Origin of the sequence: Nostoc sp., assembly GCF_036917315.1 — a bacterium.
Taxonomy (GTDB): Bacteria; Cyanobacteriota; Cyanobacteriia; order Cyanobacteriales; family Nostocaceae; genus Nostoc.
The window spans coordinates 1-57,671 of record NZ_JBALDR010000040.1 but is presented as its reverse complement, the minus strand read 5'-3'; the positions used below and the strand labels follow the sequence as shown (position 1 = coordinate 57,671).

Here is a 57,671-nt window from a genome sequence, read left to right as displayed (position 1 = left end):
CGGCTGCGATCATGCAGCCAATTAAGTTTAAAGAACCCAAACAATCGAGAGAACATCGGGCATCAAATCACCCTTGGGCTGAATTCACCGAAAGCCTCCGCTATCTCAAGAAAAACCCTTTGATCTTGAACGCCATGCTGCAACTGACAACCTTATATTGTGTGTTTGCAGCCTTAACAGTGCTGACGATTCGATTAGCTGAGGAGTTTGGTCTTAAAGAAAAACAATTTGGTTTTTTCTTGGCAGCAGCAGGCGTAGGTATGGTCTTTGGTGCGGCAATTTTAGGTCATTGGGGTGATAAATTGCATCACAAGCCTCTACCTTTAATTGGGTTTTTGATGATGGCACTAGTTTTAGGAGTGTTCACTTTTACGCACAACTTGTTGCTGGCGCTAGGACTCTGTGCATTTTTGGGTGTAGGTGCTGCCTTAATTGGTGTCCCCATGCAAACTTTAATTCAACAGCAAACACCACCGACCATGCACGGTAAAGTATTTGGCTTTCAAAATCATGCTGTGAACATCGCTCTGGCATTACCTCTGGCGATTACTGGGCCATTAACTGATGCTCTGGGCTTGCGATTTGTGCTGGTAGCAATGAGTATTGTTGTCGTAGTTGTCGGTGTTTGGGCTTGGAAAAATACCCGCAATGTCTTGCAAGACGTAATTTAGCTAATGTAAGCTAAGAATCTAACTTTATATTTAATATAAAAATTAATAAGATTTTGATTGAAGTTTTCAATTAAAATGAAATCTTAACTACAGAATTCAGCATTAACTTTAGCTATAGTCTGAGGTTTGACCGTGCGATCGCTTTCCCCAATTAGTCTCCCACAAATCGAGAATCACAAACAGTCTCGTGCTTCTAGTCCGCCAGTCGTGCCCAAACGTGCATCTGGCGGTTTTGCTCTGCTTGACAGCCTTCATCGCCACGGCGTTGATTATATTTTTGGTTATCCTGGTGGGGCAATTCTACCAATTTACGACGACCTGTATAAGGTGGTAGCAACTGGTGCTATGAAGCACATTCTCGTGAGACACGAGCAAGGCGCAGCCCACGCCGCTGATGGTTATGCCCGTGCTACAGGCAAAGTAGGAGTATGCTTTGGTACTTCTGGCCCAGGAGCAACTAACTTGGTGACAGGCATCGCCACAGCTTACATGGATTCAATCCCGATGGTCGTGGTTACAGGACAGGTAGCACGTCCGTCTATTGGTACAGATGCGTTTCAGGAAACCGATATTTACGGGATTACCCTACCAATCGTGAAGCACTCTTATGTGGTGCGCGATCCCAAAGATATGGCGCGAATTGTCGCCGAAGCCTTCCACATCGCTAGTACTGGGCGTCCGGGGCCAGTTTTGATAGATGTCCCCAAAGATGTAGCTTTAGAAGAATTTGACTATGTGCCTGTGAAACCAGGTTCAGTGAAGTTACGCGGTTATCGTCCCACTGTAAAGGGAAATCCCCGGCAGATTAATGCCGCCATCCAGTTGATTACTGAAAGTCGCCGTCCGCTATTGTATGTTGGTGGTGGTGCGATCGCAGCTGGTGCCCATGAAGAAATCAAACAACTAGCTGAATTATTCGATATCCCTGTCACCACAACCTTAATGGGGATCGGTGCCTTTGACGAACATCATCCCCTAGCTTTGGGAATGTTGGGGATGCACGGCACTGCTTACGCTAACTTTGCGGTTAGTGATTGTGACTTGCTAATTTGCGTTGGCGCTAGATTTGACGATCGCGTTACAGGCAAGTTAGACGAATTCGCCTCCCGCGCCAAAGTAATTCACATCGACATCGATCCCGCAGAAGTCGGCAAAAACCGCATTCCCGAAGTGCCCATCGTCGGCGATGTGCGGAATGTGTTAGTAGACTTATTGCGTCGCTGTAAAGAAACAGGCGTTAAGGCTACACCAAATCAAAACCAAGAGTGGTTGAATTTAGTTAACCGTTGGCGCGAAGAGTATCCTCTCATCGTGCCGCAGCATACCGACAGCATTTCACCCCAAGAAGTAATTGTAGAAGTCAATAGCCAAGCACCCAACGCTTTCTACACCACAGATGTCGGACAACATCAAATGTGGGCAGCACAATTCCTGAAGAATGGCCCAAGGCGCTGGATTTCTAGCGCTGGTTTGGGAACGATGGGTTTTGGCTTACCTGCGGCAATGGGCGCGAAAGTGGCGTTTCCTGATGAAGAAGTCATCTGTATTAGCGGTGATGCTAGTTTCCAAATGTGTTTACAGGAACTAGGAACAATTTCACAGTATGGAATAAATGTCAAGACAATAATTATCAACAACGGCTGGCAAGGGATGGTGCGCCAGTGGCAGCAAGCCTTCTATGGTGAGCGTTACTCATGCTCCGATATGGAAGTAGGGATGCCAGATGTAGAGTTATTGGGACAAGCTTATGGCATTAAAGGCATGGTAATCAGCGATCGCAGTCAATTAAAAGATGCGATCGCCGAAATGCTAGCACACAAAGGGCCAGTAATCTTAAATGTCCACGTCACCAGAGACGAAAACTGCTATCCAATGGTAGCCCCTGGTAAGAGCAACGCTCAAATGGTCGGTTTGCAGAAGCAAGCGCCGAAAGCGGCATCCGAGCCAGTGTATTGTAGCAACTGCAATGCCAAAAATGCTCCTACCCACAACTTCTGCGCTGAGTGTGGGACGAAGCTGTAATGCTTTTTGATAATTCAAGACCAGAGAAGAGATAGTGGGGGCAAGGATAAGGGGAGAAAGATTCAGGAATATCCCCCTAGTTCCTGCCCCCTTTCCTCTTGCGTAGGTGTCGCTTAATCTTCCAGATTAGGTTGAGGTCAAAAGATATTTCCTAAGTAATTTACTAAATCGCTTTGACTGTTGAAATCTAACAGCGCCTCAGCTAACTTTTCTAGTTGAGTAATCGATTTACATAAATCATAAAAATCTCATTTTAATTAATTGTTATCTGTCTTATCTAAATAGGAATGGGTTGTAGTTTAAGGATGTCTACAGCTAAACTCATATCGAGCAAACCTAAATCATCGTGGGTTTATATTCCAATACGCTTGGGTTAAGAAGAATAGTAGGTTCGGTTGAGCAACAGCGAAACCCAACAAAGCGTTGATAATGTTGGGTTTCGTTCCTCAACCCAACCTACGCCAGTTTTAGTTTTTAGCCTTAACCCAAGCGTATTGGTTTATATTCTCAATAACTTAATATAGTCAAACTTAGCGTACATTGCTGAAATATACACGCATTTATTAATGAAAACTATTTTATCAAACTTAGGCTTTATTAAAAGTTCATGTACTTTTTGCTTTAATTAGTTAAATATGCGAGTTAGAGTTGATTTTATATAAATCAGTTTTGTCAAAAAGTTCAGTAACATTCCTCTTTTATTAACAAGTTAAATATTACTAGAATATTAATGGTTGTGCTGGCTTAGTTGATTAAAAAACGTCAATTATTCCAGGTGTATCTATTTCTAACTCTCTTTCAGGTAGATTTAGTAGTCTTAAAATAATCGCTTTCTTTCTTTTACAAAAGAGAGTTTAGCTTCCCCTTGATTGAGGGAGGTTAGATTGTTGTTAGCGAATTAATGTACTAAGCATTAATAGTCTATTCATTTAGAAATCGCTGTGTTCAAGTTTTCTTGGGCAACAGCGTCATGATTTCTATTGGAAAATTGCAGTTTTATTTCTAACTGAGAACAAACACAACTTTTTTAAGCTTTGAAGATTTATCAACCCATTTTACCAATCTCCATGCAACAATATATTTCTCATTTGGTCATACTGGCATTAGGAACAAGTTCAACTTTCCTCATTACTCCATGTCAAGCTCAAACTCCGGTAAAAACCAACAGTCAAAATCCTGAGAATGTTAGTTCCATATCTTCAAGTTCACCTTCGGCTACAAAATTAAGTGATTTTGCCAATTCTACTAATAGCAAACCACCTCTCCTTTCTGAAGCAGCTAATAATTCTTCTGCTACTAATGCCAATATAACAGCAAATAAACCTCGTCCACGGGTTCCTATATCCAGCAGAATTTTTCCCACCTCTTCGATGCAGCAATAATTAGCAGCTAAACATTTAGTTTATCGTAAAGGGTTTAAGACCCCAACCATTACATGTAGCACCCATTTCAGTCAGGGTTTAAATCCCCGTCTGAAATTTATTTAATTTTGAATTTTGAATTGTTAATTGCTTGGGTTGATCGGATTTTGCATTCATACGTTATCTACAATGTACATAATCTAGTGAAAATACTACCCCAGCAAGAGGGATTCTAATTGTTCTCTCTTGTTGGGGTGGGACGAATATCATCTGGGTAGGCAAATTTTGCATTTGTGCAAGAAGTCTAATATACTTTGCCCTCTCTCCTTTTAGAAGAGAGGCTTTGAGTGTTACTCCCTAACGCTTGTAGACAAGGGCTGTTTTTGTTAGGTATATATTGGACTCAACTGAGAACCACTATATATATGAGGCTTACTCTGATTTGCTTTATGCTTGCAGCTGACAGAGCAGTAAACCAAACCATTGATTTGGATCTGTCCACACATGAAGAGGTAATAAACCTTGTGCGTTTAGTTGCTGTTTAATGGTATTAAGATCAAATTTGCGGGAAATTTCGGTGAGGATAGTCTCACCTAGTGCAAAATTAACCTTAAGATTAAGAGCGCGTAATTCTACAATTTGCGATCGCAAGCTGCGTAAATGCATTTCTATTTGATGCTCGCTTTCATTGTAAAATGCTTGGTGTTCAAACTGGGTGGTGTCAAAATTCCCCTCAAACCGCTGATTTAAGTGTTCCAGCATATTGAGGTTAAATGCAGCTGTTACTCCCTGGCTGTCGTTATAAGCTGGTTCCAAAATCTGTTTTGGCTTTCGTAAATCTATCCCCAATAAAAAATATTCACCTACTTGTAGAGCATTGGTAATTTGAGAGAAGAACACATCACACTCATCAGGGGTAAGATTACCTAAGCTGCTACCAATAAAACAAATCATCCGACTGGGTAATTGCGTTGGTAGGAGTTTTGCAAGGGCTAATTCATAGGTTCCCGCTAGTGCATAAACTTGGAGTAAAGGATAATCTTCTAATAACTGCTTGGCACTACTTTCCAACATACCTGTAGATACATCAATTGGCAGGTAGTGCAGAGGATAGCTTAGTTGCTGGTAGGCATCTAGTAAAATGCGGGTTTTACTAGAACTACCACTGCCAAGTTCTACCAATTCACAAACGCCAGTTATCTTGGCAATTTCACCAGCATACTGCTGTAAAATCGTTGTTTCTGTGCGTGTAAGATAATATTCTGGTAAATCGCAGATTTGCTCAAACAGATTGGAACCACGGTCATCATAAAAGTAACTAGGGGGTAGAGATTTAGGTGTTTGAGTTAATCCCTTCACTACATCACTCCCAGCACTAGGTGCAACTATTTGAGTCGCTCCTATCAAACGCTCTATCTGCAAGCGTTTTTTAACGCTGCTTTGAGAAGTAACCTTGCTGTTAACAACTTTAGATATCGACATGAAACCTCCGTTTGCTTGGCGTAATAGGTTACTTTGATAGCAGACCTTTACCCCAATCAGTGAAACACATAGCCATAGTTAATAAAATCATGCTTGAGCAATATAGCTCAAGCTTTCAAGCTATTTTTCCGTATTTTTCCATTAAAATAGTAGCAAGTAAGTGCTTAAGTGCTATGTTCTTGCAGCGATAAAGATTTGATATAGGCAATATGCCCCAAGTACCAGCAAATAGCAGATCATGTCAGAATGAGGTTGACTAGAGAATGTAGCTTCGTCATATCTGGAATAGCGCAAAAGTTTTCGAGCGACATTTATCGAAGGCTGGAGAAATAGCCTCTTTCACGCTAAATTTGCTCAATTTGAATCTCACAGTCAGCTCCCACACTAATGATGCTATTTTCTGGGCAAGCAATCCAATTACCTAGAAATAGAGGTTCAGACGCAATAATTACGGACTGTGGGAAAGTCGGATCGTCTCGTATCCAGTAAAGAGATGGAGGCGGTGAAGTGGTAGCAAAACGAGAAGCTATTAAACGCCCAAACTCTTCTCAATTGATGAAGAAACCAATCACAATATCATGGATCAAATCCATTAAAAAGAGGAAATCACAATAAGGTAATCACAAATTCTGTTCCTTGGCCTGGGGTAGAATTCACATCCAAAGTTCCACCATGTTTTTCTACAACAATAGACTGAGCGATCGCTAATCCTAATCCCGTTCCTTTACCAACACCTTTGGTAGTAAACAAGTGGTCAAATACTTTTTGTTTAACTGATTCACTCATGCCTTGACCATTATCAGCAATCTTCACCTCAACCTGTTTGTTTTGTAATAATGTGGTGGTAATGATAATCCGATTAGGATTGGCTTTAATCTCCCCAAAACTCCGGTCTCTATTTGATTCATCCAAAGCATCAATAGCATTCGCTAATATGTTCATAAATACCTGATTTAATTGACCAGGAAAACATTCAACTTGAGGTAAATTACCGTAGTTTGCGATCACTTCAATGGCGGGACGTTGTTCATTTGCCTTCAGACGATGTTTGAGAATGAGAATGGTACTATCAATGCCTTGATGGATATTAAAAGGTACTTTGTAGTCTCGATCGGCACGGGAGAAAGTGCGGAGACTAGTACTGATATTTTTCAGCCTGTCACACGCTATCATCATGGAATCAATCATCTTGGGCAAATCTTCTAAGCTATATTCCAAGTCAATTTCTTCGGCATGTTCAATAATTTTTTCATTTGGATTTGGCAGATTTTCTTGGTATAGTTTCAGATGTTTAAGGATATCTGCAAATACAGGTTTGCTTTGTTCAAGACTAGCAGAAATAAAACCAAGAGGATTATTCATTTCATGAGCTACCCCCGCAACAAGATTTCCCAACGCAGACATTTTTTCATTTTGTACTAGTTGAAGTTGAGTTTCTTTGAGATTTTGGAGTGTTTCTTCTAATTGGGTTGCTTGTTGGCGAGTTTCCAGCAGTAGATCGGTTTGTTGGAGTGCAACTCCCATTTGTGCAGCAATTTGTTGGGCAAATTCAATCTCAGAAGGTTGCCAGTGACGCGGGCGATCGCATTGGTGAATGCAGAGTAAGCCCCACAGTTCGTCATCTTGCATAATTGGTACAACTAATGATGCTCTAACATGAAACTGTTGCAAAATTACTCGATGACAATCTAAAACTTCTGCGGTTTCAATATCTGATATTGCACAAAATCGTCCCTGTTTGTACAGGGTTGCATAGTTCTCTCCAAAACAATTGTCTTGAATTTTTACAGTTAAACCAGAAGGGAATTGAGGTAGGACATCTTCGGCAATCAATTCACCATATTCGTAATTTCTCCCAAGATGAAATTGATAAATTCCGACGCGCGAGACATTAAGTATTGAACGAATATTTTGAGTTACTGCACGAAAAATCGCACCTAAATCTAAAGATTCTCGGATCTGATTCACAACATTAAATAAGGTTTTTTGCTGCTGGAGGTTTTGTTGGATCTGTTGAGCTTTTTCTTGAGATTCTTGATAAAGACGAGCATTTTCTAGAGAGATGGCCGCTTGCACAGATAACATTTGGATAACTTTGATGCGATCGCTAGTAAATACGCCTGCTACTAATTTATTTTCTAAATAGAGAATACCCACTAAATGTCCTTGATTAATAATCGGCGTACAAAGTACACTCTGGGGTTTAAATTCGAGCAGATATTCTCCAAGTAACCCAGCTACATCTGTTTTGCAGTTATCTATAACAACTGTCTTTTGAGTATTTTTGACATAATTGATAATTTTTCTAGGAATATCTTCACAAGTATCTAGTGATTGTGATTTAAGAATAGTTTGGATTGGAGTTGAAAAATTGTCTTGGTGATTAATAAAGGTAATTACCTTGACTTTTAAGTTTCCATTTTCAGATAGAATTAAGGCAAATTTTTTTGCCCCAGAGTTTTCGAGAATAATTTTTGTCAGGCTAGCAATAATTTCATCGAATTCAATGCTACTAGAAATAGCTTGAGCCGCTTTCAGAATAGACATAAAGTCTAAGGTATTGGAAATATTGCTGCTACTAATAAGGGAAGTTTGACTGGATAAAGATATCGAACTGTGGGCAATAGGACTAATGGTTTCTAGGGAATTAAAGCTGAGTTTTTGTTGATGTAGGATGGGTTGGAGTAATTCAGGATAGCGTTTTTCTAAGTCATCTATTTTAGCTTTTGCTCCCCACCGAGCATAGCAGTAGTATGCTTCTTGGATATATCCTTGGGCTGCTTTTTCTTTATCCAGTTCCAGGTAAAATTTGGCAGTGAGTTCGTTGGCGATCGCTTCTTCTTGCAGATAACCGTTGGCTTTAGCTTCGGCAATGGCGCCATCGTAAAGTTTCATGGCTTCCAGGCATTTTTCGGCAATTCGCGATCGTTCTGCTTCGACCAGCAAATACTTATGCAAGAAGTTTTCTGAACAGCTTTCTGACCAGATTTTGAGTTGCGCTTGATTGGTTTCGATTTGCTGCAAGACATCGCTACGCTCTGCTTCTGTCAAACTTGAATAGCGGTTACACAAAATGATAGAGCTGTAGTAATAGTAACCAGCAGAGGTGGTAAATCCTGCACAACCATTCAGAAATTTACCCGCCTCCGTAACATAGTGAATGTCTGGCTTGAACCCCTGAATTAGGCAAGCTCGATGCATTTGTAAAATGTAATACGTACCAAGTGCTGTGTGAGACTGTAATGCTTCAGAACGCTCAACCCAAGCCTGCTCTGCTGTTGCGATTTGTTCTTGCTCATCTAGAGATTGCGAGATTTGGTTGACAAAGAAACGGCAGGCTGAAAGGATACTCAACAAAAAATCATGCTTTAGTTTCTCTCCAATTAGCCAATATTTATCGATGTCGATCGCAATATCTGCTAGATTTTCACCTTGAAACAGTCGATTACAAATATTACTGTAGAGGTTGTATCCGGCATGGGGGATTTCTCCAGACTCCAGTCCCGCAAGGAACCCTTCATAATTAATCTCAGCTGCCCCCTGTATCGGCTTCGCCCACACCTGAATACAGCAACCTAACATAAAGCAGGCCCCTGATTGCTGAAATTTACTATTGAGCTTATAGCTCAGTTGTAGGGAAACGTCAGCGAATTCAAGTCCTTGCTGGTACTGACTATGCATCAGTCCAATTAGAAAACCGTAGGTGGCATAAGCTTTGATTGATTCAGCAGTATTACCCTGCTCAATCGATAAACGGACTGCTCTAAAGGTCGCGAAACTGTATAGATCGAAATCAGAGACAATATAGGCTGGTGGTTGCAGAATAATCAATAATTCGATCGCAGCTCGAACTTCTGGATTAGTTGCAGCAGGCAAATTCAGTAAAGTGGCGATCGGGCGATTTTTCATGCGTTCTTGAACAACAGCAAACTCTTCTTGAGCTAATTGTTTCAAGCTATATCGATCGACAGTGATACCAAGACTTTGTAAACCTTCCAAACCCGCCTGGATTGATTCGGAAAACTGCCCTTGCAAAGAATATTGAGTAACCTTTAAAACATAAATTTTGGCTCTATCGATATTTGAGTTGGCAAATTCGAGTAAGATTAATACCGTTTCCTCTAATAACTGAAAATCTCCACTCATCAACGCGGCTTCTGCTAAATTGAAATGGAGATCAAATGCCAGACGATACCCAGCAGTCTCAGCATCTTTTGTTAGTAAGTTTATCCCGACTTGTAAATAAGTCTTTGCCGCTTCATAGGCTGTGGAAGCTTTCGCTTTCTGACCCGCACTTAAATTAAGTTCCGCAAGCTGTTTTTTCTCGCTTTCGTCTTGAAGTAGAAATTTCCCTATGTTGATTTGGTTAACTACATCAAAGATTCTGTCCTCTAGTTCTGCGGTTGATAGGTTTCCTAACAGTAATTTGCCGATCTGGTAGTGAGTTGCTTGCTTTTGGCTTTCAGGAATCAAAGAATAGGCTGCTTGTTGAATGCGATCGTGCAGAAATTTATATACAATAATTTCATAATTTTGTTGAGTAACAGCTTGATTTTCTGACCCAACAAAAAACTTATAAACCTCACTTTGGGGTAAAATTAAGCCATCCTGTAAGGCAGTCCATAAACAGGCTGCTGCTTCTATTTTTGATTGTTGAGAAACAATTGCTAAGGTTTCTAAATCAAATTGATTACCTATACACGCAGCTAATTTTAAAACATTTTGAGTTGATTCTGGCAACTTTTGTAATTGTAATGCCATGAATTCAACTACATCATTGACGAGCGATCGCTGACTAATTTCTGCTATGTCACATTGCCAATAACCTTGTTCATAATTAAAATAAATCAAGCCATCTTGATGTAATGCTTTTATAAATTGTATAGCAAAAAATGGATTGCCTTGAGTTTTTTGATAGATTAACTTTGACAGTGGCAAAGCTAGATTTTCTGTACAATCCAAACTGTCAGCCACTAACTGATTTAATTTGGATTCATTCAGCGGCTTTAGAGTAATAGTATTAATTTTTGCACCATTCTTTTGGATGTCATCCAATGTCAACATTAAAGGATGGGTTGCAGAAATTTCATTATCTCGATAGGCACCAATGAGTAGTAAAGAGGCATAATTTACTTCACTCATTAAAGATTGCAATAGTTTCAATGAGGCAGAATCAATCCATTGTAAATCATCTAAAAATATCACCAGTGGATGTTCTTTATCAGTAAATAATTCAATAAATTTTTGCAAGAGTAAATTAAATCGATTTTGTGCTGCAATACCTGATACTTCTGGTACAGGAGATTGTTTGCCAATAACTAGTTCTAACTCCGGAATCACCTCAATAATTACCTGGGCGTTATCACCTAATGCTCCAGTAATTTTATTTTGCCATTGTTTGATTTGTCGATCGCTTTCAGTAAGTAATTGCCCTATTAAATCGCGGAAAGCTTGCACAAACGCCGAAAAGGGAATATTTCGATTAAATTGGTCAAATTTACCCTTAATAAAATAACCGCGTTGTTTGACAATCGGTTTATGAACTTCATTAACTACCGCAGTTTTACCAATACCGGAAAACCCTGCAACTAAGATCATTTCGCTGTTTCCAGCGGCTACTCTCTCAAACGCTTTTAGTAGTGTCTCAACTTCCGTTTCTCGACCATATAATTTTTCTGGAATAATAAATCTGTCACAAATATCTCTTTTGGCAATTTCAAAATATGTAATTGTTCCGGTTTCTTGGATTTGATATAAACATTCTTCTAAATCATGCTTTAATCCTAAAGCACTCTGATATCTATTCTCAGCATTTTTTGCCATTAATTTCATGACGATATCAGAGAATACCTGGGGAATATCTTCTCTATTACCTAATACGGTCGGCATTTTGGCAATATGACAATGCACCAACTCCATTGGATCGTCTGACTGAAAGGGTAATTCTCCAGTCAGCAATTCGTAAAAACTCACACCCAAAGAATAAAAATCGCTGCGATAGTCTACCCCTCGGTTCATCCGCCCAGTTTGTTCGGGAGATAAATAAGCTAGAGTTCCTTCTAATAAATTAGGATTAATTATTGTTTGAGTTTCTCTGGGAAGAAGAGAAGCAATACTAAAGTCGATTAATTTTACTTGTCTTGTTTCAGGATGAATTAGAATATTTGCGAGTTTAATATCTTTATGAATAACATCATGATGATAGAGATAATTTAAGGTGTCGCACAGAGATATTGCAATTTGTAAAAACTTAATTAGATTTTGTGGTTCTGCCCCTGTCTTCCCCTCTCTACCCCTCCACTCAGAAAGGGATATTCCCCCAAAGTCTTCCATTACCAACACATAGCCGTTTTGATAGGGTTCCAAGCTGTAAGTTTGGATAATTCCGGGATAGTTAAGATTTTTGGTAATGGTGTACTGATTACGAAATTGTACGAGTTCGCTAAAGCTAGGATAAGGATTTTTCAGCAGTTTAATCACCACTGGTAAGGAGTCAGTTTCCCGATATCCCCGATAAACTAGAGTTCGAGAACCGTTGTAAAGTTCTTCGCTAACTTTATAACCGAGAATACTGACTTGGGTGCTAAACATACTATGTTTATCCTTTTAAATTTTTTCATGCCTTCTCCAATATCAATCATTTTAACTCTGACTGCATTGGTGTAATTAATGATATTCTTATCAAGACATAATGAAGAATAAATTAAAATTTTAACTAATGATAAAAGTTAAAATTAATTAGTAAATATAAGGTTAAGATATTTCATAAAGATGAGAGCATCCCACTTCCTGAAGTAGCTCAAACCGACAATAATCCATTGAGGTAAGCAGAGCGATGAGCCAGGACTTGAGGGACATTTTCTCGTTTCCATTGTGCCCCAGAAATCTTTGTTCGACGGTCAATCTGTTTAACGGCAGATTCAACTGACCCAGAACCAATTGAACAAATTTCTTCAGCTTGGTGATATTCGTAGTTAATTATACGATGGCGATGCTTATCGAGATAACGGCAAAAATTTTGTACTTGTTTACCCCGACAACCAGTAAATAAGGCTTTGGTTTCTTCTACTTGACCTTTCCATAGTAAGGCTTGTGCTTGTTTCAACCGTTTTTGTGAACCCCCAATTTTGCGAAGGTTTTCTATCAAGTGAAACAAATCTTGTATTTCTCGGCGCTGTACATCAAGGGCTAGCTGGTCAACGATATTCCAAATACCATCATGTCCATCACCAACACAAGTAACAGTGCTAGCTAGTGGTTGATGATTAACCCAATCAATGACAACCTGATTATCTTGAAAGGACGTTCCAACCATTCCTTTGTGATGTAAGCTAATCGCTTTATAGCCAAGCCAAGCGCATATTTCACCTTCAGTAGTACGAACACGAATGTTTCCACCATCGACGCTTAATTCTTCAACTGTGTCTTCTTGTATCGGCAATTCAAAATTTTGACGATGCACCAATCTCTGTTGGCTGCTACGGGAAACTTGTACGCCTGTAAAATACTCAATATCTGCTGCTGCATCTTCATAGCTGACATTTGCACTAACGCGCAGACAGCAGATTTCCAAATACGGACTCAGTTGATTTCTCGAGGCGATTTCCAATTGCTGCGCTTGCTTACTTGTGATTGGCAATTCTCCCAAAATACTTTTTAGTCGTCGTTTATACCCTGCTTTTGTGCCCGTAACCGTTTCGATAAAAAAACCCCTACTTCTGGCATAACGTGCTTCTGCATTTGACTCCGCACTGCTTCTTCAATTCTTGCAAGGCTGGTTAGTCTTTCTGGTGTCGTGTCTTCGTACAATATTTTAGCGTTGGCGTAGCCCGCCGCAGGCATCGCCTGAATATGTTCTTGAAGTGCTTGCTTTTGTTCTGGAGTCATCGTTAGATAAATATACTCGTCATACTTATCCTGACTGATTTCTGCCCTCTTTGCAAAAACTGGGATGCTCCCTATTAAACGATGCCCGTTACTAAAGATTACATTAAGCGAGGCTTCTACTTGATAGCGTTTTGCCATCTCTAAAAGCGTTAATAATGTGGTGCGTAAGGCATACTCTGGAGGTCGATGTTTGTTAATTTGACTTTGCGAAAGTAACAATGCAAAAATGTGTTCTGAGTCAGTACTGCCATTAATTTTTTCGTAAAATTCTTGGGTTAAAGTGCTGCGAATTTTTCTGTGTAATGTTTTGCGGAAATTTTCGATTCGTCCATTGTGAATAAATAGCTGTTGTCGATGGTTAAAAGGCTGACAGTTAGCAAAATCTACGGCTTGTCCTGGTGTAGCACTGCGGACATAAGCAAGTACACACTTTGATTCGACGTAACGGCTGAGACTGGGTAGATTTATATCATTCCAAATAGGTAGGGTATTTTTGTAGATAAAAGGGTCAGTATCTTTTTGATTATGATACCAACCCACACCAAAGCCATCTGCATTTACCACTCCAGAAATCATTTCACGGGGTTGATAACTCTGGACGATGAGTGAGTGTTCTGGTTTATACAGAAGATGTTCTAAAGAAATAGGCGAACCGAGGTAAGCAAGTAAACGGCACATACATTATGAATATTCCAACTTCTATTAACACAATTATTGAGCAGCAGCCTTACCCGTTTTTATTCACCATCATCAGTGGTTCCCACTTATATGGCTTTCCCTCAGCCGATTCTGATTATGACTTGCGTGGCGTGCATATTTTACCAGTTCAAGAAGTAGTGGGATTACAGACTAGAAATGAAACTATTGAAGTTTCAGAAGTTCGCGAATCTTTAGAGATAGATTTAGTAACTCATGATGTAAAAAAATTCTTTTTGATGCTACTTAAAAAGAATGGTTATGTATTAGAACAATTGTATTCTCCTTTAATATTAATCACCTCACCTGAACATGAGGAATTGAAAAATATTGCTAAAAATTGTATTACCCGTCACCATAGCTACCATTATATTGGTTTTGCCGCAACACAATGGAAGCTTTTTGAGAAAGAAAATATGCATCGAATTAAGCCATTACTTTATGTTTACCGAGTTTTATTAACTGGGATTTATCTGATGCAAACAGGAGTAGTTGAGTCTAATTTAATTAAGCTAAATGAGGTTTTTGATTTACCATATATTTCTGATTTGATCGCCCAAAAATTAGCAGGCACAGAAAAGTCTGTTCTGCCAGATATTAATGTAGCTTTTTATCAAAGAGAATATGAACGTCTGCGTAATAAGTTACAAGAGGCATATCAATCTAGTCCATTACCTGAAACACCTTCAGCTAATGCAGATTTGGATAATTTGTTAATACGCCTGAGAGCAATGAACTATAAATTATAAGCTTTTGTAAAAATGAGGTAAATGAGCTTCTAAAAAATGGAGTTAGGAGTTAAAAACTCTTAACTCCTAAATTTTTTACAACTTCAAATTCCAAGCAGCAAAAGCTAAAGCACCCCAACCTGCAAGAAAGGCTGTGCCGCCTAGTGGTGCGATCGCTCCCAAGGATTTAATACCGGTTAAGCTAAGGGCATACAAGCTACCTGAGAAAATAGCAATGCCAATGATAAACAGCCATCCACTGGCTACGAGTGTGGGTTGAGGGGACTCGGTACGACTAATTAGTATGGCTACTAGAAAAAGTGCAAGAGCATGATACATTTGGTAACGAGCGCCAGTTTCAAAAATTTCTAGCGATCGCTCACTAATCTTTTCCCGCAAGGCATGGGAAGCAAAAGCACCAGCAGCAACCGACAAACCGCCTAAAATGGCGGCTACGCTCAAAAAAATCTGCGTCATTAGACCTAGCCGTAAGTTGAAGATCGTCATTGGTCATTGGTCATTAGTAAATAACAAATGACAAATGACTAATGACAATTAAACATCAAAATGATATGATACAGCCCCTTCTTCGTTCACCTTAAAGTTTGCATTGAATTCTTTAGCTTTTTCATCTAAATATTGTCTGGCGTGGGCTGCGGGTAGTTGTGACTGGATGGCAAAGCCTAAAACAGTTACGCGCCCATTATTTTCTTGTAGCATCTCATAAAAAATCGATTGCAGGCGATCGCTAACTTGTTGATTAATCGCCTTTTTCTCCTGCCGACTTTGACGGTACAATCCCAATGCTAACCACGTGCCTAGTGTTAGGGTAGGGACACCAAAAATTAGACCACCAGCAGCAGCATTATTATCTTCATAAGTAGCATTCGGTGCATTAAACTCATACTCACCCGTGGGTATTATGATGGCTTTACGTGTAGCAAATTTTTCTAAGGCCGCTGTTGCTGATAGAGTTACAAACATGAATCCGAGTGTCAGTAGCCAACCGGCAGCTAATTTTTCAGCAGTTTTCATAGTTTCACTTCAGATTTACACTTTGCTAGCGATTTTAACCTGACTTTCATAAAGGTTCCAATATATCAATCTACTCCCAGCGACAGTTCTTAAGCTTTTACACAATATTTTTTCAGGACTTACGCAACTGGCACAATGGGACGATCGCTAGTTGATAGTACATCAGCCAATCTTTACCGCTCTGATGGAGGTGCAAACTGTGCAAATACCTCTGCTCCTGTTAGGTTCTTAGTTTCATTGGCAAAACAGTAATATTTGGGCTTTTCATCAATAAATACCTGATGACCAAAAACAAGACCTTCACAATTATCGAATAGTCCAACGGGTATGAAATACTGGTTACTTTGTTTCAATTTGTAAAAGAGATGGCTACCACACTTCTTACAGAATCCACGCTCTGCCCATTCTGAAGATTGATAAACTCCGATATTTTCTTCACCAGAGAAGCTAACATCACTTTCACATTCAACTACTAACAAAGGCCCTCCACCCCAGTTGCGACACATACTACAATGACATGCTCCTACCTGATTACTCATACGGGTTGTAGAAACGTTTACTACTCCACACAGGCAGCTACCTTTTGCAATGTTCACATTAGACATATTTTTTTCTCCGCTCCCACAAATGCGCTCCAACTTTACATTCTTTTTTGTTTCATACTGTAAGTATCTGCACTATTCAGTCCAGAGTCTGATACAACTAATCTAGCCGCATCTTGACACTGATTAAAATCAACATTGATGTTAAATCTCCAATTTAAAAATATGGAGTTTTGCGTTTATCGCGTAGAGTCTAACTCGATGGATGGGCTGAGGTACAAAGCCCATCTACCGTGCTTGAGTACAAACGTCTTATTTCAGTTTGCAGCTTGCAGTAAGTTCTAGATTGTAGAAAGTCCCTGGTTTGGGATTAATTGAACGCAACTGCTGGATAAAAGCATTAAATGTTGTATTGCTTATGCCGAAGCCAGCTTCAGCACAAGCAGATAAACCTCCTTCGATGGGAATAGATCCGGTTCTGGGACTATATACAATGAATTTATCGACGGTGCTAGTGCCGACTCCAAACCCGATAACCTGGCGAACTGTTCGCAAAGCGGCATTATCTAAAGGACCACCAATACTGCCAATACTGATATTAACCGCACGACTTTCAGCAAAGGCTGGCGCACTAATCGACAATACTGTCCCGACAATCATCAAACAGGTGAACTTCTTCATTTTCCTCTCCTCCAAAAAATTGAAAAACTAATAATTAGGTTTCGACATGGATGAAGTACATCCGAAACTTTGCCATGTAAGGTTTTCAGACACTAGGGTATGTGTAAACTACAAAATCTATGATTCTGAACTTTTGGGGATTACTTCAGCATTAGGTCTTTCATTTTCTGAAAAATGTTAATTTCTTAAAAATTCTTTATAAATTTGTATCTGCGCTTCCCACCTTTCTAGAAGACGCGATTAATCGCGTCTCTACTCGTTTGGCTCAGACCTTAGTGTAATTATTGATTACTTTAGCTAAATCTGGCACTGCTTCTTCTACGTGCTTTTTGGCTGAACCGCGAAGTTTTTCATAGGTTCCTCGCACGATTTGGCGGTTTGAGTTTTTGACTCTCGCATCAGTAACACCTAGTAGTGCATCTGCTGTATTAGAGCGATTCGCACTCAGATATTCAACTGGGTCGCCTTTCTCTACGCCTTGACTCCAGATGGGATCGAGAGCTGTAAAGCATTGCGGTAATATCTGCTCAACGACATAGGGAATATACCCTGGCTTAACCCCCTTCAAAGCAGCAAAGGCAGTTTTCAAAGCGATGCCGCTCATGCCTGACTTGGATGCAAGCTGTCCTTCAATCATGTTGCAACAATCATCTATGACCATAGCCTTTTTGGTCGGGTTCAAAAGTCCGTCGCTAAGTCCCATTTCACTTTTCCTTATCTAAGTACTTAATTCTATTCGACTAATTTTTTTAGCAAGCAGGAAATTATAGAAAATGGTATCAGAGTTAGAGGATGTTGTGGATAAGCTGATACGCTTTTAGGCTGCATAGTTGAGAGGGGGCAGGGGGGCAGAGGGGCAGAGGGGCAGAGGGGAAAGACCTCTTATCTGCTGCCGTGAATCAGAGCGGAACATGGGTCTGAGTCCATCCACTTCTTAATAAGTGGTTCTTCGTACCCTACGGGAAGCTAGCGCAACAGTGAGGTTAATCCATTTTCTGTTTTATCTCCCCTGCTCTCTTGCCCCCCTTCTCCCTTGCCCAAACTTAGGTTATCCCATCCTCCTGAGACCTAAATTGCGTCTCTGGCTGACTTGAGCCAGCAGGTAGAGCTTCATGTCTAGTTCCCGAAGCTCCATTTGGTGAATCTGGAGGATTTGAACCTCCTCGCTTCCCAGGTAATATAGCCTGAGCCAAACTCTTAACCAAAATATACAAAATTGGCACTAAGAACAAACTCAAGAACGTCGAAAGCATCAACCCCCCAAACAGCGCGGTTCCTAAAGACCAACGGCTGCTGGCTCCAGCCCCTTCAGAGATTACCAAGGGCAAAAATCCTAACAGCGCTGCAAAAGAAGTCATTAAGATCGGTCGCAGACGTTCTTCTCCAGCTTTCACTGCTGCCCGCGTGTAGCTCATGCCCTGCTCGTGCAGTTGATTTGCAAATTCCACGACTAAAATCGCATTTTTTGCAGCTAGACCAATCAAAGTTACCAAACCTACCTGGCAATAGATATCATCCACCACTTTCGGGAAGAGGCTGCCTGCCATGAAAATATTGGAACGCAGCCAAATCGCTGTCATTGCTCCCAAAACTGCTAGGGGAACTGTCAGCAAAATAATAATCGGGTCAACGTAGCTTTCATACTGAGCCGCCAGTACCAGAAAGACAATAACGATCGCTAAACCAAAAATCAAGCCCGTAGCTCCCCCAGATGTTTTCTCCTGGAGATAAGTGCCTGTCCACTCATAACCAAACCCTTGAGGTAAGTTCTCTGCTGCTAGTTGCTCCATTGCTTTAATCGCCTGTCCAGAGCTAGCACCGGGAGCCGGAGCGCCCTGTACTTTGATTGACCTGTACAAGTTGTAATGGGCGATGGTTTTCGGCCCCACAAAGGGAGTAATTTTCACCAAACTGCTCAACGGAATCATTGCCCCACTGGCAGAGCGAACATACAGCTTGCCAATATCATCTGGATTAGAACGGAACACCCCGTCTGCTTGGACATATACCCGATACTGTCGCTGTCCCTGCACGAAGTTATTCACATATTGCGACCCCAGGTAAGTTTGCAATGCCCCAAAGATGTCGTTAATTTCAACATTGAGAGCTTTGGCTTGGTTGCGGTTTACCTGAATGTCAAATTGGGGAGTATCTGCGGTGAACTGAGTGAAGACTCCTTGGAGAACAGGGCTTTTACGTGCTGCCCCAATCAATTTTTGAGCAGCCTCAATTAGGCTTTCAATCGGCGCACTGCCGGTTTTGTCTTGAACGATAAACTCAAAACCACCCGTAGTACTTAATCCTCTCACTGGAGGAGCATTTACTGCGATCGCTCTGGCTTCTGTAATTGTAGAAAGTTTTTTGTTCAGCCTCTGAAGTATGCCATAAACAGATTGAGATTCTTCAGTTCTCTCTTTCCAGGGTTTCAGGTTAGCAAAGGCAATACCTAAATTAGAAGCATTACCATCGAAACCAAAGCCACTGATCATAAAACTAGCTCTAACTTCGGGAGCCGATGTTACTTCTTTAACCACCTTGTCCATCACAGATTCGGTATATTTCAAAGAAACCCCGTCAGGCCCCTGGACAATCACAAAGAAGTAACCCTGATCTTCTTCTGGAATAAATCCGGTAGGTACTGCTCTGTACATCAAAACTGTTGCTAATAAACCAGTGACAAAAACCCCAATTACAATCGGCTTGACATGGGTAAGGTAGCTAACAAACCCGACATATCGCCGCGTGAACCAGCTAAATCCCCGATTAAACTGTGTAAAAAACCACCCCAAAGGGCCGCGTGGAGTCTGAGCAGGGCGCATGAGGATAGCTGCCATACTCGGAGAGAAGGTTAAGGCGTTGAAGGTAGAAATGGCAATGGAGCAAGCAACGGTTAAGGCAAATTGTTTGTAAACAATCCCTGTTGTACCCGGAATGAAGGCAACTGGAATAAATACCGCCATGAGTACAAGTGAAGTGGCAATGATTGCCCCAGTTAACTCCTTCATGGCTTCGACAGCCGCTTCAAAGGGTCTCATACCCTGCTCTAGTTTGACTGCAACTGCCTCGACCACAATAATGGCATCATCCACGACGATCCCGATCGCCAGAACGAAACCAAATAAGGTCAGTGTATTAATTTGAAATCCTAAAACCAACAGAGCCGCACACGTCCCAATCAAGGAAACGGGGATCGCTACAGTCGGAATGATCGTGGTACGCCAGTCTTGTAAAAAGACAAAAATTACCAAGACCACTAGCACAATCGCCTCAACCAGAGTGTGCAGAACTTCTTCTAAAGAAATTTCTACAAACGGAGTGGTATCAAATGCCAACTGGGCTTTGAGTCCAGGTGGAAAACTCTTCTCTAATATTTTGATCTGCTCTTCAACAGCATGAGCAACGTTGAGGGCATTACTACCGGGAAGTTGATATATCCCCAAACCCACGGCTGCCTTGGGCGCATTTCCTGGAATAGTGAATTTGGCATCAGCCAGATAGTTCTCTGCTCCTAGTTCAACTCGACCGACATCTCTGACTTTAACTAGGGTGCTACTAGTGGGGCTATTAGTAGTGCTATTAGTGCCAGCTGGACTTACCTTCAGCACCATATCCTCAAATTCAGCCGCATCTTTAAATCGACTGGTTGCCCGTAAAGCAAATTCAAAGCTTTGATTATCTGGTGCTGGTTCCTTACCAATCGCCCCTGCACCCACTTGAATATTTTGTTGTTGCAGGGCAGCTGTCACATCTTGGGGAGTTAGTTGATGTTGGGCAAGCTTGTTGGGATCGAGCCAGAGACGCATAGCATATTTGCGTTCTCCAAAAACCCTGGCGCTTCCTACACCAGGAAGCCGTTTGATCTGATCGAAAATATACAGATCGACATAGTTACTGATAAAAATGTTGTCATACTCATTATTTTCTGAGTAAAACCCATAGACAAGCAGCAAACTGCTCGATGCCGTTTCAACAGTCACACCTGTTCGTTGAACAGTATCTGGCAATTGAGGTGAAGCCAGTGCCTCTTTATTCTGAACGTTTACTTGAGCAATATCGCTATTGACATTAGTTGGAAACGAGACAGTTATATTGCTCGAACCATCATTACCCGTATTAGAAGATATATAAGATACATCTTTAACACCATTAATTTGTCGCTCAATAATGTTGGTGACAGTATTTTCTGTTGTTTGAGCATCCGCACCAATATTGTTGGAGCTAACAGTAATTTGCACTGGGGCAAGGTCTGGTAGCTGAGAAATGGGAAGAATCGGTATACAGATGCTTCCCAGCAGCAAGATGATGAACGTGCAGACCGTCGTCAGCACTGGCCGTCTGATGAAGGTATTGACAAACATAAATCAAGGAATAAAGGAAAGGTTTCAGACTGGTTAGGAACGTAGTAGCTTTTTATTAATATAAGGATTTATTAAGGCTTAATGTTAGATATTTTCTTTTTCCTATAGCCCGTATGGGAATGCATACATTTATGCTGATGACTCAATGTATCATTAGAGGCAGAGTCGGCAAAGCTTCTAATTAACCGTTCCCATGCAAAACATGGGAACTAGTCAAGTCTTATCAAGCTAGGTTTTTAAAACTTGTGTGTACACCGTAGCTTGTTGAGAAGGCTTCTAATTATCTTTGCCATTATTGGAAAAATTTAACAATTGATCGTCATTGACCCAAATTGCTTGTTGAGGTACAGAGATGGAAATTCCAGCTTCGTCTAGGGCAACTTTTAGGCGGCGGCGAAGTTCGCGTGCGACATCCCATTGTTTGAGGGGCTGTGTTTTAATCCAGACACGAATTATCAAACCGCGATCGCCAAATTGATCTATTCCCAAAACTTGCGGCGGTTCCAAAATTTGACTCTGCCATTGCATTTCTTGATTCATCTTATCGGCAATAGTTGCAATCAGTTTCAAAGCCTCTTCTGTATCGGCTTGGTAGGCGATGGGAATTGTTAAATCGGCTCGCGACCAACGACTAGAAAGATTGGCAACAACTTTAATTTCACCATTGGGAATTGTAATCAAGCGCCCTTCGGAATCCCGCACTTGGGTCATCCGCAGATTCAGATTTTCTACTAAGCCTCCCACGTCTCCCACAGTAATCACATCGCCTAAAGCATACTGGTCTTCTAAAATGATCAAAAAACCGTTAATCGCATCTTTAATTAAGTTTTGCGATGCCAAAGACAATGCAACACCAACTAAACTAGCACCCGCTAGTAAGGGAACGATATCTATCCCCAAGGATACCAGCGCTATTAAGAAACCTACTCCTACCCAGATAACAGTAGTGATACTTTTAGTGACACCAGAAAATGTGGAAACTCGCAGTTGCAATCGTGCAGAACTTTCTGCTGTGAGGAAAGCACCACTGCTAATTAGTGTGGAGGCGAAGCGGTCAATCAGAGCGTAGGTCAAACGAATTGCTACATAGGTTGCCAGACATACAACACCTAATCGCAAAGGAAATTGGGCGGCTGTGAGAATTGCTACCTGAAAACCTCGTGTATAGGGAAATAGACCCAAAATAAAGAAGCTTCCACCTCCCCAAATTCCGGCTTGACTAAGCTGAAACAATCGTCTCTTGGCTTCTTGGACATGTTGCTGTTGTCGTTGATTTAGTTGTGTTGTAATTGCTCGATCTGCTGGTTTTGGGTAGTTGAAGAGTTCCCTTTGGGGTTGGGAGGCAATGGAGTTTTCTAAATTCTTTTGGGAACGCCGCTGCCAGCTATATACCCCCCAACTCATGACAATCATTGCTAGTCCGATACCGCCAGCAATTTTACCTTGGTCGATTAAAGATTGAATTTGCCTTTCTTGCTTGGCTTGTTGCAAGTCTTCTTCTAACGATTCTTTGACTTGATTTGCCGATGTCGATACATCTACCTGTCGCAGTCCCGCATCCTCAGAAGTAACGGTCATCAGATATTGACCGTTGACATAAATTACTGGTAATTCGTTTACTTTGCGAACATCCACCTTGACTGGTGTTTTTGCTGGTGATTGAAAATAATTTTGGCCAATTTTCTCCAACTTCTTTTGAATATCTTCTGAACGCTCAGGAAAATTGGTTCTTGTTGCCGCTATTTGAAATAATCGACGACCATCTAAATAAATCCAGCCCGAAACAACTCTGTTATCTGAATCATTACTAATACTGCTGGGAGCTTGCAGTTGCGGTAACAAAGGTATCTGGGCTGTGGCTTTTGGCACAGATACAACGCCTATGGCCATTGAACTGGCGATGCCTACGGCGGGCAAAGCCAACGCCAAAAATTGAAAACGCACTCAAACACCTCCTTGAATTAAATCTATTGGTGACTACTTCGATAACTATCCTCCGCAATAACTTTGGGTAGATGTACCTATCTAAAGTTGAGGTTTTCTCTTTAGACAATGAAACTTTCATGTTTTTTTGTTTGTTTTCTATCTTTAGAGAGATGACAAAGTGCTGAGAATCAGCATGTAAGACCGATCGGAGTATTACTCTTACCAAAGATAAAACAAAAAGGAAGAAGCTGACGATGAAGTTGACATTAGGGTAATCAAACGTCAAGCTAGTTTTGAGGAATGTTGACTAGTGATTTGCTAAATACAAGCAAAAATCACCAGTTGTACAATAACCTAGTAGAGTGCGTAAAATTTACGTAGCTTTTTTTATTTTTTGAGGTAACTTTTGATGACCGCAACTTCTCCCCGATTAAAGCACGAGGTTAAAGACCTCGGCCTAGCTGCCTTGGGAAGACAGCGCATTGAATGGGCTGGACGCGAAATGCCAGTTTTGAAGCAAATCCGCGATCGCTTTGCAATCGAAAAGCCCTTCGCTGGTTTACGCCTTGTAGCTTGCGCCCACATTACAACAGAAACAGCACATTTGGCGATCGCTCTGAAAGCCGGTGGTGCAGACGCGCTTTTAATTGCTAGCAATCCTTTATCAACTCAAGATGACGTAGCCGCTAGCCTCGTTGTCGATCATGAAATTCCCGTCTTTGCTCAAAAAGGCGAAGATAACGAAACTTATAACCGCCACGTCCAAATAGCTTTAGATCATCGCCCCAACATTATTGTTGATGACGGTAGCGATGTAGTTGCGGCTTTAATCCAACACCGCCAACACCAAATCGCTGATTTGATTGGTAGCACCGAAGAAACCACCACTGGTATTGTGCGCCTACGCGCCATGTTTAGAGAAGGCGTTCTCACCTTCCCCGCCGTCAACGTCAACGACGCTGACACCAAGCACTTCTTTGATAATCGCTATGGTACTGGGCAATCAACCCTAGATGGCATTATCCGCGCCACAAATATTTTGTTGGCTGGTAAAAACATTGTCGTCGTCGGTTATGGCTGGTGTGGTAAAGGTACAGCCCTCCGCGCCCGTGGGATGGGTGCTAACGTCATCGTCACCGAAATCGACCCCATCAAGGCAATTGAAGCCGTAATGGATGGCTTCCGCGTCCTGCCAATGGCTAAAGCTGCACCTGAAGGTGATATCTTTATCACTGTGACCGGTAACAAGCACGTCGTTCGTGGCGAACACTTCGATGTCATGAAAGACGGTGCGATCGTTTGTAACTCCGGTCACTTTGACTTGGAACTTGATTTGAAATACTTGGCTGCACAAGCTAAAGAAATCAAAGAAGTTCGTCCTTTCACCGAAGAGTATAAGTTGAAAAATGGTAAATCAGTTGTCGTTCTCGGACAAGGACGCTTGATTAACCTAGCTGCGGCTGAAGGACACCCCAGCGCGGTAATGGATATGAGTTTTGCCAACCAAGCTTTGGCTTGTGAATTCTTGGTGAAAAATAAAGGTAAGTTGGAACCTGGTTTGCACTCAATTCCTGTTGAAGTCGATCAAGAAATTGCTCGGTTGAAGTTGCAGGCTATTGGTATTACGATTGATAGTTTGACAGCAGATCAAATTGAGTACATCAATTCTTGGACTTCAGGAACTTGATACATTGATTAATTGATTTTTTAGGGATAGGCTTTAGGCTTATCCCTTTTTTTTGGGTTTCGCGCCGCGCATAAATCCGCAGTGTAAATGCCAAGAGCGCAAAGTGGAATAGCCTATACCAATAAATCGCCGTATATACGAAATACTGATTATTGTAGAGACGGCGATTCATCGCGTCTTACCTTAACCGAACTTTTGCAAGATATCTAATATGCCGATAATTTATATCAGAAATTAAATAAGAAAATTTATGCAAAAAATTCATATTTATGTACAGCAGGGCAATATGGCAGGAGTCGCACGTAAACTAGCCAATGGTGTTGATATTGATTGCATAGAAAAAGATTCGTTGCAAACACCATTAATGTATGCGCTTAGTAGCCCTACAGTAGGTATAGATATGATTCACTTCCTATTGGAACATGGCGCAAATGTGAATGCTGTTGTAGAGCAAAACACCGTACTTGGGTTGGCTGTGCAGTCAGGAAATCTGGATAAAATTCAATTGATTCTAGATGCTGGAGCAGATATTAATTATCAAAGCCCAGATGGATATGATGTCTTAATTAATGCTATGCATGGTCGAGATATCTTGCAGGATAAAAACTTAATATCAACTTTAAATTTACTCATCTCTAGAGGTGCTGCTGTCAATGGCATTAGTCGCTATGGTGAATCTGCAATCAAAATAGCTGCTCATATTGGGAGATTTGATGCTGTCAAATTATTATTGAACGCAGGTGCTAACCCAGAGCAACTGGGATGGACAGAATTAATGCACGCTATAGTTTTTGGCAGCTTAGAGCTAGTATTGTTATTGCTAGAGCAAGGAGCAGATCGAGATGTGCGTGATTGTTGGTATAGAACCCCTTGGTTATTGAGTATTCAAATCGGTGAACTACTTAAAGCCAAATTACTCCTAGCTGCCGGAGCCAATCACAACGATGCGGGAAACTGCGGAAAAACGCCGTTAATGTATGCAATAGAAGACAATAGGCTGGAAATCCTAGAGTGGCTAATTGCAGAGGGATTGGATATTGAAGCCACTGATGATTTTGGTAACACTGCGTTAATAATCGCAGCAGAGTATGGTGCTACTGATTGCGTCAGAATTTTACTAGAAGCTGGCGCAAACCCCAACAGAATCAATCATTGCAATGACAAAGCCATTAAGATAACGACAAAGAAAGAAATCGTCAAAATGTTAATTGCAGCTGGTGAAGATGTGAGCGATATTAACAATGATATGCGGCGATCGCTCACCGGAATTGCCAACAGCAAATTCTCACTATCAGAATTATCACCAGAGCAATATTTTGCTGGCAAACATCCGCGTTTTGGCAAAACCAATCCAGAATTGATGAAAATACCTTTTTGGCAGGTGATGATTTATGAAGGTTGTTCTGCTTATGACGCACAAAATACTTTTAAAGATACAGGAAATCGGCAAGCTAAAGTATGGTGCTACGATCGATTTTGTAGAACAATTACACAATTACCAGATGGCAGAATTATAGAAATTGCTGGCGAACATGAAGACTACTACGACTCTAATTTTTGTATATATAACGATGTTGTAGTTTATCAAGGTGATGGGAATTTTCAGATTTTTGGTTATCCCGAATATATTTTTCCGCCAACTGATTTTCACTCAGCTACATTAGTTGGAGAATATATATATATCATTGGCAGTTTAGGATATGGCGGTACAAGAATCTATAATGAAACCCCAGTTTATAGATTACATATCCACACATTTGAAATAGAAAAAGTAGAAACAACTGGTAAGAAGCCAGGATGGATCAGTAGACACAAATCTTACTACAAAGAGTCAGATAAAATTTATATTACTGGCGGTCAATTGTGTGTAATTGATAATAAAAAATCAGAAGATTATATAGATAACTCTGTGGATTATGTCTTAGATTTAATCGGCTTAACTTGGAGTCGCGCTATTCTTTAAATATACATATTTGGGAAAAAATCCTTTTTATATTAGAGAAAGACATCTGAAAATACATAATTTAAATTGATAGATTATCCACAAGATTTTGAGCTTAATAAAAGTTAAGCTTTACAGAAATTTTATATACTTCTTGTGGGAAGAGATACCCCAAAAAATGAATCTAAGCGTCAATTCCTTGTTCTTGTAAACTAATGGTGTCTTGAAGCGTTAGGCATAATTGTTTCTTGAAGATTTACGCCGCTGAAATTAGCTCCCCGAATATCGGCTCCTCTAAGGTTAGTTCCTCTGAGATTCGCCCCTGCCAAATTCGCGTCTCTAAGGTTAGTCCAACTCAAATCAGCTTGACTCAAATCAGCTTCACTTAGGTTTGCCCGCAACAAGTATGCACCACTTAGGTGAGCCTTGGTCAGATTAGCTTTGTATAAGTCAGCTTTGTAAAGATAAGCCCCTAAAATTTCTGCTTCGTACAAACTCGCCTCACTGAGGTCAGCCGCAATCAAGTTAGCTTCAATCAAGTTGGCAAAAGAGAGGTTGGCCCGCATCAACTTTGCTGCACCTAAATCGGCATCTCTCAAGTTAGCGCCTTTTAAGTCAGTACCAATTAGATTAGCAGATGCGATCGCAGCACCTCTAAGATCCACTCCACTCAAGTCAGCTCCAATCAAATTGGCATGACTCAAATCTGCCTGCGTAAGTATAGCGCCACTCAAGTTAGCAACACTGAAGTTAGCCGCACTCAGGTTAGCTTCATTCAGGAAGGCTTTATAGAGGTTGGCACTACTGAGGTCAGCCCCACTGAGGTTTGCCCGCACGAGTAAAGCATTACCCAAATCGACTCTTCTCAGGTTTACCCCCTGGAGGTTTGCACCTCTGAGGTTATAGCCTTGCAAATTCGCAGCGCTGAGGTCTGGTTCAATCTGGGGATTTTTATTTCTCCACTCAATCCATTTAACTGCACCTGCTTTGAGTAAAGTTAGATGCTCTCGATTTGCCATTTTCTCTCCTTTACTCCTGACGCCCACCCAGAGAATTTACCCGACCAGCGACACTTTCAATAGCCGTTAATGCTCCCGCTGCTCCTGCTAGGATATCCTGTTCTTGTCCACCTAAGTAAAGCCGTCCAAAACTACCTACAGCTTGAACTTCTAAAATGTTAATCCTTGCTGCTTTCTCCGCTTCATTGGCAGCTAGTGCGGCGTAAGCAGCAGGCTCCACTTCTAATACATACAGCGTTTGACCTGCTAGTAGTAGCTGTCCTCGGCGCGTGCGATTAATCAGTTGTGTTTGATAAGCATCGATGTTGCGGATAATCTGACTAGAAATAACACGCGGTTTCAGACATTCCTCCCTTTTTACTCCCAGTGCCGCCAAAATAGCTTGACCAGCAGCTCTGGTTTCGCCTTGGGAGCTAGAATGAACTTCCAATAGTCCATATAATCGTTCCACTACCTGTACTCCCGGACGGACAGAGGCAGATTTCAGGGCTATATCCGTAATTTTATTAATTTCGATACCAGGAGATATTTCAATCCACAGTGATGTATCTCCTGGTAATGGTAAGAAGCCTTGGGCTACTGTTCCCATATATGCTGCATGTTGAGGTTGCAGGCTGTCGAGAAATACGAAACTGCGTAATTCTATGCCCAAGATTTTGCTCTCCAGTCGTGAGGGTAAAAGTTATCTATATGTGAGATATAAGTGCTTAACTTGACAATATAGGGTATAAAAGAGCGCAAAATCCGTTGAACGGATCTACACCCGTGTGTCAAATAGCAATTATAGAAGCTAATGCTTATTTAAAAGACCATTGTCGTCTTGGGATAAAATCTACTTCGATCGGACGACATAATTTTTGTTTAACACGGCTGCTTTGTAAACATCTTGACCCTTTTACATTACCCCAGTTTTACCCCAAATATTTCCCCAACATCTCCCAACCGGAACTGCAAGGATTAGATACCAATAAATATGGCTCTTTCTAGCTATTTTCATCCTTATCCTCCCAATCAGGTAAATAAGCAGATACAAAACACTTAAACCTGGATTTCTCACAAGAGAGAAATCCAAAGGGTGTGGGAGGTGTGGGAGGTGTGGGAGGATGGAGAAGAAGTTTTACCCCCCATACTCCCCACACTCCCCACACTCCTCTTCCCCTGAAGCCTACACTATGCGTGAGAAATCCGGGTTAAAAGCTTTGCCGTGGTTTGAGATTTCGGCGCGATCGCCAATATTCATACGGAAGGGCGATCGCGATTTTTCTGGTATATCTATCAGGTACTAGGCAAGTCCCCTTCTGGTAAGACATTATCGATGCTGAGTACCCAAGGTATACCTTTGTCAATTGGAGAACTAACAGTAATTTTAGCTCTATTGGCAAACTGTTTTAAGCGATCTGCAAATTGGGGAACAGTTTTCATGATATTGCGATAACTTTCCATGTTATTACAAATCAGAATCAAGGTCAAAACGCCACTATTGATTTGGAAATACCAATGACAACTCGATAACAAAATCCGTGTCATGCGATCGCAGGCTAGAAAAAAGCTTTTTTTCGTTGCTTCTTCAAGCTGTCGAAATAATATTTCACTCAGCTTGATTGTTTGAGGTGAAGGCAAATCATCTGGATGTAGGCATGGTTGATTCATAAATTTTTAGCAAGATTCAAAAGTAACGAAGCTGCGGTAAAGATTGGGAATAATGATTTTTTGCAGATTGAATATTGCAGAAAAATCAGGTTTACTAGGTTATTGTTCTTGAGTAACAATCCACAGCAAGTCTAACCACAACTGGGGATAAGCTTGCTTGAGGTTTGAGAGGCGATCGCGCATCAAGTTATTGGCATTCAAGCAAACAACTTCAACTAGCCCCAAGTATTCTGCTACTTCTTTGAGTAGATTTTTTTGTTCTACGACAGTACTAATTAGTCTGTCAGGGCAATAAATACCAATATATTTTGCATGGCGGATGCATGTTTTCATATTCACTCTTGTTAAGTGAGGATGAGGATTGATTATCTTCACATAACATTGGCTTAACAGTTTCCATACACGTGGGTGAGTGTGTTCAATAATTACGTTAAATTGCTGGGCTAAGTCTTCTTCGGTAATCATTACTCTCTCCATTGCTTTGCTGCCATCTGTTGCATACTTTGGTAAATACCTAATTGATTGTGCAAAAACTTAAAACAGCAATTATTTGCTGATGCTATGTGCATATTCACTTTAGTCAAATAGGTAATTTTTCGTCAGGGTAAAATTTACCCCAAAAAGCGAAATTGGTTGGTATGTTTTCTACTGTTTGTATTACTCGTCTATCAAGCATCAAAGCTGAAACTAATCTCTAAAACTGTATTAGACGCTACTATCCACCAATTTAGTTGGTAAAAATTTACTGCAAAATAAATGCTCTGTTTATTGGAGTTTGAGGCTTTTAAGCCAAAATAGCAGGTAAAAAACAACCACCCGTAAAAATAATTTGCGCTTCGCAAGCAAATTGGCAATTTCTGTGATAGTCTTTTTATATGGGGAATCAAGACAGCGAAAGTACAAAAAGTCTTCCAAGAGAAATGATATAAACTCAAAGACCACACTTTCGCCTTGGCAGATGCAATGTTTAAATCCGCTACGGCTTTTTGAAACTAAGAGACAAAGCCAATGAAGCAGGATAGTGACCTCCGTAATAACTTGAAGTCAATTAGAACTCGCTTAGGCATGAGCCAACAAGATTTGGCTAACATCGCTAATGTGACTCGTCAGACTATTAGTGGTGTAGAGTCGGGATTATATGCTCCCTCAGTAGCTATAACACTTCGCTTGGCCAAAGCGCTTGGCTGTCAAGTTGAGGATCTATTCTGGTTAGAGCGAGATTTACCTGAAATTGAAGCCGTTCTTGCCAAACCTGTTCCTAATGGTCAGCAACTACGAGTTAGCATGGCTCGTGTGGGAGGACAATGGATAGCTTATCCTTTGATTGGCAAGGATGCTTTTCGCCAAGATATGATTCCGGCTGATGGTGAAAGTACAAGCCTTACAGGTACAAATAAAGTTCGAGTCCGTCTTTTAGACGATAATCTCGACACACTTCACAACACCGTTGTGATTGCTGGTTGTGCCCCTGTGATTTCACTATGGGCAAGAGCCACCGAACGCTGGCATCCCCAACTGCGAGTCCAATATAACTTCGCTAACAGCATGGCTGCATTGCACAGTCTATGCAGAGGTGAGGCGCACATCGCTGGGATGCATCTGTACGATCCTGAAACTGGTGAGTATAATACTCCCTTTGTTCGAGATGTTCTGGCTGGGAGGGAAGCAGTTCTGATTACCCTTGGTGTCTGGGAGGAGGGACTTTTGTTGAAGTCAGGGAACCCAATGGGAATTAGAACAGTTAGTGATTTAGTTGCTGGGGCGACTATTGTTAACCGCGAAATCGGTTCTGGTAGCCGGATGCTTTTGGAACAAACACTCCAAAAAGAGCAGATACCGTTCGATGCCGTTCAGGGCTTTGATAATGTACTCAAAAGTCACCAAGATGTTGCCCAAGCTGTAGTCAGAGGAGTTGCCGATGCTGGTATGAGTACGGCATCTGTAGCTACCGCCTTTGGGCTGGGATTTATCCCTTTACATCAGTCACGATATGATTTGGTGATTCTCAAGGAATATTTAGAAGAAGCACCAGTGCAGCAGTTGCTCAGTACTTTGGGACATCGGATGGTTCACTCACAATTTGAAATTCTCGGCGGTTACGATATCAGCAAAATTGGGGAAGTTGTAGCAACTGTTTAGAGTGGATTGCAATGGTTGGTTGTGTGGTTTAGGGAAAACTTGGCGTAAATTTAAATTCCTGCTGCAACCACTCTTGAGGTATGAGCAACCTTCTTTCTGATTACAACAACTGGTAATGCTGAATTCGTAATTCGGATTGAATTTGAGTTTCCCGCTTGGAATCTGTAGCTTTCTTTTTTCCAATTGGTATTATACCAATTCAATTCATGACTGCAACACATCCTTGGGTAAAGACGCGATGAATCGCGTCTCTACAAATGGTCTATTTGTCGCTTTCTTTTTTTCAATTGGTATTGCTACCGCTAGAGAAATCATTTGAGTGAGCGGATGGTAATACTTGCAATATTCCTTGAGTAATGACTAATGGTCAACGAAAACTGACCAAAACTTGAATATGTTCTTTCTTCTGACTCTTTTTGCTGTAGAACGAGCACCTCCGGTGGGCACAAAGTGCCAACGCCTCCAACAACGTTCTACATAAGGTCGCTGCTGTAATTTTACAGCACAATCGCCTCATCAACCGACAGACTCACCAAACAAATAATTACAGGATTAATCATCATGTCCGACGGCAAAATTAGACAAATTGCTTTCTACGGTAAAGGTGGTATCGGTAAATCTACTACCTCCCAAAATACCCTGGCTTCTATGGCAGAAAAGGGTCAACGCATCTTGATTGTGGGTTGCGACCCCAAAGCTGACTCTACCCGATTGATTCTGCACTGTAAAGCTCAAACCACCGTGCTGCACTTGGCTGCTGAACGGGGTGCTGTGGAAGATATCGAACTCGAAGAAGTGGTAATCACTGGCTTCCGGGATATCAGATGCGTAGAATCAGGCGGGCCAGAACCGGGTGTAGGTTGTGCCGGTCGGGGTATTATCACCGCCATTAACTTCCTCGAAGAAAACGGTGCTTACTCAGACGTAGATTTCGTATCCTACGACGTATTGGGCGACGTTGTGTGCGGTGGTTTCGCCATGCCAATTCGTGAAGGTAAAGCCCAAGAAATCTACATCGTTACCTCCGGTGAAATGATGGCGATGTTTGCTGCCAACAACATTGCTCGTGGCGTTCTCAAATACGCTCATACTGGTGGTGTACGTTTGGGTGGGCTGATTTGTAACAGCCGTCAAACTGACCGGGAAGACGAACTGATTAGCACCCTGGCTGCCAGATTGAATACCCACATGATTCACTTCGTGCCGCGTGACAATATCGTGCAACACGCGGAATTGCGCCGGATGACGGTGAACGAGTACGCGCCTGATAGCAAACAAGCTAATGAATACCGCACATTAGCGGACAAGATTATCGGCAATACAAATCTTACTGTTCCCACACCCATCGAGATGGATGAGCTAGAAGATTTGTTGATTGAGTTCGGCATCCTTGAAAGTGAAGAAAATGCTGCAAAAATGATTAGCCAAGCAGATGCTGCGAAAAAGCTAGAAGACGCTAAAGGTGAAGCACTAGAAGCAGTTAAAAAAGGAAACGTAGAAATAGTTTCCGGTAGCTAGAAGAAGTAAGGTTCTTGTTTAGACTCCGGTGCTAAATACAGAGTAAATATTAGGTGGGCAAAAATAGCCCACCTCTTATAGAAACAGTGCTTATACCAATTCTATATGAAGATGCGCTAAACCATCTTTAAGTAGAAGAAAAAAGAAAGAAAAACGAACCGCAAAGGACGCAAAGGACACAAAGAAAGAAAGAAAAGAAAGTAAAGAAAGAAGTTAAAAGGGTTTAGCGCAGCCTCACAAAGAAACAGTGCTTAGTGTTGAATAACGTTAGCGGATAACTAAGGTTTAGTACGTGCTGAGTAAAAAGTAAAATTAGACCGACTAAGCATCAAATTATTTCTGAGTAGCGAGTGCTTCGGCTGAGAGTGGGAAAATTCATTAGTACTACTTATTCATTACTTATTACTCAGAAATTAACACTCATCACTCTTGAAAAATCCTTTAAAATAGAAGTAATCGAATGGACAATCTTAACTTTTGTTTGTTTCAAGTTCGGGTGATAACACTAATCCCTCAACGTCTACACAGCAACATTAATACTTTAATAGTCTAGTTCGTATTTTTGTTTTCTCCTTCTCTAACCTAGTTGGTGTTTATGTTTTAGTGGATGGAGAATTATCTTTTTGATTACCTTTTATTCAATTTTTTAGATACACGGTTAATAAATGAAAATTATATAGAAGCTTTTTGACATTCACTTAATACCTAATAACTTCTACCTATTGTCACCAAACAAATGAATCCCACCCCAGGAAAAATCAACGATTCACTCAGTGACTCCAATTCTGAAGATGCTCCTCAGCAGAAACAAAAGAAAAAAAAGTCCTCCACACAATTACCCCAACCTGGAACTACTCAAGGGAGTTGCGCTTTTGATAGTGCAATGATTACCTTAGTACCAATTACCGATGCTGCTCATGTAGTTCACGGGCCAAGTGGCTGTGCTGCTAGTATTTGGGGAAGTTACAGCAGTCTTTCTTCTGATTCGATGCTGTACAAAATACGCTTTACTAGCGACATCGATGAGAACGATATCATCTTCGGTGGAGCCAAAAAGCTGTACAAAGGCATTTTAGAATTAGCAAGACGCTACAAACCGACGGCGGTATTTGTTTACTCCACTTGCATCACCGCCTTGATTGGGGATGACATCGAGGGAGTTTGCAAAGATGCCACCGAGAAAACAGGAATACCTACTATCCCTGTACATTGCCCTGGATTCATTGGGAACCAAAATTTGGGCAATCGTGTTGCTGGTGAAGCGTTGTTAGAACACGTTATTGGAACAGCTGAACCAGAGACTAGTACAGATTATGACATCAACCTAATTGGTGAACATAACATCGCAGGTGCAATATGGAATGTTCTACCGTTATTGGAGAAATTAGGTATCAGAGTTTTGGCAAAAATTACAGGCGATGCTATCTACAAAGAAGTTTGCTATGCCCATCGTGCCAAACTTAACGTGCTGCTCTCCTCCAAAGCACTAATTAACATGGCAAAAAGCATGGAGAAAAAATATGGTATCCCCTATATTGAAGAGTCTATCTATGGTATAGAGTCAATCAATCAATGTTTAAGGAATATTGCGGCAAAGTTAGGTAATTCTGATTTGCAGGAACGTACAGAAAAGCTAATTGTAGAAGAAACTGCTGCAATAGATGAAAAACTCGGTCTGTATCTTACCCGATTGCAAGGTAAGCGCATTATCCTTTCTATTGGAAGTTTCAAGAGTTGGTTGATTATCTTTGCCGCTAAGAAATTGGGGATGGAAGTTATTGCTATTAGTACTAATAGTAATACTGAAGAGGATAAACTTAGAGTCAAAAGTTTGCTGGGTCAAGATGGCATAATTCTAGAACAAAATAGTCCTGAAGAAATTTTACAGATAATTAACGAAAATCACGTTGATATGTTAATTGCTGATAAACGCCATCAAGACACCTCTCTCACTGCTAGGATTCCATTTCTAGATATTAATCAAGAACGCAATCATGCCTATGCAGGCTATATAGGAATCTTAGAGGTAGCACGAGAACTGTATGCCGCTTTTTACAACCCTGTGTGGGAGCAAGTATCTCAGCCAGCCCCGTGGTCAGAGGATGGGGGAGCAGGGGGAGAAATTACTTCCTCATCTCCCTCATCCCCCTCATCTTCTCAAGAGGAGGAAATTTGATGGCGATTATTAGCGTTACGAGTACATCAGTTGCAGTTAATCCCCTGAAGCAAAGCCAAACTGTGGGTGCAGTTTTAGCCTTTTTGGGGTTAAAGGGAATCATGCCTTTATTACACGGTTCTCAAGGCTGTACTGCTTTGACTAAGGCGGTATTAGTACAACATTTCCGTCAGGCGATTCCGCTTTCCAGTACGGCGATGACCGAAGTTGCAACCATTTTGGGTGGCGAGGAAAGAGTTGAAGAAGCAATCTTGACTTTGGTGCAAAGATCAAAACCAGAAATTATCGGTCTTTGTAGCACTGGACTGGTGGAAACCAGAGGTGATGACATGGGGCGCTTTGTTAAGGAGATTCGCCACCGTCACCCAGAACTGGATTATTTACCAATTGTGCTTGTCTCTACACCGGATTTCAAAGGTACATTACAGGATGGCTTTGCTGGCGCAGTTGAGAGTATTGTCAGGGAAATCCCCCAAAAAGGCTCTAAGCAAGACGCTTGTGCCACACAAATCACTATTTTGGCGAGTTCTGCTTTCACACCAGGGGATGTCCAAGAAATCAAAGAGATTGTTACCTCTTTTGGACTTGTACCTATTGTTGTACCTGACCTTTCTGGCTCTTTAGATGGTCATATAGAAGATTCTTCTAGTGCCATTACAGCTAATGGCACGACTTTGACACAGTTACGCTCAATTGGCAGTTCTGTATTCACTTTGGCACTAGGTGATAGTATGCGGGGTGCAGCACAAATTTTGGAGCAGAGATTCAATATACCTTATGAGGTATTTGGCGAACTAACCGGACTAGCAGCAGTAGATAAATTCCTGCAAGCATTGGCGGATATCAGTGGCGTTAGCGTACCGGATAAATACCGCCGTCAACGCCGTCAGTTACAACACGTGATGTTGGAGAATCACTTTTACTTTGGTTGCAAGCGAGTTTCTTTGGCGCTGGAACCAGATTTACTTTGGTCAACAGTTGCTTTTTTGCGATCGCTAGGAGTTGAGATTCACTCAGCGGTGACAACAACACGCTTTCCTCTGTTAGAAAAACTGCCGATCAAGAGCGTCACTATCGGCGATTTGGAAGACTTTGAGCAATTGGCGGTTGGATCTGATTTGCTAATTACCAACTCTCATGGAGTAGCGATCGCTCAACGCTTAAAAATTCCTCTCTACCGTCAAGGGATTCCCATTTTTGACTGCTTAGATAGTAATCAGTTCTGCAAAGTTGGCTATCGAGGTACTATGCAACTTTTATTTGATATTGGCAATCTGTTTTTAGAGCAGGAAACAAAGGTTAAGCATTAATATTAGTTATCCCAATGTTTCCTTCACTGACACAGACATTTTAAATAATGATGAAAAGGTTTGTAGAGTGGTGTGTTGAGTTTTCTTCTTGGTGGAATATTCGCCAAAGTAGAAAGTCTCTTTTGTTTGTCGTTATGCTTACCTTGAGCGCGATCGCTACGATGATATTATCGTTCCCTTTGAACGCTCAAATAAATCTGCCGTCAACGCCAAAATCGGAATTAAGGGGAGTGTGGTTAACAAATATTGATAGTGATGTGTTATTTGAGCGCGATCGCCTCAAGGGATCTTTGCAACGCCTTGATGAACTCAATTTTAACACTATATATCCGGCGGTTTGGAATTGGGGATATACATTGTATCCTAGCAAAGTTGCCCAAAAAGTTATCGGGCGATCGCTCGATCCCACACCCGGATTGCAAGGGCGAGATATCCTCAAAGAAATTGTCGATGTGGGACATCAAAAAAGGTTAACGGTGATTCCCTGGTTTGAATTTGGTTTTATGGCACCAGCAGATTCTCTATTAGCTAAAAATCGTCCTCAATGGCTCACCAGTCGCAGCGATGGGACTCGGATTGTCAAAGAAGGGAAAGATAATCGCGTTTGGCTAAATCCCTTTCGTCCAGAAGTACAACAATTTATTCAAGATTTAATCGTTGAAATTGTTAGAAACTACAATATCGATGGTATTCAATTTGATGACCATTTTGGCTTACCATCAGAATTAGGATACGATGCTTATACAGTGGCACTTTACAAGAAAGAACACCGTGGTAAAGCTCCCTCCAAGAATTTTAAAGATCCAGAATGGGTAAGCTGGAGAGCTAATAAAATCACCGAGTTTATGAAACGGGTATTTACAGCTATCAAAGCTACTAAAAAAGATTGCCTGGTTTCTGTTGCTCCTAATCCTCAACGTTTGTCCTACAATTTCTTTTTAGCAGACTGGCAGAAGTGGGAACGGCTAGGAATCATTGAAGACTTAGTTTTGCAGATATATCGTGATGATTTGAATGTTTTTATCAGCGAATTAGAATATCCAGAAGTGAAAGCAGCCAAGAGCCATATTCCAGTGAGTGTAGGCATTTTGGCTGGGTTGAAAAACCGATCTATACCGATGCAGCAGATTCAGACACAAGTGCAAAAAGTACGCGATCGCAATTTTGCTGGAGTCTCTTTCTTTTTCTATGAAACCCTCTGGAACATGAGCAAAGAAAAGCCCCTAGAGCGTCAAACTGCCTTCCAGAAAATTTTCCCCACACCAACGGCTTACCCGAACTTGCTAGCAGGCTGGAAACCATAAGAAAGGATAAAGGATGAAAGTTAATACTCTCTAATCAGATAAAACTATACGCTGTAGTGGCAATTCATGAATTGCCACTACATGAAAATCCTAACTCCCAACTCAGCGCTATCTATCCTATTCCCAAACGCCCAGCCAAGCCGGGAGTTAGGGGTAAAAGAGTAGTAATCATCAAGAATAGAGCCAAAAGCCCCAAAGCAGCTCTAGCATCATCGGGTTCAGTGACTTCATTCAAGCTAGGGCGTTCTTGATCCCGTTGCAAAAAGAAAATCACGATCGCCCAGTACATGGCAATCATATTACCGAGAGACACGAGCGCCAGTAAAATTAAAGTTGCGATCGTTGCCCGTCCTGCGGTTTTGCGTCCATAAATCGCCTGCACAATCCGCCCACCATCTAGTTGTCCTGCGGGCATTAAGTTCAACGCGGTAATTACTAACCCCAGCCAACCAATCACCACTAGGGGATGAACGCTTACCAGGGGTGACTGCAACGCCGAACCAAGGACAACTCGCGCCAAACTTCCCACCAAAATCGACCCTTGGAAAAACTGATTGGGCAATTGAAATAAACTACCTGGGTGGGAAAGCAGCAAGCCTGTCACCAGCATTAACAAAGAGACAATACCACCTGCGGCTGGCCCTGCCAAAGCAATATCAAATAATACCTTGCGGTTGGGCAACAGAGACTCAAAGCGGGTAATAGCACCAAAGGAGCCAATTTGCACAGCCGGTAGAAAAAAGGGCCAGCTAAGGCGAATTTGGTGACGCTGTGCAAGTAACCAATGACCAATTTCGTGAGCTACTAAAATCGAAAATATTCCAGCGCCTATGGGCAAAGCTTCTTGAAACCGCCCTGGATTTCCAAAAAAATCAAAATTCAGCAGTAATCCCGCAGCTTCTAAACTTGTGGCAATGGTCGCTACCAACAGAATACCTGCAAAAGCTTTTTGCGATCGCAACATCGGCCGGGGATCGTTACGGCTCGGTAGGACAATCATCACGGGTCTACCGTCTGTATTTTCCACTAAAAACAGACGATAGCGATCGCCAAGGCGTTGCTGTAAACTTGCAGTTAGACGGTTGTGAGTCTCTTCTGGTTCTCCCCGCAAATTGCCTTTAAAAATGGCTCCATCTTGGTAGGCGATCGTTTCTGTAGCAAAAAATGTATCGATACCGAAAATACCTTTAATTGCATTCAAGTCATCTTCCGGTATTGGCGGGATCTCCGCTTTCAGTTCTGCGACTGCTAATTGTGGGGAATTTGCTGCAAGTGAGGAAGCAGCGGCGAGTCTTTCGGTTGCGCGTTGCTTGAGGATGTCATCTTGCCCAGCGGCGCGTAACTGTCTGCCCAAATAAACGTACAATCCGGCGGAAGTCACCACTAAGAACAATATACCCGCTATATTGATGTAAATCCCTGCGGCAAACAATCCAAAAAACAGGAGCCAGGGAGTCATCAACACCACCGACTGTAACCAGGCTAAGATTCCCAGTTTACCAAAAGGTCTGGCGCGATAAAAGCCCCAGCCCAAAATGCCTAAAGCTACCAGTAGGATTGCCGCCAGGATAGAAGTTTCTGATAAAGTAAACATCTCCAAACCTTTGCTATTGAGACTAAGCCAGAACAAGTCCGGTATTGCAGATACACTTATTAATGTATAACGCCGCCTGTAATCTGCCCAAATTATCCCGCTTTGCGTGGGCGTAGCCAAACCCACGCGAGAGGTAAAAAAGTTCGTAGTCAGGACTAAAGTCCTGGATTTTTAAGCACTGAAGTGCTTACTACAAACCTATCGAAATTTCAATTTCTCTTCTTTCCTTCTTCCTTTGCGCTCTTTGCGTCCTTTGCGGTTCGTTCTCTTAGATTCTAATTCACCTGAGCAACCTGAAAAGAGAGCGATCGCATCTATACAATCGCTCTCTTGCTCAATAATTAATTTGCTCAAACTCTATATGAGCGAAGTAGCCTTCTAAGTCCAATAAAGAATTTCAGCATTTTGAAAGCGCCTACTAATCTCACTCTCAAAAAAGCTACGCAACGCCTTCATTGTGTCTTTCTCATAAACGTACTTCGTCCCACCAAACTTATTACGCTTGACGCTACGTTTGTCTTCATCCATCTCTAATTTTGATTGCGGATACCAAGTTTGTAACACTTCTTTTGACCCAGGTGTGAACCGATGGGAAATTAACTCAAAGGTAAGGTTACAGTCAAAATCCAGTGCCTCGTTTATCTGGTCAAACAAACGACTATAGTGCATTTGCCAATCATCTATCGGCATAATTGGCGCGATAACCAAACCTACTGGATAACCGCCACCGCCACGCTCTTGTGGTAACGCCAACCGTCGCAATGCATTCAGTCTGGATGCTACGGATGCTGTACCACCTTCAAACTTACCAGAAATCGGTGCGGCATTAACACTCATCCGACAGCGAGTATGCCCATTGTGTGGTAAGTCGAGTAATCCATCCACAGCATCAAATTTCGATACCCAACGTAGATGTGCATTGGTACGAGTGCCAAAGTAACGGATGCATTCAGCAAGACTTCCAGTTAAATGCTCAATACCCAATGGATCTGTATAACAGCTAACTTCAAAACTTGTGGTTTTCCCTTGTTGCTCGTAGTTAGCTGAATTCTCTAATATCTGCGGTAAGTTGGCAAAAGCGCGGATGACAGGCGGCCCCGATAAGCTACCAGCTAGGTAGCAGTATTGACAGTGAGCCGGACAACCTTCAGCAAGGTGAAACTGCCAATCCGCAGAAGGTGGGATGGGACTCAGTTTAAAAGAACTGGGTGGTGCAGTAACCACCGCTAAGGTACGCTTGGCGATGTTGTAAGTATCCCGCTCAGATTCACCGCGTAGACCCTTCAGGCGGTTCTGCGATAGTTCTTCTATTGGTAAGTTGAGTGACTGCACACGTTTAAGAATCTGCTGCCCCCAATCCTCATCTAGGGCAGCAGGTGTAAACAGTACCCGTTCAGGTATCCACAACCTTGGCGATCTTGTTTGTGTATCTGATACTGAAACTTGGTCTGTAGTTGTATTCAGCAATATCTTTCTCCGTTATTTAGTTTGCTGATTTCTGCAATTAATTTTCCAGGACTTGCTTAATTCGTCGCTCTAACAAATCAAGATCCAAACTGCCTTCATCACGGTTAATTCGACGCACAGTTGAATTAACATTAGCTAAATTAACCAATAAATCTTGAAGAATTTCCTGCTGCTGACGGGCTTGGGTAACTTCGCGTGGTTCCTGTACCAAATCACGCACGATGGTATCTTCAGCGCGAGAGGCGATAATTGGATCGCTTTGCCCTTGAACGTGAACAAAGGTTCGTCGCCCTGGGCCTCGCTCCTCTTCTATTGGTATAACTGCTGTCACTTGGTCAGAACGCACATATTTGCCAAATCCCAAATGGACTAGTTCTGATGAGAGTATTTTCATATAATTGAAGCGTTATTTTTATGTCTTACTTATATTGTAAAATCTAGGAAAGTGACTTAAAGCCATAGAGCATACGGGTTATACCCAATTCAAGGTAGTAGTTTCCTTTCCCGATTGCTACTTGATTTCTCTATGTCAATCACACTCTTTTTGCCAGCTTTCGGGCTTGTTCTGGGGTTTCATTAAGCTCAGTAAACTCAAGTTTTAGGTTGCAGTCTTAACCTTGGCTTGTTAAGTACAGCATTTCATTAATTTGTAGCGAATTAAATTTGGCAATATCTTGCAATGCCAATGCCTCCCCTTGCAATGCTAATACCAATTCAATTAATGATTTCAACACATCCTTGGGTAAAGACGCGATGAATCGCGTCTCTACAAATGGTCTATTTGTCGCATTCTTTTTTCTAATTGGTGATAATGCATTGGCATTGTTAATGCGTCTCTTTACAATGCCAATGCGTCGGGATGCATTCTAACAGTAATCTTTGTGCGAGTTTGATTGTAAATAAATTAGTAGCCTCTTTCTACACTGGCAGCATATTTAATCTTGGTCTGATTCAATGTCCTCATCTGCGATCGCTCTCAAAGGTATGATGACTCAAATTAGTCTCCTCGATACAGCGATTTTACTTACAAAAAACTTTAGTTTTCTACATGTTTATTACATAATCTCAAGTTTTGGAATAGGCGATACTTACGGTGAGCTACGCTAACGCACTTCATAAAGCGATCGCAATTTGAGGATATCTTGCCATTCGAGATCGGAGAATGGTTGGGTAACTAGTTCTATGCCAAAGTACTGTTTTGCCGTCTCTGTCAGTGTATCCACAATTTTTGCAATCCAATCATCCTGTTTCTGTGTGTTACAAAGTGAGGTATTCCACGGTGCTGGTTGTTCAAAGATTTCCTGAAATAAACCTTTGTCTGTAGACAAAATCATCGAGCCGTGTTGAAGAATGGTATTTCTTCCCTTGCGTTGGGCACTACCAATGAATTTACTTCCATCAGCAGTTACCAAGTCCGCGGCTGTTGCTGTGTTGAAGCAACTGGGATTATGAATGTAACCCCGTCCAGCAGAACCATAACTTAACTCAATACCCAAGGTTTGCCAGCCTTGGATTAAAAAGTTACAGATTTTTTCATAAGTACCCCAGCTTTTTCCATTACTAACTGAGGTAATCACAGAGTATGTCAAGTTTCCTTGGTGGAGAACAGCTCTACCTCCTGTTGGACGACGAACTAAATCGAGTGGCTGTCCCTGGTAAATCAGATTATGCCACTGGGCAGGCCATTGTTTTTGCAGATGTCCCAAGGAGAGAGCATAGGGCCACAAGGTATAAAAACGCAGGGTAGGCGGATGCTGTCCTTTTTCACATTGCTTGAACAACCAAGCATCGATCGCCATTTGTACTGCTCCCGATGTCTGAAGCATGGGGATGAAACGCCAGGTGGATGGTGATTCCATTGCTAGTTGTTTCATCGGTTTCTTAGGAAAGGGATATTACTGGTAAGGGTTTGAGCAAGAATATGTAACTATGAACAAAGATAAACATATTTTTTCATAATTTTGATGAATAAAGGTAGTACCTGAAGATGATGAAACCCCCAACGAGTTACTACGATGCTGAGTTTGGACAGATGAGAATGGAAGATAATCACTGGACTTTAGCAGAATGTGCTGTTTTGGGCGATCGCCGTGTACCGATTTGTGTGGATTTTGAACACGGGCAGATTGGGGAACTTTCATCGCTTCAGCGTGAAGCTATTCGACAAGCTCTAGCCTTGCCACCCGATGTGTTACGCATCACTGCTCCTCTGGTGCTGCAAAATTATGATGTATATCGTGACATGATTGGAGATGAGTCAATGCCGCCCCTGGCTAATCCCATTCAGGTCTGGGATGAGGTCATTTTCTCATATATCTATGTGCCACCCCACGTTGAGTATGACCTGCATATTGCTACTTTTGAGTTGATAGCTGAGTGTTCCTGGGAGCCAGAACACGGCTTAGAAGTGCGCTTTCGCAATGGAGTAGCAGACGATGTAGATCAGATAGGTGAAACAGGACGGTAAAAACTATCTCGTGAAAATCTAAAATTCCGTGATGACAAAATCAAATAATTGATGTGCCATTTCTAATTTAGAACAAGGTGCTATTTCTACCTGATTTCCTTGCCCATCTAAAAATATCGCTTGATTATTATCACTCCCAAAACCACTATCAGGTCGATCGATGGGATTAGCAACGATCGCATCAAGTTTTTTATTGTGTAATTTTTCTAACGCTGGCTTGACAATATCACCAGTTTGTGCTGCAAAACCAATTAATCTTTGATGCGGCTGTTTGAGTTGTGCTAACTGGGCAACTATATCCGGTACGGGTTCTAAAGGTAAAGCTTGGGGGAGCGATCGCTTGGGCAATTTTTCTGTACTATAATCTTTCGGCTTCACATCTGCCACGGCTGCTGACATGACAATGATATCAGCGTTGGGTAAACACTCCACCATCACGTTCTGCATTTGCTCGGCACTAACAACGGGAATTGCTTTTACTCCCAATGGTACATCCCAATTAGCTGGGCCATGTACCAGAGTGACATTTGCGCCTCGGTGAAATGCGGCTTGCGCTAAAGCTAATCCCATTTTACCTGTGGAAGGATTACCAATAAACCTCACTGGGTCAAGAAACTCTCGCGTTCCCCCAGCACTAATTAGCACTCGTTTACCTGCTAAATCTCGTTTACCTTGAGTGTGTAACAACGATTGGATGTGAGCCAAAATTTCTGGAGGTTCTGCTAATCTACCAGCACCGACGCGATCGCACGCTAATAGCCCTGATGCTGTATTCATCCCATGATATCGGCTATCTATCAATAACTGTTGCCAATTCCGTTGCACCGATCGCTGTTCCCACATATCAGTATTCATTGCGGGTGCTAACAGCACGGGACAAGTAGAAGCCAGCACGGTATTTGTAAGTAAATTATCAGCCATCCCGTAGGCTAACTTGGCTAATGTATTAGCTGTCAAAGGGGCAATTACTATGACATCTGCCCATTCACCCAACTCAATATGCAACGGACGAGAGTGAGTTGGTTGCCAGAAATCATCATCTGTGTAGGCGGGATGACGAGATAGGGTGGCTATTGTCAGAGGCGTGATAAATTTTTGCGCCGAACGGGTGAGGATAACTCGAACCTCTACCCCAGTTTTAAACAGCGTCGAAACCAATTCACAGATTTTGTAGGCGGCGATACCGCCACCTACACCAATGAGAACCCTGTTCAATTTTGGATTAGTCATGGTAAAAAGTTAGGAGTGAGTCGTTCAAAAATTAGTACTAAATAGTTATAAATCCTAACTCTTAACTCCTAACTCCTAACTCTCAACTAAGCTTCATCGTAGGGTTCCAAGTCTAAGAGGTAGATATAGGGTTCAACTAACTCTGGACGCTGAAATGCGATCGCTCGCAATAGATGCCAATCATTTAAACCCTCAAAAGCATTACTATAATTATCCAGTTCCAGACGTGTAGCTAGTTCTTCTACTTCTACTGCACTCATGGCAGCAATTTCTTTTTGGGAAATGCTTAGAGTTGTCATAATACTTGCCCCTCCCTTATGCAGCACTCGCCTTCAGCATGGGTTAAGTTGCGCTGAACGCAGCCACCCAATATATATTACTCATTAGAAGTCATTAAGTTCGTGAAAATTGTCAGAATTTGTACCAGAATTTATAAAAAATTCGTAATCCTGACTAAGCAATTGTATTTACAACGAAATTTCGTAGCACCTCTAACGTTTTTGGATCTATTTCATGCCCCATATCAAATTCGTGGTATTCTACTGCCACTCCTAGAGACTTGAGAGTTTCACGTGCCTTCAAAGCAGCTTTCAGGGGCACAACTTCATCATATCTACCGTGAGTGATTAAAGTCGGCGGAATCCCACTTTTAGCTGCCGTTAGCGCGTCAGGATGTAAATACCCGCTCATGACAACTAAACCTGCTAAGGGTAATTTTGAGCCGACATCTAAAGTCATGGCTCCGCCTTGAGAAAATCCACTCAAAATGGTGCGTGACAAAGGTATGCCAGTGGTACTTTCTAAAGATTCCAAGAAATCTGTTAGCTGTTGCCGACTTTCTGCCAACCCTTGATACATATTTTCCACCCGCAGGTCATACCATGCCCTCCCTATAGGGGAATAGGGATAAGGATAAGGTGCATTGGGCAATACAAACTGGTAATCGGGTAAGTTGAGCAAAGGTAACAAAGATGCTACATCCTCAGCATTAGCACCCCAACCATGCAAAGTGACAATTAAGCCTGCTGGGGGTTGAGAAGTTGCGGTGGGAACGGTAATGGCTTGTAAAGACAGAGGTTTACTCCTAAAATTTTACTTTTGTACATAGATCCTATCTCTTCAAACAGACTTAGTATTTAACGGCATTTGCTGCTTGTCTAAAGAATGCGATCGCCGTCAAGGTAATTTATGATAAATAAAAATGCGAATCACACCGATTTTGCTAAGAAAACTTTATCTTAGCTTGTTTACAAACTCCCTCTGGTAAAAAATTCCATGCGCGATCGCTGGCTATAATTGCATTGATAAATCGGATGCGAGTTGCCATTTTAGACACCTCGCAATCCGACCATTTACTATTCTTTCTGCTTAGAGTGATAGAGCGCTAATTACGATTAAACAACCACAAAATTGTTTTTGGTTAGTGACAACCCAGCAGATAATTGTGCAAATTGTATCTGAGTATAGGAACTCGCGCTGCCGTCTTGGTCAAAGAATAATGCACCTGTAACATTATTGTAAATAAATCGCTGAGTGCTAGTGGTTGCAGATGCTCCGATTCTAAACTGACTAGTCTGAAGTGAACCGATTGATAACCCGCCACCAAAACCAGTAGCCGATACTTGAATGAGTTCATTAGTAGTGTTGAAGTCATAAAGTCTATCAATGCCTTCATTGAAGCTATTGAAAGCAAAGGTATCAGTACCATTATTACCATAAAGGGTATCATTCCCCTTGCCACCGGTCAGCATGTCATTGCCAAAAGCACCTTTGAGGATATCATTCCCATTACTCCCCACAATATTGTCATCGTAGAATGTACCTGTGATATCTAATCGTTCGATATTCTTGTAGCTAATCCGATTCGTACCATCCGTAATTGCTCCAGTGTTAGTGATGGCATTGAAAGTCGAAGTAATCTGGCTACCACTGCTGTCATCGACAATCAACAAGTCGTTACCTTTGCCCCCATCTATTGTGTCATTGCCACTCATAAAGTCAATGGTATCGTAACTACCCGGCGGGAAATATGTAATGTTTCCTATTATCGTATCGTTGCCATTGCTCCCCACAATATTGTCATCGGAGTCTGTACCTGTGATATTTAATCGTTCGATATTCTTGTAGCTAATCCGATTCCTGCCTGACGTAATTAAGCCAGTATTAGTGGTAGCATCGAAAGTTGAAGTGATTCCCGCACCACTGGAGTTATAGGACAATAAATCGTCACCTGCACCCCCATCTATCGTATCATTGCCATTCCTGCCCGGATCGAGCGTATCGTTGCCCTTGCCCCCGACAATATAATCATCGTAGTCTGTACCTGTGATATCTAATCGTTCGATATTCTTGTAGCTAACCCCACTCGTGCCCGCCGTAATTGTTCCAGTATTAGTAGTAGCATTGAATGTCGAAGTGATTCCCTCGCTACCAAAGTTCAAAAACTTCAACAAATCGTCACCTGTTCCCCCATCTACCGTATCATTGCCACTCCTGCCCGGATCGAGCGTATCATTGCCATTACTACCCACAATATTGTCATCGCCGAATCCACTTGTGATATTTAATCGTTCGATATTCTTGTAGCTAACCTGATTTGTATCTGCGGTAATTAAGCCAGTATTCGTGGTAGTATCGAAGACTGAAGTGATTCCAACACCACTGGAATTATTATAATAGGACAACAAGTCGTCACCTGCGCCCCCATCTATGGTATCATTGCCGCCATTGCCAGGGTCAAGTGTATCGTTGCCATTACTACCTACAATATTGTCATCGCCGAATCCACTTGTGATATTTAATCGTTCGATATTCTTGTAGCTAACCTGATTTGTGTCTGCTGTAATTGAGCCAACGTTAGTAGTAGGATTGAAAGTTGAAGTGATTCCCCTGGAAGTGTAGGAATTATAGGACAACAAATCGTCACCCTGACCTCCATCTACCGTATCATTGCCACTGTTGTACTCGGAGAACGTATCGTTGCCGTCACCACCATTCAGCAAGTTATTGCCTTTTGAAAATTGAACAATCAAATAATCGTCACCAGCACCACCGTTGAGGGTGTTATTGCCAGAGGTATAATAGGTGTCTTCATATCGGATTTCGTAGCCTGATGCAGAGAGAGTATCGTTGCCATCATCCCCATAGAGCAGCTGATCGCCTCCTAAAGTATCAAGATTTGAAGAACCAACAGTCAAGCGATCGTCACCACTACCACCAAAAAGGGTGTCATTCTCCGTACCACCAAGAAGGGTGTCATTGCCTGTACCACCAAGAAGAGAGTCATTGCCCGTACCACCAAGAAGGGAGTCATCGCCCGCATCACCATACAACAGGTCGTTACCAGTACCACCGTTGAGGAAGTCATCCCCTTCACCACCGTTGAGGAAGTCATTCCCTTCACCACCATTGAGGGAGTCATCCCCTTCACCACCAATGAGAGTATCATTGCCCGTACCACCGCGCAGCAGGTCGTTACCACTCTTGCCATCGATTTTGTCATTACCCCCCTGACCATTCACCACATCATTTGAGTTGTCTAAACCTGTAATGTTGTTGTCGAGGTTATTGAGAAATGTCACTGTGTTCTTGTTGAACAGGTTAGTTTGAGTGGAGTTGGCATCAAACACATCAAAGCTGTCGGCGATGCTGGTTTGTCCATCAAACAGGATATTGCCAATAGCAGATCGTGAAGAAGTTGCTGGCAAATTATCCAGGTTTTCTAATTTGAAGTTTTCAAGGATGACTTTTGTACCAGCTGCACCACCTACCCCTTCAAAGGTGATTTCCAGATTGCTGCCATTCTGAGTGAGCAGCAGATTTTGAGCAGTCAACCCAGCACCTTGGAATTTAATGGTATCCACTTCGGCAATGACTGCTGCTGAAGGAGTTACGCCTTTACCTACGCCACCGAAATCAGTGATAGTATCGGTGTTGCTAATAAGGTTGTAATACTCGTCATAGGTGAAGTTGTAGACAAATTTATCCTTGCCACCACCACCAGTCAGAGTGTCGTTACTAGCTGCGATCGTATCGTTACCTGCTTTACCATTAATCGTATCCGCGCCGTTAGTGCCCAGTAGAGTATCATTCCCGTTGGTTCCAATGATATTTGCCATAACTTTTTCCTACCTAAATCGATTTTTTGAGTAAATTAAATTCTCAAGTTGCAGTTAGTGTTGTTTGAGCGCATAAAAATTCGCAAAATGTTGACGTTTCGACATTCTTTCATGTCACCCTTGAGGGTTACGAATTTTTCTTTGAAGATTTCCCCTTTGATTGGCTTTTACGTAGCACTTATCTAACTATCTGGAACTATCTAAGTCTTAGGCACTGTACAAATTCATGAGCGTGTGCATTCGATTCACAAAAAAACTAGCTTTAGGATTATTTCAATCATCTTTTATCAGTAGCGTAAGCTGTAAAAAGCGTAAGCATCGCTGAAAAAGAGTTAAAAATCAAGTTTGAATGCCTGAAAACCAGACTCCATAATTTAGTTGGTTTGTCAATGCGTAAGTCTTACTAGCTTAAAAATAGGGAACACTTGACAGAGTATAGAAGAAGGAATCTTTATGTCCTCGTTGTGGGTTATTGTCCGTAGGTGTTTCGCTTGAAAATAGAAAACATCTAAATAATCTGATAATAACTAAATACCGAATATTTACTTAGATGTCTATATCCAAATAAAAATCTTCGCATACTCTTTATATTATTTGCTGATAAATGTATAACGCCGCTTATGCACGCTTAATCAATGAATGCTTCTGTGGAGACTAGATTCGTTGGATAGCCACAAAATAAAATCGGCTCTGGCTGGTTGTCCTCGCTTGACTAAGTTCTGGTCTAGTTTTCCTGATAGTTTGAAAGCTTCTTGAGTTTATGATATTTTTTTAAGAACTATTACACAAGCAACTCAGTCCTATGATTATTCTGATTCCTAATGAAATTTTAGGGATTTAATCCAGCTCGTTGAAAGATTGCATCAGGAGTAATTTCCAATTCTGGTAGTAAATCATCAGTAATTATTTGATGAGATCGATAAGTAATTGGCAAGGAAGATGGCGCAAATACAGTTACAGTTCTAGCTTTTGTATCAACCACCCAAACACGAGAAACACCAGATTTCAGATAATCAGTTGCTTTTTCGGCAATTTCACCAAAAGTTTGACCAGGTGAAATGATTTCGATGACTAATTCAGGTGCAACAGGGCAAGCTTCGTCTAATAGCCAATCAGCAGAAAGACGGTTATAATAAATATTAGGTCAGATCGGCTACAGGCATCCAATCTTGTTGATTTCGTGTTAGTTTAATTGCCCATTCAATCACAACTCGACCTTTTGCTTGTGCCCATGTAGACAATAGTATAAATAAAGCACCAGTAGTCGAGCCATGAAAAAATTTTGGTGACATTTCATTATCTTTATACTTGGGTACAGCTTCACCGTTAACAAACTCGTATGTAATATCTCCTTCGGGAAGTGCGAGAAATTCTTCTAGGGTGAGGCGTTGATTAGAAGACTGAACCATAGGTGTGATGTGGGTAAAAGATGCTTACTTTTAGTTTAGGCGATCGCAAATATGAGAGACTAAGCCTACTTAGCCCTTATTTTCAGCATTTTCGACAGTGCTGACTCTGAGGGATGTAACCATATAAATTACACGAGTCAATATTATTCCTCATGGTCTTGAAGTGAACCAAGGCTTATGCAAAACTTTAGATCCTTCGCTTCTAGCCTACTTTTAAGGAATCGATCAATGGCGCGTCTAGCCCTGCTGAGTGTATCTAACAAAACTGGTATAATTGACCTAGCCCGTAGCTTGGTTGAAGAATTTGACTTTGATTTAATCAGCAGTGGGGGAACAGCCCAAGCCCTCAAAGATGCGGGACTCCCTGTCACAAAAGTTGCAGATTACACAGGTTCACCAGAAATTTTAGGTGGTCGAGTCAAAACGCTGCATCCCCGAATTCATGGCGGAATTTTGGCCCGGCGAGATTTTCCCGAAGATATTACAGATTTAGAAAATAACCAAATTCGCCCGATTGATTTAGTGGTGGTGAATCTATATCCTTTCGAGGAAACGATCGCTAAACCAGGAGTAACATTATTAGAAGCTGTTGAACAGATTGATATCGGTGGCCCGGCAATGCTACGCGCTTCATCGAAAAACTTCGCCCATCTCGCTGTATTATGCGATCCAGCACAGTATGACGAGTATTTGCAGGAATTGCGCCAAAATAACGGCGTGGCATCCCTAGAATTTCGGCAAAAGGCAGCATTAAAAGGATTTTCGCACACTGCTAGCTATGACCAAGCGATCGCATCCTACCTCGCAGAAGCACAGCAATACACTCTTAGCGGCACACAATTACAATCTCTGCGTTACGGCGAGAATCCCCATCAACCCGCCACCTGGTATCAAACTGGTACTACTCCAACGGGATGGACAGCCGCGACAAAACTGCAAGGCAAAGAACTTAGTTACAATAACTTAGTTGATTTAGAAGCCGCACGCCGAATTATTGCTGAATTTACTGATACCCCAGCAGCAACAATTATCAAACATACAAATCCCTGTGGTACGGCATTGGGAAGTAGTATTTCTGAAGCCTATCAAAAAGCTTTCAACGCTGATTCTACTTCTGCTTTTGGTGGAATTGTAGCACTCAACCGTCCGATTGATGCGGCTACAGCTAGCGAGTTAACCAAAACATTTTTAGAATGTGTGGTTGCACCAAGTTGTGATGCAGAAGCGCAAGAAATCTTGGCTAAGAAATCTAACGTGCGGGTTTTGACTCTAGCTGATTTGAGCAGTGGCCCTAAAGATACAGTGAAAGCGATCGCAGGTGGTTTCCTTGTCCAAGCCGCCGATGATATTGTTGCAGACACCAGTCAATGGCAAGTAGTCACCGAACGTCAACCCACCGACAGCGAATTAGCGGAATTGCTGTTTGCGTGGAAAGTTTGCAAACATGTTAAATCTAATGCCATTGTTGTGACAAGCGATCGCACTACACTAGGAGTAGGTGCTGGTCAAATGAACCGCGTTGGCTCAGTTAAAATTGCCCTAGAACAAGCTGGAGAAAAAGCCAAAAGTGCAACTCTCGCCAGCGATGGATTCTTCCCCTTTGATGATTCAGTCAAAACAGCCGCAGCCGCAGGTATTACAGCCATTGTCCAACCAGGGGGAAGTTTGCGCGATAAAGATTCTATCAAAGCTGCTAACGAACTGGGTTTGCTGATGGTCTTAACTGGTGTACGTCACTTTTTACACTAAATCATTGCTCATTGAGTGTGCGGTTTACAAAGTGTCACACTATATACTTTCTTTATGATTGAAGCAATGATATTATCTAATCGTGTGTGAGGAGCAAGTTAAAAATAAAAAGCGCCTGGGGTGGAAACACGGCAACACTCCCAAGCGCTTTTTAATTTGTCAGAAATTGGATTGCCTGTGGGTTTTAGAATTGTCACTCAATATACTTGCCATTTGATAGAAGTAGTGATATTATCTATTTGTGTGTGAGGAGCAAGTTAAGAATAAAAAATGTCTGGGGTGGAAACACGGCAACACTCCCAGGCATTTTTTAATTTGTATATAGAAATTATAGAAATTAACGCTTCCAAAATAATTTCATATTTTTACTTCCAGTTAAAGACACGAATATTGTTAAAGTTAATCACGTCAATTTCTACACTCTGAAGATAACTTGCTAGCTTGAAGTCATCAGTTAGTACAAGATACTTCCCTTTAGATAAAGTCAGGATTCCACTGTCAGCAAGTCCGAATTTGATAAATTTTTCAGTATTAACAGCATCTAAACTATTTACGTAGTATTCATCCAAAAGAGCAACATTTTTAACACATTGAGCAAATATTGCAAAGCACTGAGAACGTTCAGGTTCACCAAGTTGATTTGCAAGGCTATTAACTTCTGTCAGAATATTCGGAGTTGTCACAAGCTTTTGAAAGCTGGCAATAAATGCTAGCAAAAGCTCATAATCTTCTGGTAGAAATTGTTGGTTCGATTAAATTTAGTTATTCGTTCTTGATTGACGCTTCCAGCTAAGAAGAGAAGCAGGATATTTGTATCAATTAAAACCCCTTTTTGGCAATAACGACGAACAAGGGAAGCAATTAAATCTTTCATACTTCTCTAATTTTCATTGCTTCTACTTTGCCAGTTTCAGAATTTACTTTAAAGAGTTTATATCCTCGTTCATACAACACAGGGTTAGAAGCAAGAGAGGTAGAGTCTTCCAATGGGCTTTTAGGAGTTTTTTTAGGGATATCAAATCCTAAAGTAATCAACCAAAAGCTTTTATCCTCAGAAAGTTCAACTTCTTCAAGTCTTAAAGATCCTAATCCTATTGAAGAATCCACCTCCAAGACCGATTCTCGTATGGATTGTATGTATTTATATGCAGCTTTTACTGCTATTTGGACATCAATCATAATCTTCGTTGTTCCCTGACCTAATTTGCTAATTTTATATTTTATTATAGTAATTTAACCTTAGTTACTGCTAGTTAATTAGCACATAAGTAACAATATTTACTTTCCCTCTTTTTTCAGATAAATTTCATAAAAATCAATTGAATAAATCTGAATTGTAAGAAATATTTTGCAAAAGCTCTCTAACTTCTATTGGTTTGCGGAGAATAATAACTTGCTGGTTTAATATTACTTGACTAAGTTTTTCTAAAATCCCAGGACGACGAGTAATTGGGTATGACCAGATATATTTGAGAAATTCACAATTCAATCTTTCAGGACAATCTGATGCCATATCAGGTCTAGATTGTCCTGCATACATAAAGCGACGTTTGATCGCTCGCAACAAACATAAAATCCGGGGAAAATCCAAAAAAATTACCGTGTCTGCAACTGACAAACGAAGGTCGAGAGTACCGCCATAGTTACCATCCATAATCCAAGATTCTCGTAGGGTTAGGTCTTGGATAATACTTTGCCATGCAGTTTTTGGAGTCTCAATCCAACCAGGATTCCAGTACCAAGCATCCAAGTGAATCACTTCTAAACCTAAGATGGTTCCCAGTTCGCGGGCTAGGGTAGATTTACCAGCACCTCCAGAACCAATGATTAAGATTTTCTTCACCTTAGATGTGCATCTCCCTTTTCAAGCTCAAGAGGTAAGCATTGCTCACCCAAATAACCGTCTTCAGGGCAACTCAATACGCCGCTACAATAGTACCACTACAAGGATTATGCCCAAATTATTGATATTATGACCACTGCGACGACCGTAAAAACTGAGTATGAAGCGATTATTGGTTTAGAAACCCATTGTCAACTGAGTACCAATACCAAGATTTTCTCTAATAGCTCTACGGCATTCGGCTCTGACCCCAATACTAACATTGACCCGGTTTGTATGGGTTTACCTGGGGTTTTACCTGTACTCAATGAAAAAGTATTAGAATACGCCGTCAAAGCTGGTTTAGCACTAAATTGTCAAATCGCTAAATATAGCAAATTTGACCGTAAACAGTATTTTTATCCAGATTTACCGAAAAATTACCAAATTTCTCAATACGATCTACCGATCGCAGAACATGGTTGGTTAGAAATTGAGTTGGTAGATGCTGAGGGTAATCCGATTCGCAAACGCATTGGTATTACGCGTCTGCACATGGAAGAAGATGCTGGAAAATTGGTACACGCTGGTAGCGATCGCCTTTCTGGTTCTTCCTATTCTCTGGTAGACTACAATCGCGCAGGTATCCCATTAGTAGAAATTGTTTCCGAACCCGATTTGCGTTCTGGAGTAGAAGCTGCTGAATATGCCGAAGAATTGCGTCGGATTGTCCGGTATCTCGGCGTCAGTGACGGCAACATGGAACAAGGATCTCTGCGCTGCGATGTCAACATTTCTGTGCGTCCCGTGGGACGAAAGGAGTTTGGCACCAAGGTAGAAATTAAAAACATGAACTCCTTCAGCGCCATCCAACGGGCGATTGACTACGAAATTGAACGCCAAATCGCCGCCATCGAAGCAGGCGATCGCATTATCCAAGAAACTCGGCTGTGGCAAGAAGGCGCACAATGCACAAGTAGTATGCGGGTGAAAGAAGGTTCTAGCGATTATCGCTACTTCCCCGAACCAGATTTAGCACCAATTGAGGTGTCAAATGAACAATTAGAGCAATGGCGTAGCGAATTACCAGAATTACCAGCCCAAAAACGCCATCATTATGAAAATGAGTTGGGGCTTTCCCCTTACGATGCGCGAGTGTTAACAGAAGATCGTTCAATCGCCGAATATTTTGAAACTGCGATCGCATCTGGAGCAAATGCCAAAGCTGCTGCCAACTGGATTACTCAAGATATTGCCGCCCACCTGAATAAGCAAAAACTCACTATTAGTCAAATCGGACTGACTCCCACCAATTTAGCAGATATCATCACTCGCATTGAAACGGGCAAAATTAGCAATGCTCAAGCTAAACAAAAGTTGCCAGATTTGCTTAGTGGTATTTCTCCTGAGAAAGCCTTTGCCGGACAAGAGTTAATCACCGATCCTAGTGTACTGGAACCCATTATTGATGAAGTCATAGCCGCCAACTCCAAAGAACTAGAAAAGTATCGCAACGGTAACACTAACCTCAAAGGCTTCTTTGTCGGACAAGTTTTGAAAAAGACAGACAAACGTGCCGATCCTAAGTTGACTAACGAATTGGTCGAGAAAAAACTGAACGCCTAGTGAGCTGTCAAGCTAACTTCGCTGGGTGAGGAAGTAGGAGGAGCAGGGGAGAAGTAAGTTTCAGTAAGTTTTTCCTCTTTGCCTCTCCGCTCCTCTGCCTCTTCTGCCAATGCCCAATGCCCAATTCCCAATTCCCCAACTAAGTATTTTCCCGGTCTTGCTTCACACAATCTTCATATAAAAGCTGGTGACAACCCTCATACGTAAAATGATATGCTGTGGTAAGTAGATGCACCCTGATGATCTGGAGAGCTGCCTAAGTAGCTCTCTTTTTTATTTTATTTTCGTGGTATTTACGGATAAAGTTCAAAAATTTTTAGAAATAATCTCAATAAACAAGTATTAATCCTTAAAAAGTAAATTAGAGAGATCGGTAAGTAGATGTATCCTGACGATCTAGAGAGTGACCCAAGTGGCTCTCCTTTTTTGTTTTGGTTTTTCGTCATAAGAAAGGTAAAAACAATTATGCCAATCGCCAACTGGTGCATTATTATTGCCATCAGCAAATAAACTCACAATAAAAGGGAGTGGGGAGTGGGGAAACTAATAACTCTTAACTCGTAACTCCTAACTCAGCAGTTTTGTAAAGTACAAATTGACCTATCCAACCTGATAGTTGTAAGGAAGAATGATGGCAGATTGGCAAAAAATCACAGGTGGTATCACAGCACCAAGGGGGTATCAGGCGGCAGGAATTACCGCAGGATTGAAACCTTCGGGGCTGCCAGATTTAGCTTTGATATTCTCAGAAGTGGAAGCGATCGCAGCGGGTGTGTTCACCACCAGCCAAGTGAAAGCTGCCTGTGTAGAATATTGTCGCCAACGCTTGCAAGCCAAACAAAGCGCTCGTGCCATCCTCTGCAACGCTGGACAAGCAAACGCCGCGACAGGAACTCAAGGCAACCTTGATACCCTAGAATCTGCTCTGGCAGTAGGTCAAGCACTAAACATTCCATCTGAATCTATATTATTGGCTTCCACTGGGGTGATTGGTCAAAGAATTAAGATGGATGCTTTGCGAAGTGGGATTCCCAAGGTAGTAGCAGCACTATCACAAACAGGTTCGGATGCTGCTGCTGGGGCGATTATCACTACAGACTTGGTAACAAAATCTATTGCTTTAGAGACAACTATAAGCGACCGCCCAGTACGAATTGGCGGCATTGCCAAAGGTTCCGGTATGATTCACCCCAATATGGCAACCATGCTGGCATTTGTTACTTGTGATGCTGTGGTTTCGCCTCATCTTTGGCAACAGATGTTAGCAAGGGCAGCTGATAGAAGCTTTAATTCCATTACTGTGGATGGTGATACCAGCACCAACGACAGCTTAATTGCCTTGGCAAACGGTCAATCTCGCACCCCAGCAATTATAGAATGGGGCGCAGAAGCAGAGAAATTAGAGGCGATGTTAACAGCAGTTTGCCAGCATTTAGCCAAAGCGATCGCTCGTGATGGTGAAGGCGCAACCTGTCTCATTGAAGTGGAAGTGATTGGCGCTCATGACGAACTCTCAGCTCGACAAATAGCCAAAACCATCGCTGGTTCATCCTTAGTTAAATCTGCAATCTTTGGACGCGATCCAAATTGGGGACGCATCGCCGCCGCCGCCGGACGTGCAGGTGTGCCTTTTGAGCAAGAAAATCTGCAAATTAAGCTAGGGGATTTCTTAATGTTAGAAAATGGGCAACCTCTAGAATTTGACCGTGCAGCAGCAAGTGCTTATTTGAAAAAAGCATCGGTGGGTGCTTATCTGCAACAGGATACGGTGTTAATCTCCGTTAATGTTGGCAATGGTTATGGTGTGGGTAAAGCCTGGGGTTGTGATTTGAGTTACGACTACGTGAAGATTAACGCCGAATACACTACGTAAACTACTCATAACAATTTTGAAAAATGGTAGATACTCAACTTAACGTTTTACCATTTTTCTTTTCCTAAGTTAATATTTCGGATAAGTCTAAGCTGTTGCGCCTACAATTTGCATATAATAAAGATGAATATAACTTCGGGTACAGGTTGTTATGCCGGCTATTGGCTTTCTAAGTTTAGAAC

General features: G+C 41.7%; 42 protein-coding genes and 4 pseudogenes (1 of these 46 running past the window's edge). 15 read left to right on the top strand and 31 right to left on the bottom strand.

The genetic code is table 11. The annotated features are described in order from the left end of the window. Both V7K84_RS17690 and ilvB read left to right on the top strand, forming a co-directional pair. Positions 1 to 671, top strand: partial view of an MFS transporter gene (locus V7K84_RS17690; protein WP_334839890.1) — the 3' portion only. 592 nt of this gene lie to the left of the window's left edge; only the last 671 of its 1,263 coding nucleotides appear in the window; its start codon lies off the left edge, out of view; the stop codon is at positions 669 to 671. 126 nt (positions 672 to 797) lie between these two features. After that, a complete protein-coding gene (gene ilvB, locus V7K84_RS17685) occupies positions 798 to 2,693 on the top strand; it encodes a biosynthetic-type acetolactate synthase large subunit (protein ID WP_334839888.1) in 1,896 nt (631 codons plus the stop codon). 137 nt (positions 2,694 to 2,830) lie between these two features. On the opposite strand, the gene V7K84_RS17680 is transcribed toward ilvB, so the two are convergent. From V7K84_RS17680 to egtC, 7 genes and pseudogenes are all read right to left on the bottom strand, one after another. After that, on the bottom strand, positions 2,831 to 2,917 hold the full coding sequence (locus V7K84_RS17680; protein WP_334840000.1) for a DUF4351 domain-containing protein: 87 nt from the start codon (positions 2,915 to 2,917) through the stop codon (positions 2,831 to 2,833). Between the two features lie 944 nt (positions 2,918 to 3,861). Next, on the bottom strand, positions 3,862 to 4,056 hold the full coding sequence (locus tag V7K84_RS17675; RefSeq protein WP_334839887.1) for a hypothetical protein: 195 nt from the start codon (positions 4,054 to 4,056) through the stop codon (positions 3,862 to 3,864). A 445-nt stretch (positions 4,057 to 4,501) separates the two neighbouring features. Next, a complete protein-coding gene (egtD, locus tag V7K84_RS17670) occupies positions 4,502 to 5,536 on the bottom strand; it encodes an L-histidine N(alpha)-methyltransferase (RefSeq protein ID WP_334839886.1) in 1,035 nt (344 codons plus the stop codon). Positions 5,537 to 5,880: 344 nt separating this feature from the next. Next, positions 5,881 to 6,072, bottom strand: a pseudogene (locus tag V7K84_RS17665) (class II glutamine amidotransferase); the annotation flags it as partial. 70 nt (positions 6,073 to 6,142) lie between these two features. Then, positions 6,143 to 12,127: a trifunctional serine/threonine-protein kinase/ATP-binding protein/sensor histidine kinase gene (locus V7K84_RS17660; RefSeq protein ID WP_334839885.1), complete on the bottom strand. Its 5,985-nt coding sequence runs from the start codon at positions 12,125 to 12,127 to the stop codon at positions 6,143 to 6,145. 208 nt (positions 12,128 to 12,335) lie between these two features. Beyond that, positions 12,336 to 13,423 (bottom strand): ISKra4 family transposase gene (locus V7K84_RS17655; RefSeq protein ID WP_334839999.1). Its coding sequence is split into 2 segments (ribosomal slippage): positions 12,336 to 13,246 and positions 13,246 to 13,423, totalling 1,089 coding nucleotides; the frame shifts between segments, so codons are not numbered across the junction. 66 nt (positions 13,424 to 13,489) lie between these two features. Continuing rightward, positions 13,490 to 14,101 (bottom strand): annotated as a pseudogene (egtC, locus tag V7K84_RS17650) (ergothioneine biosynthesis protein EgtC); the annotation flags it as partial. 5 nt (positions 14,102 to 14,106) lie between these two features. Here egtC and V7K84_RS17645 point away from each other — a divergent pair. Further along, entirely contained in the window at positions 14,107 to 14,868 is a 762-nt protein-coding gene (locus V7K84_RS17645; protein WP_334839884.1) for a nucleotidyltransferase domain-containing protein, read from the top strand. Positions 14,869 to 14,943: 75 nt separating this feature from the next. On the opposite strand, the gene V7K84_RS17640 is transcribed toward V7K84_RS17645, so the two are convergent. The 7 genes from V7K84_RS17640 to V7K84_RS17610 all read right to left on the bottom strand — a co-directional run bounded on the left by V7K84_RS17640 (position 14,944) and on the right by V7K84_RS17610 (position 23,407). After that, positions 14,944 to 15,324 carry a DUF423 domain-containing protein gene (locus V7K84_RS17640; protein WP_292732078.1) on the bottom strand — a complete coding sequence of 127 codons (381 nt, stop codon included), beginning with the start codon at positions 15,322 to 15,324 and terminating at the stop codon, positions 14,944 to 14,946. A 78-nt stretch (positions 15,325 to 15,402) separates the two neighbouring features. Next, positions 15,403 to 15,882, bottom strand: coding sequence for a hypothetical protein (locus V7K84_RS17635; protein ID WP_334839882.1), 480 nt, complete (start codon positions 15,880 to 15,882; stop codon positions 15,403 to 15,405). A 173-nt stretch (positions 15,883 to 16,055) separates the two neighbouring features. After that, positions 16,056 to 16,487 (bottom strand): GFA family protein, encoded by a 432-nt coding sequence (locus V7K84_RS17630; protein ID WP_334839880.1) that lies wholly within the window; start codon positions 16,485 to 16,487, stop codon positions 16,056 to 16,058. 249 nt (positions 16,488 to 16,736) lie between these two features. Further along, positions 16,737 to 17,105, bottom strand: coding sequence for a hypothetical protein (locus V7K84_RS17625; protein ID WP_334839879.1), 369 nt, complete (start codon positions 17,103 to 17,105; stop codon positions 16,737 to 16,739). 265 nt (positions 17,106 to 17,370) lie between these two features. Beyond that, positions 17,371 to 17,808 (bottom strand): DUF6918 family protein, encoded by a 438-nt coding sequence (locus V7K84_RS17620; RefSeq protein ID WP_099103615.1) that lies wholly within the window; start codon positions 17,806 to 17,808, stop codon positions 17,371 to 17,373. Between the two features lie 340 nt (positions 17,809 to 18,148). Then, positions 18,149 to 21,463, bottom strand: a complete 3,315-nt coding sequence (locus V7K84_RS17615; RefSeq protein WP_334839877.1) for an efflux RND transporter permease subunit — start codon at positions 21,461 to 21,463, stop codon at positions 18,149 to 18,151. 276 nt (positions 21,464 to 21,739) lie between these two features. After that, positions 21,740 to 23,407, bottom strand: a complete 1,668-nt coding sequence (locus V7K84_RS17610; RefSeq protein WP_442940965.1) for a mechanosensitive ion channel family protein — start codon at positions 23,405 to 23,407, stop codon at positions 21,740 to 21,742. A gap of 391 nt (positions 23,408 to 23,798) precedes the next feature. Between V7K84_RS17610 and ahcY the strand changes: the two genes are divergently transcribed. Further along, positions 23,799 to 25,076, top strand: a complete 1,278-nt coding sequence (gene ahcY, locus V7K84_RS17605; protein WP_099102634.1) for an adenosylhomocysteinase — start codon at positions 23,799 to 23,801, stop codon at positions 25,074 to 25,076. Positions 25,077 to 25,326: 250 nt separating this feature from the next. Continuing rightward, positions 25,327 to 27,039, top strand: a complete 1,713-nt coding sequence (locus V7K84_RS17600; protein WP_334839876.1) for an ankyrin repeat domain-containing protein — start codon at positions 25,327 to 25,329, stop codon at positions 27,037 to 27,039. Between the two features lie 191 nt (positions 27,040 to 27,230). On the opposite strand, the gene V7K84_RS17595 is transcribed toward V7K84_RS17600, so the two are convergent. Both V7K84_RS17595 and V7K84_RS17590 read right to left on the bottom strand, forming a co-directional pair. After that, positions 27,231 to 28,037 carry a pentapeptide repeat-containing protein gene (locus V7K84_RS17595; RefSeq protein WP_334839875.1) on the bottom strand — a complete coding sequence of 269 codons (807 nt, stop codon included), beginning with the start codon at positions 28,035 to 28,037 and terminating at the stop codon, positions 27,231 to 27,233. A gap of 10 nt (positions 28,038 to 28,047) precedes the next feature. Next, entirely contained in the window at positions 28,048 to 28,689 is a 642-nt protein-coding gene (locus V7K84_RS17590; RefSeq protein WP_322670149.1) for a hypothetical protein, read from the bottom strand. 95 nt (positions 28,690 to 28,784) lie between these two features. On the opposite strand from V7K84_RS17590, the gene V7K84_RS17585 reads away from it, so the two are divergent. Then, a complete protein-coding gene (locus V7K84_RS17585) occupies positions 28,785 to 29,024 on the top strand; it encodes a hypothetical protein (protein WP_334839873.1) in 240 nt (79 codons plus the stop codon). Positions 29,025 to 29,312: 288 nt separating this feature from the next. Here V7K84_RS17585 and V7K84_RS17580 read toward each other — a convergent pair whose 3' ends face one another. Together V7K84_RS17580 and V7K84_RS17575 are read right to left on the bottom strand one after the other, a co-directional pair. Beyond that, entirely contained in the window at positions 29,313 to 29,687 is a 375-nt protein-coding gene (locus V7K84_RS17580; RefSeq protein ID WP_094353382.1) for a hypothetical protein, read from the bottom strand. Positions 29,688 to 29,786: 99 nt separating this feature from the next. Then, positions 29,787 to 30,152, bottom strand: coding sequence for a hypothetical protein (locus V7K84_RS17575; protein ID WP_334839871.1), 366 nt, complete (start codon positions 30,150 to 30,152; stop codon positions 29,787 to 29,789). A gap of 543 nt (positions 30,153 to 30,695) precedes the next feature. On the opposite strand from V7K84_RS17575, the gene V7K84_RS17570 reads away from it, so the two are divergent. The 5 genes from V7K84_RS17570 (at position 30,696) to V7K84_RS17550 (ending at position 38,134) form a co-directional block, all read left to right on the top strand. Further along, positions 30,696 to 31,826 carry a substrate-binding domain-containing protein gene (locus tag V7K84_RS17570; RefSeq protein WP_334839869.1) on the top strand — a complete coding sequence of 377 codons (1,131 nt, stop codon included), beginning with the start codon at positions 30,696 to 30,698 and terminating at the stop codon, positions 31,824 to 31,826. 561 nt (positions 31,827 to 32,387) lie between these two features. After that, entirely contained in the window at positions 32,388 to 33,344 is a 957-nt protein-coding gene (nifH, locus tag V7K84_RS17565) for a nitrogenase iron protein (RefSeq protein WP_334839868.1), read from the top strand. Positions 33,345 to 34,080: 736 nt separating this feature from the next. Continuing rightward, complete coding sequence (nifE, locus tag V7K84_RS17560) at positions 34,081 to 35,520, top strand: nitrogenase iron-molybdenum cofactor biosynthesis protein NifE (RefSeq protein WP_334839866.1); 1,440 nt, start codon at positions 34,081 to 34,083, stop codon at positions 35,518 to 35,520. After that, positions 35,520 to 36,830, top strand: coding sequence for a nitrogenase iron-molybdenum cofactor biosynthesis protein NifN (gene nifN / locus V7K84_RS17555; RefSeq protein WP_334839865.1), 1,311 nt, complete (start codon positions 35,520 to 35,522; stop codon positions 36,828 to 36,830). The genes nifE and nifN overlap by 1 nt, the downstream gene beginning before the upstream one ends. A gap of 50 nt (positions 36,831 to 36,880) precedes the next feature. Continuing rightward, on the top strand, positions 36,881 to 38,134 hold the full coding sequence (locus V7K84_RS17550; RefSeq protein ID WP_334839997.1) for a glycoside hydrolase family 10 protein: 1,254 nt from the start codon (positions 36,881 to 36,883) through the stop codon (positions 38,132 to 38,134). A gap of 112 nt (positions 38,135 to 38,246) precedes the next feature. On the opposite strand, the gene V7K84_RS17545 is transcribed toward V7K84_RS17550, so the two are convergent. The 4 genes from V7K84_RS17545 to V7K84_RS17530 all read right to left on the bottom strand — a co-directional run bounded on the left by V7K84_RS17545 (position 38,247) and on the right by V7K84_RS17530 (position 43,069). Then, the gene (locus tag V7K84_RS17545) at positions 38,247 to 39,728 is read right to left on the bottom strand and encodes a site-2 protease family protein (RefSeq protein ID WP_334839863.1); all 1,482 of its coding nucleotides are present in this window, start codon (positions 39,726 to 39,728) and stop codon (positions 38,247 to 38,249) included. A 378-nt stretch (positions 39,729 to 40,106) separates the two neighbouring features. Continuing rightward, positions 40,107 to 41,129: a spore photoproduct lyase family protein gene (locus tag V7K84_RS17540; RefSeq protein ID WP_334839996.1), complete on the bottom strand. Its 1,023-nt coding sequence runs from the start codon at positions 41,127 to 41,129 to the stop codon at positions 40,107 to 40,109. A gap of 103 nt (positions 41,130 to 41,232) precedes the next feature. Next, positions 41,233 to 41,589 carry a hypothetical protein gene (locus V7K84_RS17535; RefSeq protein WP_012412291.1) on the bottom strand — a complete coding sequence of 119 codons (357 nt, stop codon included), beginning with the start codon at positions 41,587 to 41,589 and terminating at the stop codon, positions 41,233 to 41,235. Between the two features lie 709 nt (positions 41,590 to 42,298). Continuing rightward, a complete protein-coding gene (locus tag V7K84_RS17530) occupies positions 42,299 to 43,069 on the bottom strand; it encodes a lipoate--protein ligase family protein (protein ID WP_334839862.1) in 771 nt (256 codons plus the stop codon). A gap of 113 nt (positions 43,070 to 43,182) precedes the next feature. On the opposite strand from V7K84_RS17530, the gene V7K84_RS17525 reads away from it, so the two are divergent. Continuing rightward, entirely contained in the window at positions 43,183 to 43,662 is a 480-nt protein-coding gene (locus V7K84_RS17525) for a DUF6985 domain-containing protein (protein WP_334839861.1), read from the top strand. Positions 43,663 to 43,680: 18 nt separating this feature from the next. On the opposite strand, the gene coaBC is transcribed toward V7K84_RS17525, so the two are convergent. The 5 genes and pseudogenes from coaBC to V7K84_RS17500 all read right to left on the bottom strand — a co-directional run bounded on the left by coaBC (position 43,681) and on the right by V7K84_RS17500 (position 50,419). Beyond that, positions 43,681 to 44,892: a bifunctional phosphopantothenoylcysteine decarboxylase/phosphopantothenate--cysteine ligase CoaBC gene (coaBC, locus tag V7K84_RS17520; RefSeq protein ID WP_334839859.1), complete on the bottom strand. Its 1,212-nt coding sequence runs from the start codon at positions 44,890 to 44,892 to the stop codon at positions 43,681 to 43,683. Positions 44,893 to 44,978: 86 nt separating this feature from the next. Further along, positions 44,979 to 45,191 (bottom strand): protein IsiD, encoded by a 213-nt coding sequence (gene isiD, locus V7K84_RS17515; protein WP_094351471.1) that lies wholly within the window; start codon positions 45,189 to 45,191, stop codon positions 44,979 to 44,981. 154 nt (positions 45,192 to 45,345) lie between these two features. Further along, the gene (locus V7K84_RS17510) at positions 45,346 to 45,951 is read right to left on the bottom strand and encodes an alpha/beta hydrolase (RefSeq protein WP_442940970.1); all 606 of its coding nucleotides are present in this window, start codon (positions 45,949 to 45,951) and stop codon (positions 45,346 to 45,348) included. A gap of 335 nt (positions 45,952 to 46,286) precedes the next feature. Then, a pseudogene (locus tag V7K84_RS17505) lies at positions 46,287 to 49,010 on the bottom strand (beta strand repeat-containing protein); the annotation flags it as partial. Positions 49,011 to 49,839: 829 nt separating this feature from the next. Then, a pseudogene (locus tag V7K84_RS17500) lies at positions 49,840 to 50,419 on the bottom strand (Uma2 family endonuclease). A gap of 228 nt (positions 50,420 to 50,647) precedes the next feature. Between V7K84_RS17500 and purH the strand changes: the two are divergent. Next, positions 50,648 to 52,168 (top strand): bifunctional phosphoribosylaminoimidazolecarboxamide formyltransferase/IMP cyclohydrolase, encoded by a 1,521-nt coding sequence (purH, locus tag V7K84_RS17495; RefSeq protein ID WP_334839855.1) that lies wholly within the window; start codon positions 50,648 to 50,650, stop codon positions 52,166 to 52,168. A gap of 365 nt (positions 52,169 to 52,533) precedes the next feature. Here the strand turns inward: purH and V7K84_RS17490 are convergent, their stop codons facing one another. The 3 genes from V7K84_RS17490 to V7K84_RS17480 all read right to left on the bottom strand — a co-directional run bounded on the left by V7K84_RS17490 (position 52,534) and on the right by V7K84_RS17480 (position 54,011). Then, positions 52,534 to 52,851: a hypothetical protein gene (locus tag V7K84_RS17490; RefSeq protein ID WP_334839853.1), complete on the bottom strand. Its 318-nt coding sequence runs from the start codon at positions 52,849 to 52,851 to the stop codon at positions 52,534 to 52,536. 187 nt (positions 52,852 to 53,038) lie between these two features. Then, entirely contained in the window at positions 53,039 to 53,347 is a 309-nt protein-coding gene (locus V7K84_RS17485) for a hypothetical protein (protein WP_334839852.1), read from the bottom strand. 136 nt (positions 53,348 to 53,483) lie between these two features. Continuing rightward, on the bottom strand, positions 53,484 to 54,011 hold the full coding sequence (locus V7K84_RS17480; RefSeq protein WP_334839850.1) for a DNA topology modulation protein: 528 nt from the start codon (positions 54,009 to 54,011) through the stop codon (positions 53,484 to 53,486). A gap of 129 nt (positions 54,012 to 54,140) precedes the next feature. Between V7K84_RS17480 and gatB the strand changes: the two genes are divergently transcribed. Next, the gene (gene gatB, locus V7K84_RS17475; RefSeq protein WP_334839848.1) at positions 54,141 to 55,616 is read left to right on the top strand and encodes an Asp-tRNA(Asn)/Glu-tRNA(Gln) amidotransferase subunit GatB; all 1,476 of its coding nucleotides are present in this window, start codon (positions 54,141 to 54,143) and stop codon (positions 55,614 to 55,616) included. Here gatB and V7K84_RS17470 read toward each other — a convergent pair. Beyond that, positions 55,613 to 55,786, bottom strand: coding sequence for a hypothetical protein (locus V7K84_RS17470; protein WP_334839847.1), 174 nt, complete (start codon positions 55,784 to 55,786; stop codon positions 55,613 to 55,615). The two genes, gatB and V7K84_RS17470, sit on opposite strands and share 4 nt — an antisense overlap. A gap of 461 nt (positions 55,787 to 56,247) precedes the next feature. Between V7K84_RS17470 and argJ the strand changes: the two genes are divergently transcribed. Continuing rightward, positions 56,248 to 57,489 carry a bifunctional ornithine acetyltransferase/N-acetylglutamate synthase gene (gene argJ / locus V7K84_RS17465; RefSeq protein WP_334839994.1) on the top strand — a complete coding sequence of 414 codons (1,242 nt, stop codon included), beginning with the start codon at positions 56,248 to 56,250 and terminating at the stop codon, positions 57,487 to 57,489. Positions 57,490 to 57,671: the final 182 nt, after the last annotated feature.

What these genes read in the sequence shown, in the direction of transcription:
- egtD (WP_334839886.1), bottom strand. Translation starts at nt 5,536, where the DNA reads ATGTCGATATCTAAAGTTGTTAACAGCAAGGTTACTTCTCAAAGCAGC.
- V7K84_RS17660 (WP_334839885.1), bottom strand. Translation starts at nt 12,127, where the DNA reads ATGTTTAGCACCCAAGTCAGTATTCTCGGTTATAAAGTTAGCGAAGAA.
- V7K84_RS17645 (WP_334839884.1), top strand. Translation starts at nt 14,107, where the DNA reads ATGAATATTCCAACTTCTATTAACACAATTATTGAGCAGCAGCCTTAC.
- V7K84_RS17640 (WP_292732078.1), bottom strand. Translation starts at nt 15,324, where the DNA reads ATGACGCAGATTTTTTTGAGCGTAGCCGCCATTTTAGGCGGTTTGTCG.
- V7K84_RS17635 (WP_334839882.1), bottom strand. Translation starts at nt 15,882, where the DNA reads ATGAAAACTGCTGAAAAATTAGCTGCCGGTTGGCTACTGACACTCGGA.
- V7K84_RS17630 (WP_334839880.1), bottom strand. Translation starts at nt 16,487, where the DNA reads ATGTCTAATGTGAACATTGCAAAAGGTAGCTGCCTGTGTGGAGTAGTA.
- V7K84_RS17625 (WP_334839879.1), bottom strand. Translation starts at nt 17,105, where the DNA reads ATGAAGAAGTTCACCTGTTTGATGATTGTCGGGACAGTATTGTCGATT.
- V7K84_RS17620 (WP_099103615.1), bottom strand. Translation starts at nt 17,808, where the DNA reads ATGGGACTTAGCGACGGACTTTTGAACCCGACCAAAAAGGCTATGGTC.
- V7K84_RS17615 (WP_334839877.1), bottom strand. Translation starts at nt 21,463, where the DNA reads ATGTTTGTCAATACCTTCATCAGACGGCCAGTGCTGACGACGGTCTGC.
- ahcY (WP_099102634.1), top strand. Translation starts at nt 23,799, where the DNA reads ATGACCGCAACTTCTCCCCGATTAAAGCACGAGGTTAAAGACCTCGGC.
- V7K84_RS17600 (WP_334839876.1), top strand. Translation starts at nt 25,327, where the DNA reads ATGCAAAAAATTCATATTTATGTACAGCAGGGCAATATGGCAGGAGTC.
- V7K84_RS17595 (WP_334839875.1), bottom strand. Translation starts at nt 28,037, where the DNA reads ATGGCAAATCGAGAGCATCTAACTTTACTCAAAGCAGGTGCAGTTAAA.
- V7K84_RS17580 (WP_094353382.1), bottom strand. Translation starts at nt 29,687, where the DNA reads ATGAATCAACCATGCCTACATCCAGATGATTTGCCTTCACCTCAAACA.
- V7K84_RS17575 (WP_334839871.1), bottom strand. Translation starts at nt 30,152, where the DNA reads ATGATTACCGAAGAAGACTTAGCCCAGCAATTTAACGTAATTATTGAA.
- V7K84_RS17570 (WP_334839869.1), top strand. Translation starts at nt 30,696, where the DNA reads ATGAAGCAGGATAGTGACCTCCGTAATAACTTGAAGTCAATTAGAACT.
- nifH (WP_334839868.1), top strand. Translation starts at nt 32,388, where the DNA reads ATGTCCGACGGCAAAATTAGACAAATTGCTTTCTACGGTAAAGGTGGT.
- nifE (WP_334839866.1), top strand. Translation starts at nt 34,081, where the DNA reads ATGAATCCCACCCCAGGAAAAATCAACGATTCACTCAGTGACTCCAAT.
- nifN (WP_334839865.1), top strand. Translation starts at nt 35,520, where the DNA reads ATGGCGATTATTAGCGTTACGAGTACATCAGTTGCAGTTAATCCCCTG.
- V7K84_RS17550 (WP_334839997.1), top strand. Translation starts at nt 36,881, where the DNA reads ATGAAAAGGTTTGTAGAGTGGTGTGTTGAGTTTTCTTCTTGGTGGAAT.
- V7K84_RS17545 (WP_334839863.1), bottom strand. Translation starts at nt 39,728, where the DNA reads ATGTTTACTTTATCAGAAACTTCTATCCTGGCGGCAATCCTACTGGTA.
- V7K84_RS17535 (WP_012412291.1), bottom strand. Translation starts at nt 41,589, where the DNA reads ATGAAAATACTCTCATCAGAACTAGTCCATTTGGGATTTGGCAAATAT.
- V7K84_RS17530 (WP_334839862.1), bottom strand. Translation starts at nt 43,069, where the DNA reads ATGAAACAACTAGCAATGGAATCACCATCCACCTGGCGTTTCATCCCC.
- V7K84_RS17525 (WP_334839861.1), top strand. Translation starts at nt 43,183, where the DNA reads ATGATGAAACCCCCAACGAGTTACTACGATGCTGAGTTTGGACAGATG.
- coaBC (WP_334839859.1), bottom strand. Translation starts at nt 44,892, where the DNA reads ATGACTAATCCAAAATTGAACAGGGTTCTCATTGGTGTAGGTGGCGGT.
- isiD (WP_094351471.1), bottom strand. Translation starts at nt 45,191, where the DNA reads ATGACAACTCTAAGCATTTCCCAAAAAGAAATTGCTGCCATGAGTGCA.
- purH (WP_334839855.1), top strand. Translation starts at nt 50,648, where the DNA reads ATGGCGCGTCTAGCCCTGCTGAGTGTATCTAACAAAACTGGTATAATT.
- V7K84_RS17485 (WP_334839852.1), bottom strand. Translation starts at nt 53,347, where the DNA reads ATGATTGATGTCCAAATAGCAGTAAAAGCTGCATATAAATACATACAA.
- gatB (WP_334839848.1), top strand. Translation starts at nt 54,141, where the DNA reads ATGACCACTGCGACGACCGTAAAAACTGAGTATGAAGCGATTATTGGT.
- argJ (WP_334839994.1), top strand. Translation starts at nt 56,248, where the DNA reads ATGGCAGATTGGCAAAAAATCACAGGTGGTATCACAGCACCAAGGGGG.